The sequence below is a fragment of the Paracoccus sediminis genome (assembly GCF_900188295.1).
GTDB lineage: Bacteria > Pseudomonadota > Alphaproteobacteria > Rhodobacterales > Rhodobacteraceae > Paracoccus > Paracoccus sediminis.
The window spans coordinates 55,508-108,106 of record NZ_FZNM01000010.1 but is presented as its reverse complement, the minus strand read 5'-3'; the positions used below and the strand labels follow the sequence as shown (position 1 = coordinate 108,106).

The 52,599-nt window shown below is 65.4% G+C and carries 64 protein-coding genes and 1 tRNA gene (1 of these 65 running past the window's edge); 19 read left to right on the top strand and 46 right to left on the bottom strand.

All coding sequences use genetic code 11. The features are described from left to right. Positions 1-38: 38 nt before the first annotated feature. From CHB77_RS13655 to CHB77_RS13610, 11 genes are all read right to left on the bottom strand, one after another. Positions 39-926 (bottom strand): hypothetical protein, encoded by an 888-nt coding sequence (locus CHB77_RS13655; protein ID WP_165456281.1) that lies wholly within the window; start codon positions 924-926, stop codon positions 39-41. Between the two features lie 10 nt (positions 927-936). Next, the gene (locus CHB77_RS13650; RefSeq protein WP_089388768.1) at positions 937-1,458 is read right to left on the bottom strand and encodes a hypothetical protein; all 522 of its coding nucleotides are present in this window, start codon (positions 1,456-1,458) and stop codon (positions 937-939) included. Next, positions 1,458-2,018 (bottom strand): HK97 family phage prohead protease, encoded by a 561-nt coding sequence (locus tag CHB77_RS13645; protein WP_242626658.1) that lies wholly within the window; start codon positions 2,016-2,018, stop codon positions 1,458-1,460. Before CHB77_RS13645 ends, CHB77_RS13650 begins: the two co-directional genes overlap by 1 nt. Before the next feature lie 60 nt (positions 2,019-2,078). Next, the gene (locus CHB77_RS13640) at positions 2,079-3,314 is read right to left on the bottom strand and encodes a phage major capsid protein (protein ID WP_089388767.1); all 1,236 of its coding nucleotides are present in this window, start codon (positions 3,312-3,314) and stop codon (positions 2,079-2,081) included. Positions 3,315-3,323: 9 nt separating this feature from the next. After that, positions 3,324-3,638, bottom strand: a complete 315-nt coding sequence (locus CHB77_RS13635; RefSeq protein WP_089388766.1) for an HNH endonuclease — start codon at positions 3,636-3,638, stop codon at positions 3,324-3,326. Continuing rightward, entirely contained in the window at positions 3,629-5,143 is a 1,515-nt protein-coding gene (locus tag CHB77_RS13630; RefSeq protein WP_242626657.1) for a terminase large subunit domain-containing protein, read from the bottom strand. Before CHB77_RS13630 ends, CHB77_RS13635 begins: the two co-directional genes overlap by 10 nt. Continuing rightward, entirely contained in the window at positions 5,140-5,529 is a 390-nt protein-coding gene (locus CHB77_RS18115; RefSeq protein WP_131023370.1) for a hypothetical protein, read from the bottom strand. Before CHB77_RS18115 ends, CHB77_RS13630 begins: the two co-directional genes overlap by 4 nt. A gap of 103 nt (positions 5,530-5,632) precedes the next feature. Continuing rightward, a complete protein-coding gene (locus CHB77_RS13625) occupies positions 5,633-5,980 on the bottom strand; it encodes a hypothetical protein (protein WP_131023369.1) in 348 nt (115 codons plus the stop codon). Positions 5,981-6,506: 526 nt separating this feature from the next. Further along, positions 6,507-6,746 carry a mycothiol transferase gene (locus CHB77_RS13620; RefSeq protein ID WP_089388764.1) on the bottom strand — a complete coding sequence of 80 codons (240 nt, stop codon included), beginning with the start codon at positions 6,744-6,746 and terminating at the stop codon, positions 6,507-6,509. Then, a complete protein-coding gene (locus CHB77_RS18110; protein ID WP_131023368.1) occupies positions 6,743-7,168 on the bottom strand; it encodes a hypothetical protein in 426 nt (141 codons plus the stop codon). The genes CHB77_RS13620 and CHB77_RS18110 overlap by 4 nt, the downstream gene beginning before the upstream one ends. Before the next feature lie 119 nt (positions 7,169-7,287). Beyond that, a complete protein-coding gene (locus tag CHB77_RS13610; protein WP_089388778.1) occupies positions 7,288-7,740 on the bottom strand; it encodes an Hsp20 family protein in 453 nt (150 codons plus the stop codon). Between the two features lie 169 nt (positions 7,741-7,909). On the opposite strand from CHB77_RS13610, the gene CHB77_RS13605 reads away from it, so the two are divergent. Beyond that, a complete protein-coding gene (locus tag CHB77_RS13605) occupies positions 7,910-8,671 on the top strand; it encodes a DUF599 domain-containing protein (protein ID WP_089388762.1) in 762 nt (253 codons plus the stop codon). Here the strand turns inward: CHB77_RS13605 and CHB77_RS13600 are convergent. Then, positions 8,592-9,776: an MFS transporter gene (locus CHB77_RS13600; RefSeq protein ID WP_089388761.1), complete on the bottom strand. Its 1,185-nt coding sequence runs from the start codon at positions 9,774-9,776 to the stop codon at positions 8,592-8,594. The genes CHB77_RS13605 and CHB77_RS13600 overlap by 80 nt on opposite strands. A 202-nt stretch (positions 9,777-9,978) precedes the next feature. Here CHB77_RS13600 and CHB77_RS13595 point away from each other — a divergent pair, with 202 nt between their 5' ends. Further along, complete coding sequence (locus tag CHB77_RS13595; RefSeq protein ID WP_131023367.1) at positions 9,979-10,323, top strand: hypothetical protein; 345 nt, start codon at positions 9,979-9,981, stop codon at positions 10,321-10,323. Positions 10,324-10,365: 42 nt separating this feature from the next. On the opposite strand, the gene CHB77_RS13590 is transcribed toward CHB77_RS13595, so the two are convergent. Then, on the bottom strand, positions 10,366-10,764 hold the full coding sequence (locus CHB77_RS13590; RefSeq protein ID WP_089388759.1) for a hypothetical protein: 399 nt from the start codon (positions 10,762-10,764) through the stop codon (positions 10,366-10,368). A 55-nt stretch (positions 10,765-10,819) separates the two neighbouring features. Between CHB77_RS13590 and CHB77_RS13585 the strand changes: the two genes are divergently transcribed. Further along, positions 10,820-11,593 (top strand): alpha/beta fold hydrolase, encoded by a 774-nt coding sequence (locus tag CHB77_RS13585; RefSeq protein ID WP_089388758.1) that lies wholly within the window; start codon positions 10,820-10,822, stop codon positions 11,591-11,593. Here the strand turns inward: CHB77_RS13585 and CHB77_RS13580 are convergent. The 3 genes from CHB77_RS13580 to CHB77_RS13570 are packed head-to-tail and all read right to left on the bottom strand — an operon-like array spanning position 11,571 to position 12,793. Further along, on the bottom strand, positions 11,571-11,897 hold the full coding sequence (locus CHB77_RS13580) for a hypothetical protein (protein WP_089388757.1): 327 nt from the start codon (positions 11,895-11,897) through the stop codon (positions 11,571-11,573). The two genes, CHB77_RS13585 and CHB77_RS13580, sit on opposite strands and share 23 nt — an antisense overlap. Before the next feature lie 35 nt (positions 11,898-11,932). Next, positions 11,933-12,295, bottom strand: a complete 363-nt coding sequence (gene zapA, locus CHB77_RS13575; RefSeq protein ID WP_089388756.1) for a cell division protein ZapA — start codon at positions 12,293-12,295, stop codon at positions 11,933-11,935. After that, positions 12,296-12,793 (bottom strand): hypothetical protein, encoded by a 498-nt coding sequence (locus tag CHB77_RS13570; protein ID WP_176430345.1) that lies wholly within the window; start codon positions 12,791-12,793, stop codon positions 12,296-12,298. It abuts the gene before it with no gap. Between the two features lie 118 nt (positions 12,794-12,911). Here CHB77_RS13570 and hisB point away from each other — a divergent pair, with 118 nt between their 5' ends. The 3 genes from hisB to CHB77_RS13555 all read left to right on the top strand — a co-directional run bounded on the left by hisB (position 12,912) and on the right by CHB77_RS13555 (position 15,418). Beyond that, positions 12,912-13,499 (top strand): imidazoleglycerol-phosphate dehydratase HisB, encoded by a 588-nt coding sequence (gene hisB / locus CHB77_RS13565; protein WP_089388755.1) that lies wholly within the window; start codon positions 12,912-12,914, stop codon positions 13,497-13,499. Beyond that, positions 13,499-14,128, top strand: a complete 630-nt coding sequence (gene hisH, locus CHB77_RS13560; protein WP_089388754.1) for an imidazole glycerol phosphate synthase subunit HisH — start codon at positions 13,499-13,501, stop codon at positions 14,126-14,128. The genes hisB and hisH overlap by 1 nt, the downstream gene beginning before the upstream one ends. A 141-nt stretch (positions 14,129-14,269) precedes the next feature. Further along, on the top strand, positions 14,270-15,418 hold the full coding sequence (locus CHB77_RS13555) for a Hint domain-containing protein (RefSeq protein WP_242626656.1): 1,149 nt from the start codon (positions 14,270-14,272) through the stop codon (positions 15,416-15,418). A 37-nt stretch (positions 15,419-15,455) separates the two neighbouring features. On the opposite strand, the gene CHB77_RS13550 is transcribed toward CHB77_RS13555, so the two are convergent. Further along, entirely contained in the window at positions 15,456-17,057 is a 1,602-nt protein-coding gene (locus CHB77_RS13550; RefSeq protein ID WP_089388753.1) for a bifunctional metallophosphatase/5'-nucleotidase, read from the bottom strand. A 129-nt stretch (positions 17,058-17,186) separates the two neighbouring features. Here CHB77_RS13550 and CHB77_RS13545 point away from each other — a divergent pair, with 129 nt between their 5' ends. Continuing rightward, on the top strand, positions 17,187-17,522 hold the full coding sequence (locus CHB77_RS13545) for a DUF952 domain-containing protein (RefSeq protein ID WP_089388752.1): 336 nt from the start codon (positions 17,187-17,189) through the stop codon (positions 17,520-17,522). Next, entirely contained in the window at positions 17,519-18,583 is a 1,065-nt protein-coding gene (locus tag CHB77_RS13540; RefSeq protein WP_089388751.1) for a quinone-dependent dihydroorotate dehydrogenase, read from the top strand. Before CHB77_RS13545 ends, CHB77_RS13540 begins: the two co-directional genes overlap by 4 nt. Here the strand turns inward: CHB77_RS13540 and cysE are convergent. From cysE to nth, 24 genes are all read right to left on the bottom strand, one after another. After that, positions 18,574-19,401: a serine O-acetyltransferase gene (cysE, locus tag CHB77_RS13535; protein ID WP_089388750.1), complete on the bottom strand. Its 828-nt coding sequence runs from the start codon at positions 19,399-19,401 to the stop codon at positions 18,574-18,576. The two genes, CHB77_RS13540 and cysE, sit on opposite strands and share 10 nt — an antisense overlap. Before the next feature lie 66 nt (positions 19,402-19,467). Then, on the bottom strand, positions 19,468-20,178 hold the full coding sequence (locus CHB77_RS13530; RefSeq protein ID WP_089388749.1) for a DUF2793 domain-containing protein: 711 nt from the start codon (positions 20,176-20,178) through the stop codon (positions 19,468-19,470). After that, positions 20,168-24,052, bottom strand: coding sequence for a baseplate multidomain protein megatron (locus tag CHB77_RS13525; protein WP_089388748.1), 3,885 nt, complete (start codon positions 24,050-24,052; stop codon positions 20,168-20,170). Before CHB77_RS13525 ends, CHB77_RS13530 begins: the two co-directional genes overlap by 11 nt. Positions 24,053-24,075: 23 nt before the next feature. Then, positions 24,076-24,504, bottom strand: a complete 429-nt coding sequence (locus CHB77_RS13520; RefSeq protein ID WP_089388747.1) for a C40 family peptidase — start codon at positions 24,502-24,504, stop codon at positions 24,076-24,078. Continuing rightward, positions 24,497-25,330: a DUF2163 domain-containing protein gene (locus tag CHB77_RS13515; RefSeq protein WP_089388746.1), complete on the bottom strand. Its 834-nt coding sequence runs from the start codon at positions 25,328-25,330 to the stop codon at positions 24,497-24,499. The genes CHB77_RS13520 and CHB77_RS13515 overlap by 8 nt, the downstream gene beginning before the upstream one ends. Further along, a complete protein-coding gene (locus CHB77_RS13510) occupies positions 25,327-25,959 on the bottom strand; it encodes a DUF2460 domain-containing protein (protein ID WP_089388745.1) in 633 nt (210 codons plus the stop codon). The genes CHB77_RS13515 and CHB77_RS13510 overlap by 4 nt, the downstream gene beginning before the upstream one ends. 11 nt (positions 25,960-25,970) lie before the next feature. After that, the gene (locus CHB77_RS13505) at positions 25,971-26,627 is read right to left on the bottom strand and encodes a phage tail tape measure protein (RefSeq protein WP_089388744.1); all 657 of its coding nucleotides are present in this window, start codon (positions 26,625-26,627) and stop codon (positions 25,971-25,973) included. Between the two features lie 13 nt (positions 26,628-26,640). Further along, the gene (locus tag CHB77_RS13500; RefSeq protein WP_089388743.1) at positions 26,641-26,844 is read right to left on the bottom strand and encodes a rcc01693 family protein; all 204 of its coding nucleotides are present in this window, start codon (positions 26,842-26,844) and stop codon (positions 26,641-26,643) included. Beyond that, on the bottom strand, positions 26,841-27,155 hold the full coding sequence (locus tag CHB77_RS13495) for a gene transfer agent family protein (RefSeq protein ID WP_089388742.1): 315 nt from the start codon (positions 27,153-27,155) through the stop codon (positions 26,841-26,843). The genes CHB77_RS13500 and CHB77_RS13495 overlap by 4 nt, the downstream gene beginning before the upstream one ends. Then, a complete protein-coding gene (locus CHB77_RS13490; protein ID WP_089388741.1) occupies positions 27,155-27,568 on the bottom strand; it encodes a phage major tail protein, TP901-1 family in 414 nt (137 codons plus the stop codon). Before CHB77_RS13490 ends, CHB77_RS13495 begins: the two co-directional genes overlap by 1 nt. Positions 27,569-27,579: 11 nt before the next feature. After that, the gene (locus CHB77_RS13485; RefSeq protein ID WP_089388740.1) at positions 27,580-27,999 is read right to left on the bottom strand and encodes a DUF3168 domain-containing protein; all 420 of its coding nucleotides are present in this window, start codon (positions 27,997-27,999) and stop codon (positions 27,580-27,582) included. Then, on the bottom strand, positions 27,996-28,334 hold the full coding sequence (locus CHB77_RS13480) for a head-tail adaptor protein (RefSeq protein WP_089388739.1): 339 nt from the start codon (positions 28,332-28,334) through the stop codon (positions 27,996-27,998). Before CHB77_RS13480 ends, CHB77_RS13485 begins: the two co-directional genes overlap by 4 nt. Beyond that, positions 28,331-28,948: a head-tail connector protein gene (locus CHB77_RS13475; protein ID WP_089388738.1), complete on the bottom strand. Its 618-nt coding sequence runs from the start codon at positions 28,946-28,948 to the stop codon at positions 28,331-28,333. Before CHB77_RS13475 ends, CHB77_RS13480 begins: the two co-directional genes overlap by 4 nt. 194 nt (positions 28,949-29,142) lie before the next feature. After that, positions 29,143-30,306 (bottom strand): phage major capsid protein, encoded by a 1,164-nt coding sequence (locus CHB77_RS13470; protein WP_089388737.1) that lies wholly within the window; start codon positions 30,304-30,306, stop codon positions 29,143-29,145. Between the two features lie 98 nt (positions 30,307-30,404). Beyond that, positions 30,405-30,932: an HK97 family phage prohead protease gene (locus CHB77_RS13465; protein WP_089388736.1), complete on the bottom strand. Its 528-nt coding sequence runs from the start codon at positions 30,930-30,932 to the stop codon at positions 30,405-30,407. A gap of 3 nt (positions 30,933-30,935) precedes the next feature. Further along, positions 30,936-31,169: a GTA head formation protein, RCAP_rcc01685 family gene (locus CHB77_RS13460; protein ID WP_089388735.1), complete on the bottom strand. Its 234-nt coding sequence runs from the start codon at positions 31,167-31,169 to the stop codon at positions 30,936-30,938. Between the two features lie 4 nt (positions 31,170-31,173). Beyond that, positions 31,174-32,358 (bottom strand): phage portal protein, encoded by a 1,185-nt coding sequence (locus CHB77_RS13455; protein ID WP_089388734.1) that lies wholly within the window; start codon positions 32,356-32,358, stop codon positions 31,174-31,176. Positions 32,359-32,452: 94 nt separating this feature from the next. After that, positions 32,453-33,793: a DNA-packaging protein gene (locus CHB77_RS13450; RefSeq protein WP_089388733.1), complete on the bottom strand. Its 1,341-nt coding sequence runs from the start codon at positions 33,791-33,793 to the stop codon at positions 32,453-32,455. Further along, the gene (locus tag CHB77_RS13445; RefSeq protein WP_242626654.1) at positions 33,750-34,163 is read right to left on the bottom strand and encodes a permease; all 414 of its coding nucleotides are present in this window, start codon (positions 34,161-34,163) and stop codon (positions 33,750-33,752) included. Before CHB77_RS13445 ends, CHB77_RS13450 begins: the two co-directional genes overlap by 44 nt. 267 nt (positions 34,164-34,430) lie before the next feature. Continuing rightward, positions 34,431-34,868 (bottom strand): hypothetical protein, encoded by a 438-nt coding sequence (locus tag CHB77_RS13440; protein ID WP_089388732.1) that lies wholly within the window; start codon positions 34,866-34,868, stop codon positions 34,431-34,433. 123 nt (positions 34,869-34,991) lie between these two features. Then, positions 34,992-36,173: an endolytic transglycosylase MltG gene (mltG, locus tag CHB77_RS13435; RefSeq protein ID WP_176430346.1), complete on the bottom strand. Its 1,182-nt coding sequence runs from the start codon at positions 36,171-36,173 to the stop codon at positions 34,992-34,994. Continuing rightward, positions 36,173-37,435 carry a beta-ketoacyl-ACP synthase II gene (gene fabF, locus CHB77_RS13430; RefSeq protein ID WP_089388730.1) on the bottom strand — a complete coding sequence of 421 codons (1,263 nt, stop codon included), beginning with the start codon at positions 37,433-37,435 and terminating at the stop codon, positions 36,173-36,175. The genes mltG and fabF overlap by 1 nt, the downstream gene beginning before the upstream one ends. 163 nt (positions 37,436-37,598) lie before the next feature. Further along, positions 37,599-38,612 (bottom strand): adenosine kinase, encoded by a 1,014-nt coding sequence (locus tag CHB77_RS13425; protein WP_089388729.1) that lies wholly within the window; start codon positions 38,610-38,612, stop codon positions 37,599-37,601. Beyond that, positions 38,609-39,271, bottom strand: a complete 663-nt coding sequence (gene nth / locus CHB77_RS13420; RefSeq protein WP_089388728.1) for an endonuclease III — start codon at positions 39,269-39,271, stop codon at positions 38,609-38,611. Before nth ends, CHB77_RS13425 begins: the two co-directional genes overlap by 4 nt. 212 nt (positions 39,272-39,483) lie before the next feature. Here nth and CHB77_RS13415 point away from each other — a divergent pair, with 212 nt between their 5' ends. After that, complete coding sequence (locus CHB77_RS13415; RefSeq protein ID WP_089388727.1) at positions 39,484-40,146, top strand: YiaD family glycine zipper/OmpA-like lipoprotein; 663 nt, start codon at positions 39,484-39,486, stop codon at positions 40,144-40,146. Between the two features lie 92 nt (positions 40,147-40,238). Here CHB77_RS13415 and CHB77_RS13410 read toward each other — a convergent pair whose 3' ends face one another. The 5 genes from CHB77_RS13410 to CHB77_RS13390 form a co-directional block, all read right to left on the bottom strand. Beyond that, on the bottom strand, positions 40,239-40,799 hold the full coding sequence (locus CHB77_RS13410; RefSeq protein ID WP_089388726.1) for a F0F1 ATP synthase subunit B: 561 nt from the start codon (positions 40,797-40,799) through the stop codon (positions 40,239-40,241). Beyond that, entirely contained in the window at positions 40,796-41,386 is a 591-nt protein-coding gene (locus CHB77_RS13405; protein WP_089388725.1) for a F0F1 ATP synthase subunit B', read from the bottom strand. The genes CHB77_RS13410 and CHB77_RS13405 overlap by 4 nt, the downstream gene beginning before the upstream one ends. A 74-nt stretch (positions 41,387-41,460) precedes the next feature. Beyond that, positions 41,461-41,697: a F0F1 ATP synthase subunit C gene (locus tag CHB77_RS13400; RefSeq protein ID WP_089388724.1), complete on the bottom strand. Its 237-nt coding sequence runs from the start codon at positions 41,695-41,697 to the stop codon at positions 41,461-41,463. A gap of 78 nt (positions 41,698-41,775) precedes the next feature. Further along, positions 41,776-42,531 carry a F0F1 ATP synthase subunit A gene (locus tag CHB77_RS13395; RefSeq protein WP_242626653.1) on the bottom strand — a complete coding sequence of 252 codons (756 nt, stop codon included), beginning with the start codon at positions 42,529-42,531 and terminating at the stop codon, positions 41,776-41,778. 2 nt (positions 42,532-42,533) lie between these two features. Continuing rightward, positions 42,534-42,878 carry an AtpZ/AtpI family protein gene (locus CHB77_RS13390; RefSeq protein ID WP_089388723.1) on the bottom strand — a complete coding sequence of 115 codons (345 nt, stop codon included), beginning with the start codon at positions 42,876-42,878 and terminating at the stop codon, positions 42,534-42,536. Positions 42,879-43,085: 207 nt separating this feature from the next. Here CHB77_RS13390 and CHB77_RS13385 point away from each other — a divergent pair, with 207 nt between their 5' ends. The 10 genes from CHB77_RS13385 to selA form a co-directional block, all read left to right on the top strand. Further along, entirely contained in the window at positions 43,086-43,433 is a 348-nt protein-coding gene (locus CHB77_RS13385; RefSeq protein ID WP_089388722.1) for an ArsR/SmtB family transcription factor, read from the top strand. Then, the gene (locus tag CHB77_RS13380) at positions 43,430-44,326 is read left to right on the top strand and encodes a PfkB family carbohydrate kinase (protein WP_089388721.1); all 897 of its coding nucleotides are present in this window, start codon (positions 43,430-43,432) and stop codon (positions 44,324-44,326) included. Before CHB77_RS13385 ends, CHB77_RS13380 begins: the two co-directional genes overlap by 4 nt. Further along, positions 44,323-45,237, top strand: a complete 915-nt coding sequence (locus tag CHB77_RS13375) for a pseudouridine-5'-phosphate glycosidase (RefSeq protein ID WP_089388720.1) — start codon at positions 44,323-44,325, stop codon at positions 45,235-45,237. Before CHB77_RS13380 ends, CHB77_RS13375 begins: the two co-directional genes overlap by 4 nt. 35 nt (positions 45,238-45,272) lie before the next feature. Continuing rightward, positions 45,273-45,355, top strand: a tRNA-Leu gene (locus tag CHB77_RS13370). A 174-nt stretch (positions 45,356-45,529) separates the two neighbouring features. Continuing rightward, positions 45,530-46,129 (top strand): twin-arginine translocation signal domain-containing protein, encoded by a 600-nt coding sequence (locus tag CHB77_RS18935; RefSeq protein ID WP_207303049.1) that lies wholly within the window; start codon positions 45,530-45,532, stop codon positions 46,127-46,129. Positions 46,130-46,141: 12 nt separating this feature from the next. Then, entirely contained in the window at positions 46,142-48,619 is a 2,478-nt protein-coding gene (gene fdnG, locus CHB77_RS13365; RefSeq protein WP_207303048.1) for a formate dehydrogenase-N subunit alpha, read from the top strand. Then, the gene (gene fdxH, locus CHB77_RS13360; RefSeq protein ID WP_089388718.1) at positions 48,616-49,599 is read left to right on the top strand and encodes a formate dehydrogenase subunit beta; all 984 of its coding nucleotides are present in this window, start codon (positions 48,616-48,618) and stop codon (positions 49,597-49,599) included. Before fdnG ends, fdxH begins: the two co-directional genes overlap by 4 nt. Further along, entirely contained in the window at positions 49,599-50,285 is a 687-nt protein-coding gene (locus tag CHB77_RS13355) for a formate dehydrogenase subunit gamma (RefSeq protein WP_089388717.1), read from the top strand. The genes fdxH and CHB77_RS13355 overlap by 1 nt, the downstream gene beginning before the upstream one ends. Before the next feature lie 37 nt (positions 50,286-50,322). Beyond that, on the top strand, positions 50,323-51,240 hold the full coding sequence (fdhE, locus tag CHB77_RS13350; RefSeq protein WP_089388716.1) for a formate dehydrogenase accessory protein FdhE: 918 nt from the start codon (positions 50,323-50,325) through the stop codon (positions 51,238-51,240). Next, positions 51,240-52,599, top strand: the 5' portion of a protein-coding gene (gene selA, locus CHB77_RS13345) for an L-seryl-tRNA(Sec) selenium transferase (RefSeq protein WP_089388715.1). Its footprint extends 8 nt past the window's final position; the window shows 1,360 of its 1,368 coding nt (coding positions 1-1,360); its start codon is at positions 51,240-51,242; its stop codon lies beyond the right edge, outside the window. Before fdhE ends, selA begins: the two co-directional genes overlap by 1 nt.

Here is a 52,599-nt window from a genome sequence, read left to right as displayed (position 1 = left end):
ACAATCCCAATGTCAGGCTGCCCGCCGTGGCGTCCTGATCAGGCCCTGACCTTTCCGAGGGTCGGCGCTCCTACACCACGCCACGGGGCACTATCGGCTTCCCTGACCATCGGGCCTTGGGTCTGCGCCGCGAACAGGCCGGGCAGGACGCCGAACGCAGTCAGGATTGCCCCGCGCGTTGATTTCAGCGATTGCAGGGCTTGCGACCGGGCAATGTCGGGGGTCGTGTCGTGGCCCTTCCAGTCCTGTGCCGGGGCAGGCCCGCCCGCCGCCGCCACGTTCACCGACTCTCGCAATAGGACGCGCCCCCGCTTGCCCCGAAAGCCACGGCCCAAGGCTTCCAGGTCGGTTTCGGTCGTTTCCGGGAAGGGCAGAACCTGACTGCCAAGCGGGGCATTCTCATAGATCTCTGTCAGCGCCGTTTCCAGCGTGTGAAGTAGGCCCGCCGTCATGCGCGCCCGGTGCAAGGGCGGGGTGCCGGTCCAGGGGGCCACAGGGTCGGACGCCAGCCGCAGATGCAGCACCTCGGCAGACAGGACGGTTTCACGTCGCCCGCCGCCCGCCTCTGACACGCCAACGCGATAGGCGCGCGGGATGCCGTCGCGGGTCGATACTTCCCAGTCTGCACAAGGCACCAGCCGGTCATCGCGGACCAGCATCACCGCCTCGCCACGCAGGGCCGCAGAGCGGGCGATGATCGCCATGCTGCGCCGGTCCAACAAATCGGTGCCCTGCACATCGGCCAGGGCGAAAGAGCCTTCCCACATGCTGACACAGGCTTGCACGGTCGCGGTCAAATCGCCCAGGCCCGCGCGGCCTGCGATGTAGCTTTCCCGCGCAGCCATGATTTCGGCGGTATAGCCGGTGCCGCTGGAACGGGTTTCACTGACTGGCAAGTTGCCATTCAGCCGCCTGAATAGATCCATCAGCCCCATGTCAGGCCCTCCGATACGGGCGCAACAGGTCTGCCGCGCCGCTGTTCTGCATGGCCCGCCCGATATGCGACGTGCTGACCTCGATGCTTTCCTGAACCTGCCCGATGTTCAGCGAGTAGGACGTGGCGCCGGGGGCAATGTCGGGCATTCCGTCCAGATAGTCCGCGAGCCGCCGCGCGGCCTCGATGACCGCAGCCGGGGGCATCGGAACGCCATCCCCCACGATTGCCGTGATCCGGTAAGGGCCGCAGCCGGGCAGATCATAGCCGCCCCAGGCCGATGCGTCCGGGATGCAAGCCTTCCACAAGCCGCCGTCCCATGCCTCGACCGATTGCAGCACTGCCGGGGCCAGGGGGGCCTGCCAGTCGCCTGCGCCCTCGACCAGCCAGACAACCTGCCTGGGGGTCCAGCGCCAGGCCGTGTAAGCCTCGATCCGCTGCCAGACGGCCGGCAGTTCCAGATGACCCAGAATGGCCGGATATTCTGCCGGGATCGCCTCGGTCTGCCTGATCGTCACCGCCATCAGAGCCTCCACCTGTTCAGGGACCGGCCAAGGTTGGACGCGGGGGGCATCAGAACGCCGCCCTCGGTCGGGGTCCAGTTCCGCGCCTCTACCTGCGTGTCAGGATAGGCCGGGCGAGTCACAAGGCTGATTTCGTAGAGCAGCGCCTGATAGATCCAGCGGATCAGCGCCATGCCCAATTTCGGATCTTCCTCGACCACCTTTTCCGCGTCCGGTGCGACACGTTCGGGCGGGATGCGAAAGCCGGGGGAGATGCCGACGATCAGGCCCGCGCGATAGGCTGCCATCAGGTCGCGCACCCATGAGATTTCCAGCATCTCGGTTGTCAGTTCGGCCTCGAACAGCAGGGCATCATCCGTGTCCTGCAATTCGAGATTGCCCGCCCCGCGTGATGCAAGGGGATGGTCATAGCTGTGACCGACAAGCCGGTGAATGTCTTCTTCGGGCCGGTCCACGCGATAGGCGAAAGCCTTTGGCGCGATGACCTCCTTGCGGGGCCTGCCCTTGCGGCCGCCATCCGTCAGAACAGCGGCCTTGCCATAGGGAAAGCGGCCACCCAACGATGGTGCCGGAACGCCGCTGGCGGATTTCCAGCCCGCCGCTGTGACCGCCCCAAAGCATCAGGGTTCACCGATGCCGGTCAGGATGCGGGTTTGCAGGCCGCGCGGGACGGTAAAGTCAGCCGTGACAAGCGCCGTCAGCACCAGATGGCCCGATGCCGCCTTGGTGTAGGGGTCGCGGATCAGATCGACCCCACCCCAGAGGCCCAGATAGCCCGGCGCCACGCCCTGCACGTTCGCGGTCATGATCGCGGTTTCGTCGGGGATGACATTCGAGATTGCCGGGGTGCCGACATGCTTGGTCAGCCGGTCCCATTCCGAAACCGCCGTGCCGGTGATCAGCGCGTCGTCCAGTTCGGCCCAGATCGCCGGGTCAAAGCCCAGGTTCACCTGATTGGCCGAAGTAATCGCATTGGCTTCCATGAACGCCACGATCTGCGCCTGGAACGCTGCCCAGGTCGCGGTTGCCCCAACAGGCGTGACCGGGATGCCATAGGTTGCTGCGCCGGGGATGATGCCCAGAGGCTGACCATTCGCGCCGCTGCCATTGATGACAACCCGATCCAGTTCGGTGCCGATCACCGCGTTCATGTCGCGGCGGATCGCAGCTTCCAGGCCCTCGCCTGCCTGTTTCAGCGCCTTGCGGCTGATGACCATTTGAGCGCCGCCCGTGTGATCGGGGTTCAGGCTGCGTTCGGCAGTCTCATAGGGCTGCGCTGCGCCGACATTCGCCAGTTCATTGGTCTGCCAGCCGAAGATCGCGCCAGCCGTTGCGACCGGGAAGGCCAGTTCGCCCGCGCCGATGTTGATCCGCTGAATGCCCAGGCGTTCGGCCACGCTGTTGGGGAAGATCCGGTCGATGACCGGGCGGATGGTCTTGGGGTTCACCTGATCCGCCGCGATGGTTTCGCCTGCACGAGTTTCCAGCGCCGCATAGGGGATCGGGATGCCCCGATAGCCGCCCGCCGACCGCAGTTCCTCGACAATCTCTGCCGTGGCACCCGACAGGGCCTTGCCCTCGTCCAGCGATAGGGCAACCTGCCGCAATTCGAAGCGGCCAAGCATATCGGCCCATTCACGATCCGAGCGCGTTTCCAGTTCCGCCCCGGCTTCGCGCCGTTCGGTATCCTCGGCAATCAACGCCGCGCGATAGCGGGTTTCGTTGGACCGATATTCCGCATCCAGGGTTTCCATGGAGCGGGTTTCGTCGTCGTTCGGGCTGTCCTTGCCGACAAGGCCCGAAAGCTGTTGGCGGATTTCGCTTTGCCGCCGTGCGATCTTGATACTATTCAGCATGTGATTTCCTCATATTGCCGGGTTGCGCCGCATGTCTTGCAGCAAGGATTTCCAAGCATCGCGCTTGGGGTCGGGTCGGCCCAAGCCGATCTCGATACGGGTTTTGCGGGAATGGCAGGCCGGGCAGAGGCATTGCAGATTGGTCAGGTCAAAGGCCCGTTCCGGCGCATGGCGCACTGCCTTGATGTGATCGACCTCAAGCCGTCCTGCCGCGCCGCACTGGACGCAGCGCCAGCCGTCACGCCGCAGGGCTTCCAGGCGCAGGCCCTTCCAACGCCGGGTCTTGATGACTGCCGCAGACTTGCGGTCCCACCTCATGCCCATACTGGCGTCCTAGTCTTGCGCACGGGGGCCGCGACACGCCGCGCACCTTCCGCGACTGCCAGGACGGTTGCCGCCGCCGCGTCGATGCGACCAAGCGCCCGGCCTTTCGCCAACTTGTGATTGCCTGCCGGGTCGATCAGGGTGATCGCATCGGCAAAGGCCGAACGCAGCAGCAGGGACGGGGCCACCTGAACGCAGCCATCGAACAATGCGCGCCGGAACCGTTCAATGTCTTCGCTGCCATCCTTCCAGCCAAAGCCGCGCCAGATGAACGGGACACGCAGCCCCGCCGCCAGCATGGCCTCGGAAAATTCGGCATGGCGGAACCTGTCACCGACGATGCAGGCCGGGGTCAAGCCATCCAGCCGCTTGACCAGTTCCGCAAGCCAGGGACCGGGCGGCACGGTGTTGTCGCCCATTACGATCAGTTCGCCGCGTTCGTGCATCTCGGTATAGCGCCCCGACACACCATCAGCCGCGCCTCGATCCGCAAGACCGGGCTTTGCCGGGAACGTGCCGACCGCCTCAAGCCGTCCGGTCTGGGGCCAGTAGAAGGATGCGGCTGACATGGACCGGGAACCGCCCAGGTCAACACCAAGGATGCACGGGCCATCGCGCGGGGGCAGGGCATCGGGGGCGACCTCTGCCGACAGCCATTCGTCAACCGTCACCAGAACGGAGCGGTCTTCGGTCGAGACACGTTCGTTCCGGTTCAGGTTGCGAAAGCTGGACAAAGCCGATCCGCCCCGCGCGATGGCCCGCCTCGCCTGCGCCACCAGCCATTCGGGGGACGCCCCGATGCCCTCGGCAGAGCCTGGGTTGGCGATGAGCAGGCTTTCCAGATCGTCCGCAGGCAGGCCGAAGGGCGGGCGATGTTCTTGCACATAGGTTCCGGGCGGGGGTTCATCCATCCACCGGCTGAACGTGTTGGTATCGTCGGGCGCGGACGTGCTGATGATCAGCGCCCGGCCATCGCGCTTGCCCAGGCCGGACAGAATGGCGTTTTCCAGGGCATCGCCCTTTTCGCGTTCCCACGCCGCCCGTTCGTCCAGGATCGCCAGCGTCGGCGCGCCGCCCAGGATCGACTTTCCATCGGCTGCGATACATCGGACCAACCCGCCGCCGTTGGCCGAATACTCGACCTCCAGCTTGGACCCGCGCCGGACGATGAACAGTTCCTGTTCGTCTTCGCTCAAGCCTTCGATGAAGCCGACCACGAATTGAAAGGCGGTTTTAGCCTGATCGCGGTTCCGGGCCGCAAGGATGATCTCGCGCTTGGGCTGATCGTCCCACACGCCCATCAGACTTCCCAGGCCGATGCCAGCCGACAACGCCGTCTTGGCGTTGCCGCGACCGATCGACAGAACGCCGATCATCACGCCATCAGCCGTGGCACCGCGCACGAACTGCTTCTGATAACCGGCCAGGACCAGAGGCTCACCGGCCTTCGGCCCTTCCGGGATGCGCAGCGTTTCCAGAAAGCTGATGACGGTTTCAGCGGTCACTTTTTCAACGCCCCGCCATTGCGTTCGACAGTCTGTTCCCAGTCGAATGCCGCGCCCGTAACCATGAAGTTGCCGGGCCGTTCGGTGCCATCGGGGTTCTTGCCGCCAAATTCGGCAACCATCGCATAGGGAATGTCCCAATGCCCTTCCACCACGTCGCCAAGCTGCATGGTGCGAACCACGTCCTTGTAGGACTCCGCGCCCTTGCCGCCGCCTTTCATCGTCAGGCTGTTGCGCAGATCGCCGCTTTCGACCGGCATCCGCCCGCCCTCGTCACGGGGCGTCTGCACTTGCTCGAAAACGTCTTCCACCGATGCCCGCGCAATGGTCAGCATGTTGGCTTTCGCCTCTTGTGCAAGGCGTTTCAGATCACGTCCGAAGCTCATTTTTTCCTCCAATTTTTCGGGAGAGAGACAGGAAGACCCCGCTCCGCGACACCTCCCCACCCCCGCCGAAGGGGGCATTGGCACCGGATTGGGGCCGGGCCGGTCATCGCCGCGCCTGAAAGCTGAAACAGATGACCGCGCCGTCGCTGGCAGGCTGCATGGGCTTCACGTCCTGCATCCGATACTCGACAGCCCCGATGCGCAGCACGTCCAGTGGCGCAGGCGTGATGGCGGCAGGCGCGGTCATGATGCCCAGCACGTCGCCTGCTTGGATCAGGGTGTCGCCATGATAGCCCGCGTCGTAGCCTGTTTCGATGTAGCGCACCGGATAGGCCACCTCGGCAGGTTCGCCCGGAGGATCCCAGGGATACTGCGGTTCGCTGCCCTCCATGCGGATGATCGCAGCAGGCCCGCCGTGCGTGGCGATCAGCCTGTCTGCATGTCGTCTCATTCGATCCGCCAACACGCCCATGTCAGCCTCCTTTACGTTACAGTATCACATCACATAAATAGGTCAATAATACTGCCGCATATTGCCTGCGTATAGTCCGGCCACCCGCTCCTTCCCCCCGCCTAAGCGAACAAGCCTGTGCGGCCTGCGTCCGGGAAAGGCCCTGCGCTTCCTCGATCCGTATCCACGCGATGCCCGGTAACGGGGGCCAGCCGCCTTCCCTCTGGCTTTCCACCAGACCCGCCCTTTGCAGCCATGCGCCGGTGCGGTCCCCGGTCTGTCACCCTGCGCCGCAGCATCAGGTTCACCAGCCGGTGGGTTTAGTTGTCGCGTTTCTGCGCTGGCCTAGCAGGAGCCGGTTCAGCGCGGGGTGGGTTAGAAGTCCCCAGATCGTCCTATCCCCGCTGATTTCGCTCGGCGGTCAGAAGCTAGGGCGGATGGTGGAATATGCCCGGCTCATGGTCCGGTCTGCTTCGATGCATTGAAGCCCCCGCACCGCGCCCATGACGCGGGGGCAGGGGTTCTGTCAGTCCTCGATCAGCGGGAAGTCGTCCCGGCCATCGAAGTCGCCACGGTGGCGATAGACCTCGTTGACCATGCGCATCATCAGCGCGTGTTGTTTGGTGCTCGGCGTCCAGTTCTTGTGTCTGGACTGCTTGGCGATGGACAGGGCAAAGTCCTTGGCCCATTCGTCTTTTGCCGCCTTGCAGACGGCCGGCCAGGACCACAGCAGTTCCTCAACCGTGGGCAGGGGCTGCATGTTCATGCCGCTGCCCTCCGGTCCAGATGGCCGAGGAAAGCCGCCTGATCGCGCGGGTTCATTGCCTCGTAGCAGGCCAAGGTATAGGCTTTCAGTTCAGCCCGGCACGCCCATGCGGCCCAATCGTGCGCCGATGCCATGATGCCCAAGAACGGGGGCAGCGGATCGCCGGGCCGCAGCGCGTCGATGAACCTTTCCATCAGCGGAATGCGGTCGCGCGGATCACAAGCCAGGACGGCTTGCATCAATGCTCTTGCCGCTGACTCACGCTCAATGTTAAGATCAACCCATTCCAGCCAGGAATGCAGATCAGCCCCGGTTGCGCCCCTCAGCGCGCCGGGGTTTTCATTTTCGGGATCCTCTGGCAGGTTCGCCAAAGCCCGATTTCCGGCAAAGTTTTCAAAGGCGGGATTTTCGGGGTTCGCCAACGTAGCGCCCTGAAAAAGCAGGATTGCGCCCTGCCCTCCGGGCCTACCAGCAGCAAAATGCCCGCCGGGGTGAACCGACGGGCATCAAGGGCCTCACGGAGCGGAAGCCCGCCGGACGATCAGGCGTCCAGCTTTTCCACCTTGGGCGCAGCCTTCGCGATCTCGATCCGGCGGGGCTTCAGGGCCTCGGGGATTTCGCGGACCAGGTCGATGTGCAACATGCCATCGACGTTGCTGGCCCCATCCACACGCACATGATCGGCCAGCGTGAACTTACGTTCGAACGCGCGCGTCGCGATGCCGCGATGCAGATAGGTGCGGGTGTCGTCTTCCTCGGCCTTGCGGGCGGACACGATCACGGCGCCGTCCCGAACCTCGACGTTCAGATCATCGGCGGCGAACCCGGCCACGGCGATCGAGATGCGATAGGCGTTCTCGCCCGTCTTCTCGATGTTGTAGGGGGGATAGGTCGGGGCGGCCACGTCGGCCGACAGGGTACGGTCCATCACATCTGCCAGCCGGTCGAAACCGACCGAGGCACGATAGAGCGGGGTGAGGTCGAAATTACGCATGGTCAACATCCTTTGGAAGCGATGCAGGGTCGGCCCCCCGGCATCCGGGCGGGCGGTCATCCCGGCGCCGTTGCGGCCGCCGGTAGCGATGATTTAGGATCGTGAAAGGACGGTTCAAGACCCCCGCGCCGCCCTTTTCAACGACCTGTGAACACGGCTAGAACAAGGCATGGATGTGTTTCTTCCCTTGTCTGTGGCGTGGTCGATCCCCGATCTGTCGGCCATCGCGCTGCTGTTTGTCACCTGGTTCGCAATCGGCTGGCTGACCGAACGGCCGCCTGCGGGCAAGCCGTCGGTATCCGTGCTGATGAAACGATTCCGCCGCGAATGGATGGTGCATTTCCTCACCCGCGATCCACGGATCTTCGACGGCAACATTCTGACCAGCCTGCGCGAGGGGACGGCCTTTTTCGCATCCGCCTGCATGATCGCCACCGGCGGGATCCTGGCGCTGATCGGCAATACGGATCAGTTGCGCGGGCTGGCGTCCGAACTGGCCCTGGAACGTCCCGGAGACATCCTGTGGGAACTGAAGCTGCTGGTGACGATGTTTTTCGTCGTCAACGCGTTCCTGAAATTCGTCTGGGCGCACCGGCTGTTCGGCTATTGCGCAATCATGATGGCGGCCGTTCCGAACGATCCCGACGATCCCATGGCGCGCGACCGGGCGATGCAGGCGGCCGATCTGAACATCACCGCCGCGCGCAGCTTCAACGCGGGGCTGCGCAGCGTCTATTTCGCGCTTGGATCGCTGGGCTGGCTGGCGGGGCCTTGGGCGCTGATGCTGGGCACGGCGGTCGTGCTGTTCGTGACGTGGCGGCGGGAATTCGCGTCAACGTCCCGCCAGGTCATCATGCGCAGTCTGCCACCGCCTCGGTTGCCCGATCATGCCAGACTGCCAGCGTCAGGACAAACGCCCCCGCAGCCGTAAGCGCGATGCCCACATAGCCGCTGGAGGCCCAGCCCCAGCCCGCCGTCAGCGCCATTCCGGCCAGGAACGGCCCCAGCGCGTTGGCCGCGTTGAAGGCGGCGTGATTCATCGCGGCGGCCATGTTCTGCGCAGGGCCGGCGACATCCATCAGCCGCGTTTGCAGCGGAATAACAAGCCCCGCCCCCGCCGCCAGCAGGAATGACGACAGCACCATCATCGGCCAGTTGCCCACCGCCAGGGACGCAAAGCCCTGCGTCGCGGCCATCGCAGCCAGACTGACATAGGCCGCGCGGATCTGGCCCAGGCGTTCGGTCAGCCGCCCCGCGACCAGCGTGCCCAGCGTGCCGCCCACGCCGAACACCGCAAGGGCCAGCGGGATCGCATAGGGCGGCGCGTCGGTGGTGGCGATCATCGCGGCGGTCAGAAAGGCATAGACCGCGAAGAACCCGCCAAAGCCGATGGCGCCCACGGCCAGCAGCCACAGCACGCGCGGATTGCGCAGGGCCTGCAATTCGTCCCAGGGCCGGGCGTTCGGATTGCCGCCGACGCGCGGGGCAAGTTTCAGGATCAGCCAGGCCGACAGCAGCGCGATGAACCCCGGCAGCGCAAAGCCCCAGCGCCAGCCGATGCTCTGGCCCAGCCAACCCGCCAGCGGGACGCCGACAATGTTGGCGACGGTCAGGCCGATGATGACTTGTGCCGCGCCCCGCGCCCGATGCTCGCGCGGCAGGGCGTCGGCCGCGTACAGCATCGCCACCCCCAGAAACCCGCCATGGGGCAGACCGGCTAGGAACCGCATTCCGGTCAGCGCGGCCAGACCCGGCAGAACCGCCGCCGCCAGGTTCATCACGCCGTAAAAGGCCATCAGCGCGGCCAGATAACGCCGCCGCGGCAACCGCGCGCCCAGCATCGAGGTCAGCGGCGCGCCGATCACCACCCCCAGGGCATAGGCGCTGATGACATGGCCCGCCTGCGGTTCCGTGATGCCCAGATCGCCCGCGAAATAGGGCAGCAGGCCCATGGCCGCGAATTCGGACGTGCCAATGGCAAAGGCGCCAAGGGCCAAGGCCAGAATGGCATGGCGAAGGTGGGCCTGTTCCGTCATGGTGCGCGCTTTCCGTGGGAGGATTTGGGCCAAGCATCATGCTGCGGCGCAGCAATTGCAAGTCGAGAGCGCGTCAAACCGGCTTTGCAAAGGATGCAACCATCATGATTCCTGTTGATCGGCCGGCGCGGTGGCTTTTATAATTTACCGTGCCAAACAATAATGTTAATTATTTATTACTATTTTTGCATAGGAGGTCAGCATGTTTTGGAAGTCTCTAATGCCGGCAATCTGTTTTTTGCCCATGATTGCATCTGTTGGAATGACGCAGCCGATGAATGTCACGACGGCCGAGGAATTCAACAGTCAGGTTGTCGGGAAGTCCCTTGTCCATGCCGAGGGTGGGCAGGTCGTCATCAACGCGTCTGGTCAGATAACGGGTGTCATCAGAGGTGAACCGATCACGGCGTCCAAATGGATTTGGGATCAGTCCAAGTTTTGCCGGGCTTTCCAAACGGCAAATAACGACTTCCCATCGGAATGTCAGAATGTGGTCATAAATGGAAACACGGTTCGCTTTGGACGAACAGAGTGGACCATTCAATAATCCGCAGTGCGCCCTGAACGAAGTTCATGATGGCGGCAAGATTCACAGATACCCGCGCATCATCAGGATCCACACCACGGCTGCCGCAAGAACCATCAGACCCAGGGCCACCGACGCCGCAAACCCGACCACCCGGCCCTGCCATCGCGACAGTTCGCCCAAAGGCTGAAGATGTGCGGCCAAAGCCTGATGGCTGCGCGACAGGCCGGTCAGGTCCAGTTGCCGGGCAATCTTGGGTTGCGCGGACCTCTGGTCGGCCAAGGCCAAAGCGGCGGCTTCCTTGCGCAATCGGCGGGGCAAGGCGCCGCCACGACGGCGCAGCATCACCGACAGCGGCGGGCGTTCGCCGCGCCGGGCGCCGCCGAACCGGGCGGCGATCAGGCGCGCCACCTCGTCGGCCATGTCGCGGATGTCGTCCGGGCTGTTTGCGCTGCGCGTCATGGGCACAGTCTAGCCGGTCTGGCCGGGGGCCGGAAGACACCGTAGGATCGTGGGCATGAAACTGAATCACACATCGGTCGGCACCGGCGGCGGCCTGCCGATCCTGCTGGTCCACGGGCTGTTCGGCCAAGGCCGCAATCTGGGCGCGCTGGCACGGCGGCTGGCGGAACGGCGGCGCGTCGTCACCGTGGACATGCGCAACCACGGCGACAGCTTTCACGATCCCGACCATTGCTATCCGGCGCTTGCCGACGATCTGGCCGATGCGGTTGCCGACTTGGGCGGCAAGGTCGATCTGGCCGGGCATTCGATGGGCGGCAAGGCCGCGATGACGCTGGCGCTGACCCGGCCCGCCATGGTGCGCAAGCTGGCGGTGCTGGACATCGCGCCAATCGCGTACGCCCATTCGCAGACCGCGCTGATCGATGCGATGGAATCGCTGGACCTGACGGCCATCGACCGCCGCAGCGCCGCCGACGCGGCCCTGGCACGGCGTGTGGATGATCCGGGCATCCGCGCCTTTCTGCTGCAATCGCTGGATCTGAAGGCCGATCCCAAGGTCTGGCGTCTGAACCTGGCCGCCCTGCGTGACCAGATGGACCGCCTGGTCGGTTGGCCCGAGGGCCTGCCGCGGGCGACCTTTGACGGTCCGGTGCTGGAGATCGCGGGCGAACGGTCGGATTATGTGTCCCAGGCCGGCCTGGCGGCGCTGCGGGCGCATTTTCCGCAGGCGCGCGCGGTTCGGGTGAAGGGCGCGGGGCATTGGCTGCACGCCGACGCACCCCAGGCGGTGGCACAGATCCTGGTCAGCTTTCTGGGCGAGGGGTAAGGGCGCCCCAGCAATCCAGATCGAACTCGGCGACGCCGGTGTCGCCGGGTACCAAGGTCTTTCGACTGAAGGCGATGATTTCGCATCCCGTGGCCTGGGCCGCGGCCTCGGCCATCAGGCGGGGAACGCCGGACCGCGACGGACGCGCAAGAAAGGTCATCCGCACGACCTCGGCCCGGTCGTCCTTTTGGAACACCACGAAGTCGATGCCGTCCAGCCGAACCTCGTGGCGGATCGCGCCGGACATCCGGGGCGACGGACTGGCGCAGGCGCACAGCAGGAACAAAAGGACAAGGCATCGCATGATGCCTGTCTGCCACAGGCCTGGTTAAGACGCGGTTAACGGACGCCCTGCTCCTCCAGCCGGTCAGCCAGCGATTCCGCGCGCGCGGCCAGTTCGGCCATCGCCTCCTTGAGGTCCGACGGGATCACCGGAACTTCGATGCGCGTGGGATTGGCCTGCAAGCGGTTCAGATGGCGTTCGGCCTTTTCGGCCCGTTCCTCGAGCGTGGCCACGCGGTCGGCCAGCATCAATCCCGCCAGCAGCAGCAGGCGCGGTTCGGGCGTGCGGCCCGCCTGGGCCAGGATTTGCTGCGCCTCGGCGTCCAGCAGGTTGGCGGCGCGTTGCAGCAGCTTTTCCTCGCCGTCCTGGGCCGCGACGCGGTATTCCTTGTGCCCGATGATGAAATCGACCTCGGCCATTCAGCGGTTCCCCCCTTGCGCATCGCTGTCTTCGGGAACGCCCCCGGCATCGCCCGCGATTTCCGGCGTGGCGGCGCTTGTCTCGTTTTCGGCCAGCAGGCGTTCGACCTCGGCCAGAAGCGCGCCAAGCTGGGCGGATTCGGCGGCGCGGGCCGCGCGCAACGCCTCGATCTCGGCCTCGAGCGCGACGCTGACGGCTTCGACCCGGTCGCCGTCGCCGGCGGCGGCCTGGATCAGGGTCCGGTTCGCGGCGGCCAGTTCGTCGTTGGCGGCGGCCAGTCGCGCGGCATGATCCGCAAGATCCTGACCGTCCTGACCTGCGCCTTGGCCCTGCGACATCTGTTCCGTCAACGCGGCGATCCGCGCATGGGCCGCATCCAGTTCGTCCCGCAGATCCGGGGATGCCGATGCGTGAACGACGCCCCCGCGATCCAGATACTGATCGATCCGGTCCAGGGCCGCGCTGAGACGGCGTTCGCTGACAGAAATATCGCTCATCGGCGGTCCTTTCGTGGCGTTCCCATGGTTTTGGCATTGCGTCCGGCCCGTGACAAGTCCGGCGGTCTTGGCGCGCGCTTTCGCGGGGCCTATAAGGCGGGCGACGAAAGGAACCTTCATGCGCGAAGCCACCATCACCCGCACCACCGCCGAAACCCAGATCGAGGTCGCGCTGAACCTGGACGGCACCGGCGTTTACGACAACCAGACGGGGGTCGGCTTTTTCGATCACATGCTGGACCAACTGTCGCGCCATTCGCTGATCGACCTGACCATCCGCGCCAAGGGCGACCGGCATGTGGACGACCACCACACCGTCGAGGACACGGGAATCGCCATCGGCCAGGCCCTGACCCGCGCGCTTGGCGACAAGAAGGGGATCCGCCGGTATGGCAGCTTTCTGCTGGCGATGGACGATTCGCTGGTGCGCGCGGCCCTGGATCTGTCGGCGCGGCCGTTCCTGGTGTGGAACGTCGATTTCCCGACCGAGACGATCGGCGCCTTCGACACCCAGCTGGTCCGCGAATTCTTCCAGGCCCTGTCCACCCATGGCGGCATCACGCTGCATGTGGACCGCATGCACGGCATCAACAGCCACCACATCGCCGAGGCCGCCTTCAAGGCCGTGGCCCGCGCCTTGCGCGAAGCCATCGAACCCGATCCGCGCATGGCGGGCGTGTTGCCATCGACCAAGGGCGCGCTGTGATGCGGGTCGCGCTGATCGATTACGACAGCGGCAACCTGCATTCGGCGGAAAAGGCGTTCCAGCTGATGGGCCGGGACGCAGGGGCGACGGTCGTCGTGACATCGGATCCGCAGGTCGCGGCAAAGGCCGACCGTATCGTTCTGCCGGGCGACGGCGCCTTTCCGGCCTGCCGCGCCGCCCTGGGCGAGGTTGACGGCATGGCCGACGCGCTGCGCGAGGCGGTGCTGGGCCGCAGCGTGCCCTTCATGGGCATCTGCGTCGGCATGCAGATGCTGGCCACCACCGGGCACGAATACCGCGAGACGCCGGGCCTGGGCTGGATCGGCGGAGAGATCGAGGCGATCGCCGCGCCGGGCCTGAAGGTGCCGCACATGGGCTGGAACGATCTGGTGATCGACCGGCCGCATCCGGTGCTGGAGGGGATCGAAACCAGCGATCATGCCTATTTTGTCCACAGCTGGCAGTTCCGTGTCGCCGATCCGGCGCACCGTCTGGCCCATGTCGATTACGGCGGACCCGTGACCGCGGTCGTGGGCCGGGACAATATGGTCGGCACGCAGTTCCATCCCGAAAAATCCCAGGGGATCGGGCTGCGCCTGATCGCGAATTTCCTGCGGTGGAACCCCTAGGCAGCCAGCCCGGCTTGCATGGCGTGAAGGCCGTTAACGCCTTGTTAACCATTTGCCGGTTATCCGTTCCGTCAACGGCTGCATTTCGGCTGTCGGAATCGAGGCGATGCTGGCCCGCCTCTGGACGGGACGACAGGTAGCATGGACTATCAATTCACGGTGCTGACCTTGGGTCAGAAGATCACCACGAAAACCACTGGCGCCGAGGCGGATGCCCCGTGGTCGAATGTCTCGGGCATCATCGCGATGCCGCAGGCCCGCGTTTCGACCCTGACGATCAGCGACGACGACGACCGGTTCCAAAGCGGACGCTATGCCCCGGATCTGACGGGCCAGACCCTGACCGCCCCCGCCACGTTCGGCAACAGTGCCACCCCTACCCCGGCGGGAACGCAGATGTCGTTCCACATCGCATCGGTCATCCACAGCGCGGTTCCCAATCCCGACGGCAGTCGCGATACCTTTCTGGCGCTGTTTCCCAGACAGCAGGTTCCGAACGCGATCGGTCTGGAATTGGGCGGGCGCTTTTCGGTCATCCTGATCCCCCAGCCCAAGGCCGACGGCAGCTATCCGGTCTTCGATCCGGCACGCACCTATTCCTACAAGCAGATCCAGAACCTTCAGCGCATCAACGATTCGACCGCCTATCCCCCGCCGCCCGCCGTGCCCTGCTTTGCCGCCGGAACGACGATCGTCACGGCGGCGGGACCGCGCCCGGTCGAATCCCTCAGCCCTGGCGACCTGATCGTGACGCGCGACAACGGCCCGCAGACGCTGCGCTGGCAGGGCCGCACGCATGTGACACGGGACGGGCTGGACATGCGGCCGAACCTGCGGCCAATCCTGATCCGCGCGGGGGCGCTTGGCTCTGGCCGACCGGTCAGCGATCTGGTGGTGTCGCCCCAGCACCGGGTTCTGGTCCGGTCCCGCATCGCGCACCGGCTGTTCCAGAACGCAGAGATCCTGGTCGCGGCCAAGCATCTGGTCGGGCTTCCGGGGATCGAGATCACGGTTCCCGACGATGGGGTGGCCTATGTGCACCTGCTGTTCGACCGGCATGAAATCGTTCTGTCAAACGGCGCCTGGTCGGAAAGCCTGTACACCGGCCCCCAGGCCCTGGCGTCGGTCGGCGACGCCGCCCGACGCGAAATCCTGGCGCTGTTCCCGGAACTGGACTGCGGCGCCCTGACCGAGCCGCGCCGCCGCCTGCTGACCGGACGCGAGGCGCGGCAACTGGCAGAACGCCAGTTGCGCAACCAGGGCAGGCGTTGCCTGTTCGAACGGATTTAGGGCGCACGCCCCCAACAGGACCGGGGGCGGACATCGATCATTTCACGGTGATGCGGCCGTCCAGGAAGGGCTGGTACGGTTCGTCCTGCGCCCCCAGATAGGTGGCAACGACATCGGCCAGATCCGGTCCGAAATCATAGGCGTTCTGCGCCTTGGTTTCAAACACGTCGTAGCCGTCGCCACCGGTCCGCATATAGTTGTTGGATACCACGCCATAGGTCGCCCCGGTGTCCAGCGGCGTCCATTCGCCGTTCGTCATGACCATCACGTCGCTGATCCGGCTGTCCACCGGGGCCGCCGGATCGACGGTATATTTCAGCCCCGCGACCTGGGCGAAACGGCCAGCCACTTCCTCGTACTGACTGGCGCCGTTTTCCAGGGCGGCGATGACATCGGCGCCTGACAACTGAAAGGTGGCAAGCGTGTTCTGGAACGGCAGGACGGAGTAAACCTCGCCCATGGATACCGGACCCTGGTCGATGGACGCGCGCAGCCCGCCGCTGTTGGCAATGGCGATGGTCATGCCCTGATCCCTGACCCGGTCCAGCATCGCATCGGCCACCAGATTGCCCATCTCGCATTCCTTGACGCGGCAGTTGTTGCGGTCGCCGTCGATGGGGGCGGCGGTTTCGGCCACGATCTTCTGGCGAAGCTCGTCGATGGGGGCGGCCATTTCCGTGACGCGCGCGACGACAGCCTCGTCCTCGGGAACGGAATCGTCCAGAAGGATCGGCTGGCCATTGACCATGGTCAGCACACCGCTGTCATCAAAGGTCAGGGTCAGATGGCCCAGATATTTCGAATAGGAATAGGCGGATGCAATCGGAACCTCGGTGCCGTCCGCGGCTGCGACCATGGTCGGATACGGTCCCTGCGCACCGTCCATGTCGCCCAGCAAGGTATGGGAATGGCCGCCGATGATCGCGTCCAGGCCCGGCACCTGCCTGGCATATTCCTGATCGCGCAGGTAGCCGGCATGGGTCAGCGCGATGATCTTGTTCACGCCCTGGTCGGTCAGTTCCTGCACGTCGGCCCTAAGGCTTTCGATGTCGTCCTGAAAGATCACCGACGAACCGGGCGATGCGGTTTCCGGCGTATCCATCGCCAAGGCCGACACGATGCCGATTTTTTCGCCGCCGACATCCAGAATGATAACATCCTCGATCTTGCCGTTCAGCACGTTCGACTGCGACAGATCCAGATTGCCGGACACGATCGGAAATTCGACGCCGTCCGCCAGTATCGCCAGTCCTTCGGGGCCATCGTCGAATTCGTGGTTGCCGACCGCCATCGCGTCATACCCGATGGCGGACATGAACTCGGCCACGTCCTTGCCCTTGTAGGTCGTGTAGAACAGCGATCCCTGGTACTGATCGCCCGCATCCAGCACGATGACATTGCCGCCCTCGGACCGGATACGGTCTCGCAGCTCGTTGACCTTGGACACCACCCGCGCCACGCCGCCAAAGCATTCGCCAGCGTCCTTTGCCTCTTGGTCGCAGGTGCTGTCGTATTCGTTGATCGATTCGATCCGGTTGTGCAGATCGTTGGTGTGCAGGATATTCAGCACCATTTCGGCCTGGACCGGGCCTGCGAAAAGCGCCGTTGCGGAAACGGCCGTCAAGAGTCGGAGTGCCATCGGTGATTCCCTTTTTCCCGTTGGAGCGGATCGCCGAAAGATTGGCGCACCCTGCCCCAAGGGTCAAATGACGGAATCTCGGCTTGGGATCGCTTGACCTGCCACGATGCCAGGGGGCAAATGCGGCTTATGATGATCTTCAAGATGTTTCGCCCCGGCGAATGGGCCGAATTGCTGACCAAAGGCTGGACAGGGGGGGCGCCGGTTGATCTGCACGATGGTTTCGTGCATTTCTCGACCGCTGCGCAGGTGCCGGAAACCTTGACCAGACATTTCGTGAATGACGACGCTCTGGTGCTGCTGGCGTGCGATGCCGCGCGCTTCGGCGATGATCTTCGGTGGGAGCCTTCGCGCGGCGGGGATCTGTTTCCCCACCTGTATCGCGCGCTGACGCTGGACGACGTTGCATGGACCCGCGACATCGGGTTCGGTCCCCAAAGGCACAATACGGGGCCACTGGAATGAACCTGATCGAGAAACTGGGACTGACAGCCCTGCACAAGCTGGATCCGGAACGCGCGCACAACCTGTCGATCCAGGCCCTGAGGTTGGGCTTGGTGCCTCTGCCAGGGTCGCCAATCACGTCCGACAGGTTGCGCACCCGCCTTGCGGGTCTGGATCTTCCAAACCCGGTGGGGCTGGCCGCAGGATACGACAAGAACGGCAAGGCTGTGGCGCCATTGATGCGGGCGGGATTCGGATTCCTTGAACTGGGCGCGGCGACGCCCCGCCCCCAGCCGGGCAATCCCAAACCGCGCCTGTTCCGGCTGGAGGATGACGCCGCGATCATCAACCGGTTCGGTTTCAACAACGACGGCGCGCAGATCATCGCCTCGCGGATGGCGACACGGCCAGCCGGGATCCCCGTAGGATTGAACATCGGCGCCAACAAGGACAGCAGCGACCGCGCGGCCGATTTCGCCGAAGTCGTCAGAATCGCAGGGGGATCCGCCGATTTCCTGACCGTGAACGTGTCGTCACCGAACACCGAACGTCTGCGCGACCTGCAAGGACCCCAAGCCCTGGCGGCCCTTTTGCGCGATGTCATCAAGGCGCGCGACACACTATCGATCCGGCGTCCGGTCTTTCTGAAGATCGCGCCGGATTTGACTGACGGGGAAATTGCCGACATCGCGGCCGTGGCCTTGGAAGGTGGCGTTGACGGCATCATCGCGACCAACACCACCCTGTCGCGCGATGGCCTGTCCAGCCATCAGGGTTCCGAGGCAGGGGGAATGTCGGGAAGGCCGCTGTTTGACCGCGCAACGGTCGTTCTGGCGGCACTATATCAGGCAACGGGGGGGACGGTGCCGCTGATCGGCGTCGGCGGCATATCGTCAGCCGAAGATGCCTGGCAGAAAATTCGGGCAGGCGCCAGTGCGGTCCAGATCTATTCAGCTTTAATTTATAAAGGTTTTCCGTTGGTTAGCCAAATTGTCGAAGAAATCGACCAGCGACTTTCTGGACGGGGAATGACACTGACCGACCTGCGTGGCAGCGGCGTATCGGACTGGCTTCACAGGTAATCTTCGCCCAAGCCCAGAAGCTGGTTCATGCTGTGCGACGGCTCGGAACATCCTGCATCGCCGATGACGCGGGCAGGCACACCCGCAACCGTCTTGCAGGACGGCACGTCGTGCAGAACCACCGACCCTGCTGCAATCCGCGAATGGTGGCCTACAAGGATGTTGCCCAGAACCTTGGCCCCCGCCCCGATCATGACGCCATCGCCGATCTTGGGATGGCGGTCACCATCTTCCTTTCCGGTCCCGCCAAGCGTCACGGAATGCAGCATTGAGACGTCGTTGCCGACTTTTGCCGTTTCACCGATGACGATGGAATGCGCATGGTCGATCATCACGCCGGTCCCGATCACCGCTGCGGGATGAATGTCCACGCCAAAGCATTCCGAACAGCGCATCTGCACGAAATAGGCCATGTCGCGCCGTTCCTGCTGCCATAGCCAATGCGCCATGCGATACGCCTGCAACGCTTGGAAACCCTTGAAGAACAAAACCGGCTGCAAAAGACGATGCGTGGCCGGATCGCGGTCATAGACCGCCATCAGATCGGCACGCGCACCGTCGCCCAAGGTCGGAGAAGTGCGATAAGCCTGATCCGCGATCTCGCGAAGGATCTGCTCGCTCATCTCGCCACTGGCCAGCTTGAGAGAGAAGCGGTAGGCCAAGGCCGCTTCCAGGCTGGAATGATGAAGCAGCCCGGCATGGATCAGCGCGCCCAGCAAAGGCTCGTCCCGAACGGCTGCCCAAGCCTCGTCCCGCAGTTGTGACCAGATCGCATCGCGATCAAGGTCCAGGATTTTCTTGGTGCCATGCATGTTCATGTCTTCGATCCACGCCCGTGTCCGCTTCTTCATACAGTGAAGCGCCGGCAGGGGAAAGGATGGGTCTCAATCCGGCAGGCGCAGTTCCATCCAGTGAACGGCCAACTTGATCCGGCCGCCGGTGAATCCGCCCCCTTCGCCGGTCATCAACAGGTTCGTGCCGGCATAGTAGGTCATCGGTGTCCCAAGCATGCCCCGCGCCCAGGACCCGATATCTTTTCCCAACCCCTGTCCGAACCTGTTGTCTGAATCAGCCGTGCCGAACCGCCAGGTCTGGAGGCTTCCCGTCAGCACCTGTGTGACCCGCGCAACCGCTCCGATGACCATGACGTTCGCGGGAATGGCGATGGCGGTGTCGAACACGGTGCCTGCCTCGACTGTCACCTCGGCCTCGCTCATTCCGAAAGCCAGGCCCGCCCCAAGAATGCCCAAGGTGGCCGCTCCGACAAACCACGCCTGGCCGTCAAAGATGGCCTCGGCACCGCGGTCCGCGACGAAGGCGCGCATGCCGCGTGACGGATTGACAAAAATCCATCCACCGTTCGCCCCCACTGCAATCCGACCCGCCTGTCCGGCCCACGAGTCGCTGGCGCCTTGCGGCACCGCCCAGGATTGTCCATCGATCACGGCTGCGGGTGGGATCGGGGTCGAAACGCTTTCCAGGACCGCATTTGCCAGACCGTCCAGACGCATCAGCGCCTCGTTGACGGTAACATGCTTCTGCGCCTGCGCGGGTTGCAGCAGCGGCAGTTGAAGGCGCATGGTTTCATTGGACATTCAAGATCCTCCTTGCATAAGGCCCGGCGCCGAACTGATCGGACAGCTGTGCAACGGCGATGGTGAATGCACCGTTCTGCCAAGCATCGTTCCAGATCTGTTCAGGAATGATATAATCAGGGTTTTCAACATCGGCTTCGTGCAGGATCAGACCGGATCGCAGAATCCGCAGGCGATAACATTCGCGGGCTTCGCCTAATGGAATATCGGCACCTTCCCAAAGATCGCCATCGACGCGGCTTCGGCGTATCCAAGATACCCGTCGGCCCTCGACATGCAGATGGCAGGGGGCGTAGGGCCGCAGTCCGATACCCATCGCCTCTGTGACATGCGCGCGATAGCTGGGATCGTCGAAAGCCCGCCGTGCGGGACCGATGCGCCAGAATCGTTCCTGTCCGCGGGCTGAAGGCGGCAGTTTTACCTGCTGCGCGGCGCCGTCCAACAGGACAATCACGCTGCCTGACGGCCAGACATCGGGCATAATGCCATCGGTTCCTGCTTGGCCTCGCAGCCTGCCGCTGATGTCCCACAAGTCCTTCTCGACAGGAACCGCTGTCGAGAATTGCAGGATTTCCCATCGCTCCGGGGTGCCGTCCCCGATGGCCAAGGCGTTCGTCCCCGCCAGCAAGACCTTTTGGCTGATCGACCGCAAAGACGCGTCCTTCAATCGGATGCGCAACGGCGCGCCCCTGTCGATCACGCCGGGTCGGGCGCGATAAAGCGGCGTTTCGGTTTTGCCCACAAAGGCTCGCCGTGTCAGCGTGGTGTTTACCTCGAACCCGCCATCGCTTTCGATGGATGAATAGGCAACGACCGATCCCGGCCATGGCTTCGCTGTTGCCGCGAGATAGGGCGCATGCGGCTGTTCATCGCCTTTCAGCAATGGCAGATCCATAAACAGCGCCCAGACCGGCAAGGCCGGCGTGTAGCGGCGGACGACGCTGTCATCCTGGTTCGTCACAGCCGGTCGATAGACACCGGGTTCGACTCGGACTGCATCGACGGTGATCGCCCCCGCACGTTCGACCCGGTCGATGCGCCAACGCTTCGGCTCGGAACGGCCGTCTTCCATTCTGATCACGTCGCCCGGTCCCAGGCCGGCAGCCGATGGCGGCAGGGCAAAGCGCGCCGTATCGCGCGAAACGACCGATTCCGCCAACCAGCGTTCGGTGATTGCCCGCCCTTCGGCCCGCGTCAGCGACAGCGCAAATTCGCTGTCGCTGACGGTATTGCCATCGGCATCCGCAAGACTGGTTTCAGCGGTCGCCGTTGCATAATCGCCCCCCGTTTCGATATGCGTCAACCGCAAACGCCCGGACAATTCCGCCTGAGCGTTTCGAACGGTCTGAAAATCACGGACCTCCTCGGTCATGGCCAGATGTTCGGGCCTCAAGACACGCCGGACCATGCCATCCCGTGGCAGAAACCGCAGGCAGCCGTCCCGCTCCACGGCGTCGATGCCGTGCGCAAGCAAGAGCGGCTGCAATGCCGCGCGAGAGGTTTCTCCGCCGCTGACCTGGAAACCACGCACGACGCCTATCACGGCACTGGTATCGAAATTCGCGACCCCGGCATCCCGGCAGATGTCTCCGATGACCGAAGCCAGCATTACCGATCCTGCCCGGCCGTTGAGCCAATGGCCGCGTTGCCAGGCGGGACCATCCGACCACAGATCGGACCGACCGGGAAAGGCGGGATACGGGCGCGCGTCCCAGCACCAGACATGCGCCCGGTCCAGGTCGACCATGCGCATTCCATCGTCCAAGACAGGATTGTTCGCGGCCTTCGACCAATAGGATGTGACAGCCTGAATATACGCCGCCTGGATCGAGTCGTCCCGCTGGCCGTTGGAATAGAAGGGCAGCGTGCTTTCCGAACTCATGGCATCCAGAAACTTGTTCGGCTGATTGGTCGCCTTGTCCAACGCTGCACAGCCGTATTCCGTGAACCAGATCGGCTTCGATCCCGGCACCCATGCCGTCGCCTGCCGCGATCTTATACCGTTCGGACGATCATAATGCAGGTTCTGCCACCAGCTTTTCAGATCCTTGTATTTCCAGACCCAAGCTTCGTCATAGCCGTCGTCTGTGATCGGAGTGCGTATCTGCGCGTCGCGGTCGGCATCGCTGGCATAATACCAGTCATAGCCTTCGCCCCCGCAGACATTGGCTTCCAGATAGGCGGGGTTGCCGATACGGCCCCAATGGGCGTCCAGATGATCCTCGCCGTTCCGCCAATCGGACAGCGGCATATAGTTGTCGATGCCGATAAAGTCGATGTCGGGATGCGCCCACAGGGGATCCAGGTGAAAGAACAGCTCTCCTCCGCCCAGGTGATGGCCGAAATACTCCGACCAGTCGGATGCGTAGCCGATCTTGACCGACGGCCCGAGGATCTGGCGAACGTCTCGGGCAAGGCGGCAAAGTTGCTGCACGGCAGGATAGCTGTTATCCTTTCCCCGGACCTGAGTCATTCCGACCATCTCTGAACCGATCAGGAAGGCGTCGATCCCGCCTGTCGCTGCGCAAAGATGGGCATAATGCAGAATAAAGCGGCGATAGGACCATTCGTAGGATCCGTTGTAGCGCACCGTTTCGCCATCTTGCGCAAAATCCTCGATGCCTGCCTTGCCGAAAAAGGCCTCGACCTCGGCGGCGGCGGCGGCGGTGCCATCAACCGTCCCTGGACGGCCGGGCGCGACAGACGTGGTGATTCGCCCCCGCCATGGCATGACAGCCTGTTCGTCGGCGCCATATGGATCCGCCAGTCCGTTGCTTGCGATCTGCTCCATCAGGATGAACGGATAAAAAACCGCCTTCCGTCCTGATGCCGCGATTGCCCGCAAGCCCTCGATGACGGATCGGTCGGCAGGCGTGCCGCCATAGATGGAACGGTTGTTCACCCGCGTCACCTGCGGCGCACTATTGCGATCAATGCCTGAAACCTCCCACGGCATCTCTGCGCCATCGATCTCGCGCTGCTCGACTTTTGGCTGTAGGGTGCAGCGATCAATTCGAAGGTCGCTGCCGAACCAGGATACGACCAGAGACACGGATTCGACATTGGGCAACTCTCGCCCTAAGGTGTTCATCGAGGATGTGAAATCCGTTCCGCCCATCGGCGTGTTCAGGTTGACCGAACGCAATTCACCCAAACCCAGATCCTGATTCACCGGTGTGGTTGCCAGCGAATATTCACCCGTTCCAGGGATCAGGGCGACAGCCCGCACGTCGCGACACAAACCGCTGCCGTCCTGCGCAGGCGATGTGACCTCAAAGCTTAACTGGGGCATCCTGTTACCCCACGGCTCCAGGTTCAGATCCTCCAGCACCACATAGGCCAAGCCGCGATAGGCGGGCGCTAAATCCCCTTCATGTGCGGCAATGGCGGAATCTGGCTGTTGGTCCTCATTTCCGTGATAAACCCTCATGTTCAAATCGTCTGCCGAGATTTCCTCGCCGTCGGCCCAAATGCGGCCTACGCCGAGTATTCGGCCCTCGCACAGAGCCAGTGCCACCGAAAGGCGATAGCTTATCTGAGTGACTTTTGATTTGGGTGCGCCCTTGCCGCCACTCGCATCTTCGGAATGCGACACTTCTTCAAGAGGCGACGCCCAGATGACATGGCCTGGCAAGCGCATCTGGCCCCAGATCCGCGCAATTGCCGCGCCCTCTCCTGCGGTTTGCAGGCGCAGGCGGTCAATGCGGCCGGTCTCGACCGCTTTCGATCCGCTCCCCAGCAGCTTTTGGTCGATGACCCGGCCAACCGTTGCGCCGACTGCGCGGCCGATGACGGCTCCGGAAAGACCCAGAACGGCGCCGCCAAAGCTTCCGCCAATCGACGCACCCACGGCGGACAGCATGATGGTCGCCATTATGGCCTCCTAAAGACTTGGATTCAGGGAAAGCGGAACCGGGCGGCGATCCGGGTCTGCCAAGGCGTCGTCAGCGGACTGTCGATGACGCCATGTGCGTTGTAGGCATGGATAAATCGCGGTGCCTCGCCTGCCTGGGAAAGAATGCCCAAGTGCTTGGCAACGGCCCTGGCTCGCATACGGAACAGCAAAACCTCGCCCGGCTTCATTCCTGCGTTCCGGTCAATTGGGGTCAGATGGCGCAGCGCCGCGGTCAACAGCATCTCCTCCCCTCCACCCTCACCCCAATCAGGAGTATAGGGGGGCGCGGCTTCGGGCTCGCTGCCATGGCGTTCGCGCCAGATCCCCCGGATCAGGCCAAGGCAATCGCAGGCTACGCCCCTGACGCTGGCCTGATGATGATAGGGCGTGCCGATCCACCCTTGCGCAATCGCAACGATATCGTCAGCCACGACGGTCCCCTGCCTGCGGCGCCATGATCCAATCCTCGGAAGGGAGATGAGGGAAGCCCCGAAAGTTCAGAAAATTCCTGAATTTGTCTCGGCAGGTCACTGCCCTTTTGTCACAGCCCGCCGTCAACCTGATGCGATCACCGACAGCGGGCGCCACACCCAAACCCTGCCATAATTCGATCACCCGCCGACCGCCTTGCATGGCAGTATCATCCTTGACCGTCCCGCAGAGTCCTTCGGCCTCGCCGCTCAGAACCATCAGGTTTCCGCGTTCGAACCAGCCAGCCTCATAGGCAGGAAAGCCCGCGAAATGCAGGACACGCCCATCCTCGATGTCCGCCATGACAGCTTCGGTAGTGAATGTTTCATTTGCCAAGGCCAGCTTGCAATGGCCGTCACCAAGCCGGGCAGAGCAACGAGGATGGAAGACGCGACCCCGCGCGGCGTTCAAAGGCTCTGACAGGCCGCGCAACTCCGCCCGAAAGGCGCCCTGCGACCGCGCGATCTCGCCTAGGCTGCCGGCAAAGATCAGGCGGCGGGCCGATACGTCGGTCCAGTCAACCTCCCACATTTTCACCTGGGCACCATCCCAACGGCCTGCCAGCACATCCCGTTCGGTGATCGCATCATCCGACAGCGCGCCCTCAGCCTCCGAGTTATCGACCGAAAGCCCCGTGGCCTGCACAAGCGCCCGCGCCGACATGCCATGATCCGGGCGAAACCGAACGCCATCAAAGGTCAGGACTGCATCGTGGTCGGTAAAGCCTAGTTCAAAACCGTCTGCACGGCGCACCCTCCAGGCCCGCGCAATTGTCGTCGTCGTCATACCCGCACCTCGATCACAGGGATTGAAGGCATTTCGCCAGCCTGAAACGACGAAACCGAAACAGCGATTCGATCGGTATCGAACCGCACGGCAACATCGAATTCGTAACCGGCTGTCACGACCGCTCCCGGTTCGGGGGCTTCGGCAAAGGTTATCATGCCGCTCGTATGGTCAGCGGCAAAATGGATGCCGGGAAAGACCTCGTTTCCGCCGACCCCTGCCCGAACCGTATCTCGGACAACCTTGTTGATCGGGCGACCATAGCTGCCAGGACCAGAGGAATAAGTCTTTACCAATTGGAAAGCCGTGGCAACACCATCGCCAATCGCGATCACCTGATCGTCGAATGCCGTCGCACGGGACGGCAGGCAGCTCTTGTAATCCGACCAGTCTTTCCAGCGGAACCCATGCAATTGACCTGCACGGGCTTCGAAGAATGCAACCAAGGCCGACAAATCGTCCAGCGACCTCAGCCCCATGCCAGCATCATAGCGGCGGCGGGCGTGCGCCCAAGGAGTGTTGCGCTCTTCGAAACCGCTCGCCAGAGCAACGATCTCGGTGCGGCGCTCGGGGCCTCCGACGGACCCGAATGAAAGATTCGCCGGAAATCTTACCTCGTGAAATGCCATGTCTGCCCCTGTCAGCTGTTTCGTTCGCCGCGGGCCAGAACGCGGCCAAGCTGAGCGGCAATCTGCGACTGGCTGCGTTGGAAGCCTGCGACATCCGGGGTGGTGACATTCACCGTCACGTTCATCGGACGAGAACCTCCGCCGGCTGCCGCGACGCCCAGCCGCCCATCGGCCCCCCTGCGTAGCGGCATGATCGCCTCTGGCCCGGCCTCACCCATCAGGCCAGTCGCACCGCGCATCGGAAAGTGGGTGGGTTGGCTGACCACGCCTCCTTTTGCAAAAGGCATGACGCGTCCTTGGGTGAAAGCCCCACCGTTTGCAAACGGCATGGCACCCGACAGCATCCCGCCGATCCCCTGGGCAAGCGAACCGGCCAAGGCATTCTCGACCGGCTTCATCGCCATGGAAAACACCGTATCGGCAATCGACCGCCCGATTCCCTTTAAGGCCTCGGATAGCTTTTCGCCGTCAAAGACCAGACCGTCGAAAGCGCGTCGCAGGCCGCCTTCAATCCCCGAACTCAGCGATCCCACCTCGCGCGCGGTGACGGTCACCGACTGCCGCAACCGTTCAAGCTCGGCCTCGAACGCGGCGGTCATACGGCTGGTCTGGCTGAATCCTTCGTCCAGTTCATCCAAGGTGGAACTGAATCCGTCCTTACTGGCCATTACCATTTGCCCCCTATTCAGATGTTTCCCTCGGTCGATCGGGATAGCGCGCTGCCAATTCCGCCAACCGGTCGCGGGTCATGGCAGGTGCCCCCGCCTCGACCCCCAGCATCAATGCCAGTTCGGCGGGGGTCAGCGCCCAGAACTGATCGGGCCGCAGACCCAGACCGCGCATTCCGGCTCTCATAAGGCCGGGCCAGTCCAGCCCGCCGGTCATGCGGCGATCCGAAACGCCCGCGCCAAAAGCTCGGCTGCGGCGCGACCTGCTGCCACCGGACCCCCGTCGATATCCACCGTCAGCAAGTCCGTCGTTGTGCCTTGCCAGCCCCCCCCGCGCAGGCCCGCGACCAGAACCGCAAGCACGTCGCGGCTGCTGAACCGGCCCTGTTCGAAGCGCCCGGCGATCGCCATAAGGCTGTCGGCGCCCAGATCATGCTCCAGTTCAGCTAAGGCGCCAAGGGTCAGACGGGCAACGTGGATCGTGCCGTCCAGCACGACCTCGACCTCTCCGCGCATCGGGTTCGCCATCACAGGGCCACGAAATTCAGCGCGCCGGCCGAGGCCATCGTCACCTCGTAAGTGGCCTCGCCGTTGTAGCTGCCCGCATATTCAAGCGCAGTGATCTGAAATGGCCCCTCGACAGTGCCGAAATCCGGGATCACGACCTGGAACCGCGGGACTTCGCCGTCAAAGAAGATCTGCCGCGCACGGCCGTCGGTATTAGCATCCCGAAACACCCCCGATCCTGAAATCGAGGCGTTGCGCACCCCTGCCCCACCCAGCAATTCGCGCCAACCGCCCTGGCTTTCCAAGCTGGTCACGTCAATCGTTTCGGCGTTGAACGACAGGCGCGAAGCGCGAAGACCAGCAATCGTTTCGAATGCTCCGTCCCCCGTCATGTCCATCTTGATCAGCAGATCGCGTCCATTCTGTGCCGCCATGGCTATTCTCCTCAGCCCAGATCAATCCGCGCGCGAAAGGTCAGATCGACCCGGCGCGCAGCACCCTTTTCAACCCGCCGCGCCCGCGCGCGCAGAAACCACAATGCCGTCAGCCGCCCCTTGTTCAGAACCAACTGGGCCTGATCCAGCGTGTCGGCCACGGCAGCAGCGGCAGCCTTGACGGCTGCAAACCCCGCCCCTTGATCCGAACCCGACAGAACCGAGACGATGAAATCATGACGTGATCCCGCCGCGGTCATGTCACCCGCATCCGCCACATCTTCGGGGCCAAGCGAGACGAAGACGCCATTGGGTGCCTCGACCGGCATCGCGTCGAAGATCGCGTCGCCAACCAGGTCATGCAGCACAACGTCGGCACGAAGCTGTTGATAGACTGCCCCTTGCAGGGCAACGCTTGCAGCAAAGCTCATGTCTGTTCCTCTTCCCGCGCAAAGCAGGTCAGCCACCGTCCTGTCACGTCACGTTCGGCCACGGCCTCGATGGCAAACAAGCGCCGGCCCATCCGCAGCCGTTGGCCGGCAACCGGACGCCGCAGGTCGCCCACCTTGGCCCCCCGCACGGTGATCCGCCAGGAAACGACGCTTTCGGGACCGACCTCGGCCCCGCGTTCCTGCCCCGACCCCGCCCTCATCTCGGCCCACAATGCGCCGATCGGCTGCCAGACGATGCGATAGCCGCCCATTCCGTCCTGTTGGCGAACCGAGCGTTCCAGGTCCAGCCGGACGCCCAACTTTGGCCCGCTCATCGCCGCATCTCTCGACTGCCGCGGCCCGCTAGGGTACGGACCTGCCGCCAGCGATCGATCAGCGCGCTAACGCCAAAGGGCATGGCACCCCTTGCTCCGTCATAGCTGCGATCTTCATAGTACCGCGCGGCCAGCATGATGACCGCCTGCGCCAGATCGGCCGGAACTTGGGACCAGACATCGGCAAATCCCGCCGTGAACGTCACGCTGACCATACCCCTGCGGGGGACATGCGGCAGGATCACTCCGGTCGGAAGGATCATCGGCCGCTGTCCATGCGGTAAAAGCCGCCAGTTGTCCTGCGGCACCTCGATCACGGTGCCCATACCGTCATCGATCTCGATCTTCTCGACCAGGATCACCGGCGCCAGCGGCAGGGTCTGGCCCAGCCGGTCGCGCCAGTCGTCCAGTTGCATTCGAAACCGCCGCGTCAGCAGCACCTTGCCCGTGCGTGCCTCGATCGTGGCAATCGCAGCGCGCAAAAAGCCCGCCAGCGCCATGTCCTCGGCGTTGTCCTCGGCAATCTCGAAACCTGTGCCAAGCCGCAAATGCTCGCGCAGCGCCGCGACAGGCAGCGCCTCAACTGCGGGCGCCGTTTCCTCGATCAGCATCATTTCGCGAACCTCCCGTCCTGCTGTCCGCTTGTCATCAACCGGAACAAGGCCCCCCGAACGGGGCCTTGTCGTCGCATCAAGGCGGGAAAGACCGCGCCGCCACGCCGACCATCAGCGCGCGCGGACAGTTGCAAAGCCGGAATGGCCAGCGACCGGTGCGCGGTCTTTCCCTCGCCCGATCCCGCGTGTCGGGATCAGGCGAATTGCAACAGCTTGACCGCGCGGAAATCGGTCACGCCGCCGCCAACACGCTTGGTCGCATAGAACAGCACATGCGGCTTGGCACTGAAGGGATCGCGCAGAACACGAAGATCGGGACGCTCCACAATGGTATAGGCGGCGCGAAAATCGCCAAAGGCTACCGCCAAGGCGTCGGTGCCGATATCAGGCATGTCCTCGCTGACCATGACCGGATAGCCCAGAAGCTGAGGCGTCTGACCGGCCGCAAGGGCGTCGGTCCACAGGAACCGACCGTCGGCATCCTTCATCTTGCGAATCGCCGCCGCAGTCTTCGAGTTCATGACGAAGCAGGCGTTGACACGATATTCTGCGCCAAGGGCATAGATCAGGTCGATCAGCGCATCCGCCGGGGCATTGGCATCGAAACCGCCCATGGTGCCGGTTTCGATCACGCCGATCTTGCCTTCGCCCGCCGTGTCATTGGGCGCGGTCGGATAGGACAGGATGCCCTTGGGTTTCGAGACGCCGTCACCGATGACGAACGCCGCAGCCTCGGACCGGGCGAACTTGTCGGCGATGCGCTCGGCTAGCCAGGCTTCGACATCGAATGCCGCGTCGTCCAGCAGACGCTGGCTCGCCTTGGGCATGGCAGACAGCTCATGCAGGGGGATCGAAATTCGTTCGATCCCGCCCGGTGCGGTATCGGCCGACGCAGCCTCGTCGGCCCAACCGGCGCCGGTCTCACCCTTTTCGACCAGCACTTCATAGGTCGCGGACTCGATGGTTACGACATTGGCCAGCCTGCGCAGCGAGGCACCCGAACGCAGCACGTTCTGCACCGTCTCGGCCACCTGCGGCGCAGCCAGAAAGCCGCCGTCGCTGGCGACCGTCAGGCCCTTTTCCTCGATCACCAGACCGCGCAGGCCATCGTCGTCGCCACTACGCAGATAGGCGTTGAATGCTTTCTGGTGCGGCACTTCGACCTCGGCGGTGGTGGACAGCGGCGTGCGGCCACGGATGGCGGATTTACGATCAAGCATGGTCATGCGCTCTTCCTGTGCAGTGAATTTCTTCTGAATGTCGTCCCGAAAGCCCTTGAGTTCGCTGACGAACCCCATCATGGCTCCCTTCAGGTCGGCGGCCGTGCCGCCACCGTCCGCGGCTTTCACCTCGGTCATGGTTTTCTCCTCATCGCGATGATCGGGGCCGACCTGCCCCTGTTTTTCGGATCGTTGACACGACCCAAACCAAAGGTGGGTTCATCCCACCGCAAACCTCAGACCCTCAGCGCCTCGGCCGCCGCCGCAAACAATGCGGTAACCTCGCGCAGATCGTCCGCATCCTTCCGTCCCACCTTGGCCTCGGGCAGCATGGGAAACGTCACCAGCGATACTTCCCACAACTCGACCTCGGTCAGGACGCGGCGCCCCTTGCCGTCACGTTCCGCGCGGATCGTGCGATAGCCGATCGACAATCCGTCGATGGCGCCGGCCTGGATCAGCGCGGCAGCCTCGCGGGCCAGGGCTACCTCGGGCAGCAGGCGTCCCTTGACCCGCAGGCCTTTCTCATCCTCGCTGATCTCGTCCCAGACGCCGATGGGCTTTTGCGGATCGTGCTGCCACAGCATCCGCACCTTGTCGCCCTTGGCGGCCAGCCGCGCCAGCGATGCGCCGAACGCCCCCGGCGCCACCGCGTCGCCCCCCTGGTCGGTCACGCCGAACAGGCTGGCATAACCCTCGATCACCTGCCCGTCGGACAAGACCGGCGCTCCGCCCGCGAATTTCACCTCAAGTCCCGGAACCATCCGTCAGCCTCCTTTCGGCGCGAATTCCAAAATACCCTGCACCGCCTGGGTCAGGATGACCGCGACAACGCCGTAAACCGTCATCCACAGCCGCCGTTCCAGCCCTTCGATCAGCGCCTCGATCCGCTCCAGCCGCTTTTCGACGGCGCCGAATTGCAGCGCCATGATCCGCTCCTGGGCCTCGAACCGCTGATCGTGCCAGCCGAAACCATCCTTGACGAAACGAGACCCCTCCATGGGATCACGCTCCGGCCAAGGGCGGCAAACCCAGCAGCGCCCGCTTTTCCGCATCCGTCAGGAACGTCGCCGTCCCGATCCGCGCCCATTGCTGGTCGCGCTCCTCGGCCAGGGCCGGGATGCGGTCGGGATCGGGCCGCAGTTCGAACTCGGTGCCCAGATGCTCGGACAGCCACCAGGCGACGGATGCCGAAACCCGCGTCGCCAGCGGCAGAACCGTCAGGCGATAGAACGCCCGATGCGCTTCCGCATAATTGGCATAGGTCGCGTCGCCGGGGATCCCCAGCAGCATCGGCGGCACGCCGAAAGCCAGCGCGATTTCCCGCGCCGCCGAGAGCTTCGTCTCGTGGAACTCCATGTCGCTGGGCGAAAAACCCATTGGCTTCCAGTCCAGCCCACCTTCCAGCAGCATCGGACGGCCTGCGTTGCGCGCGCCCTGATGGTTCATCTCGATCTCGCCCACCAGCCGGTCGTACTGCTCGGGGGACAGAACCCCCTGCCCGTCCATGCCCTTGTACACGATGGCGCCGGACGGTCGCGCGGCGTTGTCCAGCAGAGCCTTGGACCACGCCGATGCGCTGTTGTGGACATCCAGCGCCACCGCCGCCGCCTGCATGGGGGACAGACCGTAATGGTCGTCCTGGGGATGGAACGACTTGACGTGGCAGATCGGATCGGGGCTGCCGGTCATGTCGAATCGGTGCTTGCGCCCGCCGACCGAATAGTCATAGGCCACGGGCCAGCCATCGGCTCCGGGGACGATGCTGATCCGGTCTGACCGCAGCACATGCAATTCTTCGGGCAGTCCCTGGGCGCCAAGGCCCGCCGCCTCGACATAGCCGTTGCCCGACAACAGCATCTGTCCGAACAGCGCCTCGAACAACTCGGCTCGGCCCTGCCCCGGATTGGGTCGGCGCAGCAGGTCCAGGACCGGATGGATGTCATAGCGCCGTTCGCGATCCTCGCAGACCAGGGGCACCGCCGCCGCCGCTTCGGCGATCAGCTTGACACAGCGAAAGCCGACAGGATTGCCCACGAACCCGCCCCGCGTCAGGCTGGCGGTGTCCCGTGATGACCAGACCGCACGCCCTGCCCCAGTGGCGAAGGCCACGACCCGGCCCGTCGCACTGGCCTTTCTTTCTGGCGCGGGAGCCTGCTTTTCCTCCCGCGAAAACAACCGAAACGCCATCTCTCGCCTCCATGCCAACGAAAAAAAGGCCGTCCATGGGGACAGCCTCTTTGCCTTGGTCCAAATATTCCGGGGTCCGGGGCAGCGCCCCGGCTTACAACCGCCGCATCTGCGGCCGCCGCCAGCTTGCCCCCGGCTCGATCACCAGTTCATGAACCGCCCAGACCAGCGCATCCAGCCGGTCAGGCGACCCGCGGCCTTCAAAGCCGCGCACTGTCATCTGGCACATCTGGTCCTCCAGCGCGCCCAGGCCGCGCACGTGCCTGACCCGCCCCTGCTCATAAAGCGCCGCCACTGGCTCGGCCCGGAGACCCTTGCCGCGACCGGCCCGCAATGCGCGGAACGGAACCAGCGGATCCACCTGCCGGACCACCGTTTCCACCAGGTCGCCGCCTTGGTTCACCTCGGCCACCAGCCGTTCGGCGCCGTGGCGATCCATCGCGGCAATGGCCGCCCGCGCCCAGTCCAGCGGGCCGCCCCTGATCGTGGCGTCCTCCAGCACATAGGTCCGCCAGTCGCCCGGCTCGCCCTCGGCCACGACACCCGCCACGATGATGCCGCATTCGTCGCTGGCCTTGCCCGCCGTCACCGCCGGATCGACCGCGACGACGACCCGCGACAGCTTGGGCGCCCGGTCCACGCGGCAGCCTTCCAGCATCGCGGTCGTCCACAGCGCGCCTTCCACATCGTCCAGCAGCACGCCGTCCAGTTCCTGACGCCCCAACCGTGTCCCGCCGTAACGCGACGCCACCTCGGCCAGGAAACTCTCGGCCAGATAGGCGCGGTTGGCATCCGTGGGCGCGTGGGTCGTGACCGTGGACGCATTGCCCAGAATCCGCTTCAGCACGCCCACGTTGCGCGGCGTGGTCGTGACCACCTGCTGCGGATTGTCGCCCAGCCGCAGGGCGAATTGCAGCATGTCCCAGACATCCTCGGACTTCTTCCACTTGGCCAGCTCGTCCGCCCAGGCCGCGTCGAATTGCGGGCCGCGCAACGCCTCGGGTTCGTGGGCGGAATAGACCGTGGCGGTCGCGCCGTTGGCCCAGACCAGCCGCTTGCGCCCGGCTTCCCAGACGGGGCGACGGTCGGGGGGCGAACAGGCCAGGATGCCGCTTTCGCCGAACACCATCACCTCGCGCACCTGGTCGAAGGTTTCGCCGACCAGGGCCAGCCGATGGCAGCGCCCCGGTGCGGCGGCGGTCGTTCCTTCGACCATCCGCCGCACCCATTCGGACCCGGCGCGGGTCTTGCCCGCGCCGCGCCCGCCCATGATGACCCAGGTCTTCCAATCGCCCTCGGGGGGCAGCTGGTGGCTCAAGGCCCAGAACTCGAACAGCCAGGGCAGCGCCATCAGCGCGTTTTCGGACAAACTGCCCAGAAACGCGTCAACCTCATCCGGCCCGGCGGAGGCAAGCCAGGCGGCGCCCGATTTCATCTCGTGCCGCGTCAAGGTCGAGGCTTCCTCCTCCGACCCCTCCGGCGATATCCTTGCGTAACTTGTCAACCCTGTTCCTTTCCGCCATCAGAAGACCCACCGCCTCGCGGACGATCTTCGCGGTCTGCATGGCTTCCTTAAGCTCGGCCGGGTCCACGGACCCGCTTTCGCGAGCTTCCAGCGCGGCTTCGTGACGCTTCAAATCCTTGACATAGGACCAGAACAACCCTTCGGCGACGGCAATGGCCTCGTTCGGGTCCACCTCCGCCGCCGCACTCGCAACCGGCTTCACGCCCGCCCGCACCGGGTTTTGACCCGCCACGAACGGTCCTTCGGGATCAACGACCCCGCGCCATTCCATATCGTTCATGCAACTGTCCCGCCTCGTGTCCTGTCCGCACGAGCCGAAAAACGAAAAAGCGGCCCTTGGGGTCGCCCCCCGGCCGCTTGCCCATTTCTCCCAGCATGGATATGTTCTACCCTGGGGCGTTCTGCAAGTCAATCGCTAAACCAAAGCGCGCGCAGTCAAGACAGGATTAACCTATCCGAACAACGGTTTAAGATGCGCAACACCTGTGCAACACCGGCTGCGCGCATCTGCGGAAAACACCATGACGGGCGCAACGGGATTCGCTTCTCAGACGTTTTTCCTGCCTTTGTCCTTGCCCTTGGCTTCGGTCGCGGCAGCGATGGCGTTGGCGGCCTCGTCCTGCATCTTCTGGGCAAATCCAACCATCTGCGCGGCATAGGCTTCGGCCCATTCGGGAAAGTTTCCCGACTTCATCGCGGCGGCGCGCATTTCCTCGCCCTTTTCGCGCATCTTCTGGAACTGATCCTCCCAGGCGGTCTGCATCGTTTGCCACTGGCTGCGGACGTTTTCGCCGGCTTCGTCGAAATAGCCGCGAATCTGCCGGTTCATCTCGTCCTGCCGCTGCATCGCGGTGTCCTGCCACTTGCGGGCGCTGTTCATCATCTCGTCGTTGCGGCTGGTCATCTCGTCCTGCCATTCGGCCACGCGTTTTTCATAGGTGCGGGCGTTCTCGGCCAGGGTGGAAAACATATCGGACAGTTTCATGGCACATCCTCCTGAAAGGCGGCGGCCCGGCGCGGTTCACGCCATGACGAAAGCCCGCCCCTTGCACGCCAAGCCTGCGCAAGGGAACGGGCTTTGTCAAATGCCGTGAACGGCTTGGGCCGTCTAGCCGTCGCCCTGCACCGGACTGGTCGGATCCTCTCCGCGCTGCCGCTCGATCTCGCGCCAGCGGGCGACGGCGGCGTTGTGCTCCTCCAGCGTGCGCGAAAAGGCATGCCCGCCCGTTCCGTCCGCCACGAAGAAGATGTAATCGGTGCTGTCGGGATTCAGCGCCGCCCGGATCGCCGCCCGGCCGGGATTGGCAATGGGCGTGGGCGGCAGCCCGTCGACACGATAGGTGTTATAGGGCGTGGTCGCCGCCAGTTCCGACCGCCGCAGCCCGCGTTCCAGAACACCCTGCCCGTTCGTGATGCCATAGATCACCGTCGGGTCGGTTTCCAGCCGCATCCCCCGTTCCAGCCGGTTGACAAAGACGCTGGCGACCTGCGGGCGCTCCTCCGCGACCCCGGTTTCCTTTTCCACGATGGACGCCATGATGAGCGCCTCCTCGGGCGTATCATAGGGCAGGCCGAACGGCCGCGCCTCCCATTCGGCGGCCAGGATCGCCGCCTGCCGCTGCGCCATCAGGGCCAGCAGCGCGCTGCGACTTCCGCCCTTTTCGACCTCATAGGTGTCGGGCGCCAGGCTGCCTTCCGCCGGAATGTCCTCGACCTCGCCGGTCAGGAACGGCGCGGCCTTCAGCGCCTCGACCACCTGCCAGCTTGTCACCCCCTCGGCCATGGCGACGCGCAGCCGCGCGCCCGGCTTGTCCACCGCCGCGGTGATCGCCTCGGGCGCGGTTTCGGTCGCCGGGTCAAAGCGCGCCATTTCCTCGAAGGCGCCTGTGTCCGGGTTCATGTCGCGCAGCAGGACCGCATTCTCGCGCACGCCGACGCGCACCAGCACCTCGGTCCCGCAGGTCGAAGGCCCACCCTCGGTGATGATCCCGACAATCTCCTCCATGCTGGCCTGGGGCGGCACCAGATAGCTGCCGAATTTCAGATCCCGCGCCTTGTCAAGGTAATCCGTACCGGCCCGGAAAACATAGGAATTGCTGACCGCCCCCTGTTCCACCAGCTGCTGGCTGACCGCATTCAGGCTGGCGCCCGGCGCCACCTGTACGCATTGCGCCACCGCGCTTGGCCCCGGCCCGCTGAACTGGTGCCTGCCCCAGGCCACCGCCGCGGCGGCGGCAATCAGCAGCACGATCAGCAGCGTCAGGAAATTCGAGGCGATGTTGCGCCACATCATCCGCGAACCGCCCCCAGGATCAGGCTGGCATTGGTGCCGCCGAACCCGAAGCTGTTGGACAGCGCCACCTCGACCTTGCGCCGCACGGCGGCGTTGGCGGCCAGATCCAACGTCGGCTGAACCGCCGGATGGTCCAGGTTGATCGTCGGCGGGCAGATCTGATCGCGGATCGCCAGAACGCAGAAGATCGCCTCGACCGCGCCGGCCGCGCCCAGCAGGTGCCCGATGCTGGACTTGGTGGACGACATCACCACGTTACCCGCATGATCGCCCAGCAGCCGTTCCACCGCGCCCAGTTCGATGGTGTCGGCCATCGTGCTGGTGCCGTGCGCGTTGATATAGTCGACCGCCGACGGCTCCAGCCCCGCCGACCGCAGCGCGTTCTGCATGGCGCGATACCCGCCATCGCCATCCTCGCTGGGCGCGGTGATGTGATAGGCGTCGCCCGACAGCCCGTATCCCAGAACCTCGGCGTAAATCCGCGCCCCCCGCGCCACGGCGTGTTCGTATTCCTCCAGCACGACGCAGCCCGCGCCCTCGCCCATGACGAAGCCGTCGCGGTCCACGTCATAGGGGCGGCTGGCCGCCTGCGGATCGTCGGCCCGCTTGGTGGACAGGGCCTTGCAGGCGTTGAAACCGGCAATGCCGATCTCGCTGATGGGGCTTTCGGCCCCGCCCGCGACCATCACGTCGGCATCGCCCAGGGCGATCAGCCGCGCCGCGTCGCCGATGGCGTGGGCGCCCGTGGAACAGGCCGTCACCACCGCATGGTTCGGCCCCTTGAAGCCAAAGCGGATCGACACCTGCCCCGACACCAGATTGATTAGCGCGCCGGGGATAAAGAACGGCGACACGCGCTTGGGCCCGCGTTCCTTGATAAGCACCGCCGTTTCCGCGATGGAGGTCAGCCCGCCGATCCCAGACCCGATCATCACCCCGGTCCGCTCGCGGTCCTCGTCGGTCGCAGGCTCCCATCCCGAATCCTGCACCGCCTGCACCGCCGCCGCCATCCCGTACAGGATGAAGTCATCGACCTTGCGCCGGTCCTTCGGCTCCATCCAGTCGTCGGGGTTGAAGGTTCCGTCGCTGCCATCGCCCATGGGGATCTCGCAGGCGTATTTCGTCACCACGTCCTTGGGGTCAAAGCGGGTGATCGGCCCGGCGCCGGACTGCCCGGCCAGCAGCCGTTCCCACGTCGCCTCGACACCGCAGGCCAGCGGCGTGACCATGCCCAACCCGGTGACAACAACCCTGCGCATCCACGACGTCCTTCACGCTGTTCATTCGTTCCGGCCCTGATACACGCGGCGGCAGAACGGCGCAACGCCGGGGCGCCCTTCACCCCGGCGGGGTTTTGCCTTAGCCAAATATCCCACAGGGGGTCTGGGGGACGTGAAGTCCCCCAGCCTTCGCGGGACGCAATCAGATCAGCCCCTCGGCCCGGAAATCCGCCCGCAGGTCCCGTTCGGGACGCGGACCGACATGCCCGATCACCTCGGCCGCAGCAACGCATCCCATCCGGCCCGCCACAGCCAGCGGCGCCCCCAGGGCCAGACCATAGATCAGCCCGGCGGCGAACTGGTCGCCCGCCCCGGTCGCGTCCACCGGCACGATCCGCCGAACGGGCGCCGTCACGCGTTCGCCATCCCGGATCAGGATCGCGTCATTGCCCGACCGCGTGCAGATCACCGTGCCGCAATCGGCGGCGGCCAGGCGCAGCGCCTCCTCCAGCTCCGTGACCTGATACAGCGATTCCCATTCGTGGACATTGCCGATCACGTAATCCATCGGCCCCGCCACCAGCCGCCGGAAATCCGCGCGGTGCCGATCCACGCAGAACGGATCGGACAGGGCGATCCCCGCCTGCCCGCCCGCCTCGTGGCACGACCGCGCGGCCTTCAGGAACGCGTCCTTTCCCTTGGGCTTGTCGAACAGGTATCCTTCCAGGAACAGCCAGCCAGCCCCCTGAAAGACCGCAGGGTTCACATCATCCGGCCCCAGTTCGGCGGAAATCCCCAGATAGGTGTTCATCGACCGCTCGCCGTCCGGCGTCACCATGATGATGGAGCGCGAGGTCGGCAACTGGTCCCCCGCGACCGGAGGGTTCACGAACACCGTCCCCGCCGCCTCGGTCTGTTCGGCATAGGACAGGCCCAGCGCGTCGTTGGCCACCCGCCCGATAAAGGCCGTGCGCAGCCCCAGCATCCCGATCCCGGCCAGCGTGTTCGCCACCGACCCGCCCGGCACCAGCCGCGACTGCGCGCGGCCCGGCCCGTGGTCGTCGGCCTGCGCGGCCATCAGGTATTCCGACCGCTCGCGTTCGATCAGCTGCATGATGCCCTTTTGAACCCCAAGCGCCGCCAGGCGGTCGTCGCCCACGGGCGAGATCACGTCCATCACCGCATTGCCGATGCCGATCACATAAGGGGTGGTCATGCGGTCTTCTCCTCATAGGGGCACAGATCATGGATGGGGCAGACCGCGCAGCGCGGGCGGCGGGCCTGGCACATGTATCGGCCGTGCAGGATCAGCCAGTGATGGGCGTTCCCCTGGAACCTTGCGGGCACGTTGTCCTCGATGGCGCGTTCCACCTCGTCCACGTCGCGGCCCGGCGCGATGCGGGTGCGGTTGCCCACGCGGAAGATATGCGTATCCACCGCCTGCGCCGGATGGCCAAAGGCCGTGTTCAGGACCACGTTGGCGGTCTTGCGGCCGACGCCCGGCAGGGTCATCAGCGCGGCGCGGCTGTCGGGAACCTCGCCGCCGTAATCCTCGGCAAGAATGCGGGACAGGGCCATGACATTCCTGGCCTTTTGCCGGAACAGCCCGATGGTCCTGATATGTTCGGTCACGCCCTCCAGCCCCAGGTCCAGCATCTTGCGGGGCGTGTCGGCCACCGCGAACAGGCCGCGCGTGGCCTTGTTGACGCCCACATCGGTCGCCTGCGCCGACAGGGCGACGGCCACCACCAGGGTAAAGGGGTTGGTGAAGACCAGTTCCGTCGCGGGGGCGGGGTTCGCCGCGGCCAGGCGCGAAAAGACCGCGACCTGCTGGACAAAGGGCAAGGGCTGGGGCGGGCGGCGGATCTGGACCATGGCGCATCGCTTGTGACCGCCCTGGCGCCCTATTGCAAGCCCGGCCCGGCCGCCGGGGTTTTGTCCGCCAATGCAAGGGCTTCCACGCAGGCGTGACTTTCCTTTCGGCCGGAACCGCGCCAGCCTCGGGGCGTTGACCGGCCGCCACAGAATCACAGGCCTCTTGCGGCCCCTAGGCCGAAAGGCCGCCGCAGAATCGAAAAGGACATTCCATGACCCTTCGCGTCACCTCCCTTCTTGCCGTCGGCGGCCTTGTCGCGCTGGGCGCCTGCGCCCCTGCCGACGGCACCGGCATGAGCGGGATGAGCCGGACCCAGCAGGGCGCGCTTGCCGGTGCGGCGGTCGGCGCCGTCCTGGGCGCGACCCGCGACGACGACAGCAACAACGAAGGCCGCGATGCGGCGCGCGGGGCGATCCTGGGCGCGGCGGCGGGCGCGGTCGCGGGCAACATCCTGGACCGCCAGGCGCAGGCGTTGCAGCAGTCGCTGTCCAACCCGAACATCCAGGTCATCAACCGCGGATCCTATCTGCAAGTCATCATGCCCGAAGGCATCCTGTTCGCGACCGATTCCGCCGCCGTGTCGGGGGCCGCGCAGAACGACCTGTATGCCGTCGCGCGCAACCTGAACCAGTATCCCAACAGCCGGGTCGAGGTCGTGGGCCATACCGACAGCACCGGCAGCGCCGCCTATAACGCCGATCTGTCGCAACGCCGCGCCCAGTCGGTCGCGGGCATCCTGGCCGCAGCAGGGGTGTCGTCGGGCCGCCTGATTGCCAGCGGTGCGGGCTACAGCCAGCCTGTCGCGTCAAACGACACGGCGGCGGGCCGCGCGCAGAACCGCCGGGTCGAAATCCTGATCCGCCCGAACAGCTGATCCCGCCGGACACGACGACAAACCCCCGCCGCTTTCGCGACGGGGGTTTTTCTACTGTCCGGTGTTCCGGCTTGCGCCCCTGGTTCGGTCCCTCAGTTCAACCGGCGCGCCACGTCGTCGATGGCATCGTCGATCCCGGCGGACCGCTGGCCGGCCGCGACCTGCTGCGCCAGCAGGGCGGATGCCGCGGCCACGGCCGCCTGGACCGCACGGTCGCGCACGGCGCGCACGGCGTCGCTTTCGGCGCTGGCGATCTGATCCTCGGCGCCTTTCAGGCGGCGTTCGATCGAGCTCTTGAGGTCGGCCTTGGCCTTGGCGGCCTGCGCCTCGGCCTCGCGCTTGGCGTTGGCGACGATCTGGTCGGCTTGGCCCGAAACCTCGCGCTGGCGGCGTTCATAGCTGGCATAGATCTCCTGCGCTTCCTCGCGCAGGCGCTTGGCCTCGTCCAGATCGCGGCGGATGCCCTCGGCCCGGCTGTCCAGCAGGGCGCCGATCCTGGCGGGCACCTTGAAATACAGCAGCACGCCCACGAACACCAGAAACGAGATCAGGACGATGAAGTCCGTGTTCCCCAGCGAAAAGAACGAACCGGGGGCCGCAAAGGCCGGGCTGGCGAACAGCGCGGCAACGGCGATGACGGCAGGCGACCTCATTGCAATGCCCCTTTCATGCGGTTGTCCACCGCCTGATCGACGGCGGCCTGATCGACCGTGCCGCCAAAGCTGCGGACCAGTTCGGCCGTCACGTCGCGGGCGACCTCTCGGGCGTCGGTATCGGCGGAACCGCGGATCTCGCGGATCCGCTTTTCCGATTCGGCGGTGCGGGCCGAAATCTCGGCATCGGCATGGGCAATGGCGGCGTCCAGTTCCTTCTGGATCTCGGCGCGGTTGGCGGCGACGATCTTGCCCGCCTCGGCCCGCGCGTCGGCCAGCGCCTTGTCATAGGCGGCCTCGGCCTCCTTGGCCTTCAGCTTGAATTCCTCGGCGGCCATCAGATCGCCGGTCATGGCGCCCTGGCGGTCCGACAGCACGGCCCCGATCCGGGGCAGCGCGATCTTGGCCACGACCCAGTAAAGAACGACCATGGCGACGACCAGCCAGAAGATCTGATTGCCAAAGGTCGAAAGATCCAGCTGGGGCAGGCCCGTGGCTGTTTCGGTCTCGCCATACGCCACCGAACTGGCGAGGCTTTCGGTATGGTCGGCCGTGACGGTGACGGCCTCTTGCAACAGGCTTATCATGTCCTACCCCTGGGCCTTGACGGTCGCGAAGGGGCGGGGGCGAACCCCCACCCCGCCGCAAGGATGGCCTGGGATCAGACCGCGAACATCAGCAGAAGCGCGACGAGGAACGAGAAGATCCCCAGGGCTTCGGCGAATGCCATGCCGATGAACAGCGTGGCGGTCTGGCTGGCGGCGGCCGACGGGTTGCGCAGGGCGCCCGACAGGAAGTTCCCGGCGACGTTGCCCACACCGATGGCGGCCCCGCCCATGCCGATGGCGGTCAGGCCGACGCCGATGTACTGGCCCAGTTCTCCGATATTGCCTTCCATGATGATGCTCCTTGCGGTTGGAAGTGGTGGATTGGGGTAGCGGCGGCGCAGCTCGGGCGCCGCCGGGGCTGCGGGCCGTCAATGCGACGGATGCAGCGCGTCCTTCAGGTAAACGCAGGTCAGGATGGTGAACACATAGGCCTGGATGAACGCCACGAGGATTTCAAAGGCGTACATGCCAACCACCGCAACGATCGCGACCGGGGCCACCGCGGCGATGGCCGCGAAGCCCGCGAACACCTTGATGACCGCGTGACCGGCGATCATGTTGCCGGCAAGTCGGATGGAGTGGCTGACGGGGCGCACGAAATAGCTGATGACCTCGATCACGGCCAGCACCGGGCGGATCGCCAGCGGCGCGGACCGCACCCAGAACAGGTCCAGGAAATGCGCGCCGTTCTTGATGAAGCCGATGGCCGTCACCGTCAGGAACACCGACAGCGCCAGAACGCCCGTCACCGCGATATGAGACGTGACCGTGAACGCCATGGGCAGCAGGCCCAGGAAGTTCGCGAAGACGATGAACATGAACAGCGTCATGACATACGGAAAATACTTCAGCCCGTCCTTGCCCGCGATGTCGGCCACCATCTTGTGGACCATGCCATAGGCCATTTCGGCGATGGACTGGCTGCGGCTGGGAACGATGGCGCGGCCGCGCGTGCCCAGCACCAGCAGCGCCAGCGTCGCCAGCACGATGGCGAACAGCCACAGCGTGACGTTGCTGGGCGTGTACCAGTGGACCGGACCGTCGCCGAACAGCGGGCGGACGATGAACTGTTCCATGGGGTGGAAAGACAGGCCGGTTGCCTCGCCTTGCGCTTCGATCGCCACGATCAGTCCCTTTCGTCGGTGCCCGGCGCGGGGCCGGAGGTGCTGCCAAGTTCGGCCGCCGTGCGCATCATCACCTTGATGCCGGCCACGAAGCCGATCAGTATGAACAGGATCAGCATGACCGGCAGGGTGCCGAACAGCCAGTCCAAGCCGTATCCGATCCCGGCGCCCATCAGGATGCCCGCCACGATCTCCGTCACCATGCGCCAGGCGACATGCGCCTTGTCATAGCCCGCCATCGGCATGTCCGCCTCCGGCTTGCGGGTCAGGCCGGACAGCCGATCCTCCAGGGCGCGCAGCCGGGCTGCATCCGCGTCCCTGCCGTCGTCCCCAGGCCGTTCGGCCATCCGTCACGCCCCCGTCATTCGGTTGGCGCGGTGTCTAGGGTGGATCGCACCCCAAGTCAAGCCGCCGGACGTCCCGCGCAAGGCATTGAAAGGCGTCTATATTCCCGGCCACGCGCGTTCCGCCTGCGGCTTGCAATCGGCGCCTTGCGCCCGCATTATTCAACCGTCTGGTTGACCATTCCGGTCATCCGACCGCATGGATCCTGGATGCACACCCCTGTTCCCGACCGGCTCGACCTGATCTTCGCGGCCCTGTCCGACCCGACGCGGCGGCGCGTCCTGACCATGCTGCTGGAAGACGACATGGCCGTCAGCGACGTGGCCGAACCCTTTCAGATGAGCCTGGCCGCGATTTCCAAGCACCTGTCGGTCCTTGCGGCGGCGGGGCTGATCCGGCAGGAACGGCGGGGCCGGATCACTTGGTGCAAGCTGGACCCGGACGGGATGCGCGCGGCCTCGGTTTGGATGGGGGGGTTCGGGCAGTTCGATCCGGTGGATCTGGACGATTTCGAACGTTTCCTCGTGGCCGAGATGCAGGACTGGACCCGCGAATGACCGACCTGACCGACACGGGCCGCCCCGACATCCTGTGCATCGGCGCGATGCTGTGGGACGTGATCGGCCGCGCGCCCCGCCGCATGGCGCCGGGCGCCGACGTGCCGGGCCGCATCCGCCACATCCCCGGCGGCGTGGCGTTGAACGTGGCCGTCGCGCTGGCCCGGTGGAGGTTGCGTCCCGCCGTCCTGTCCGCCGTGGGCCGCGATCCCGAAGGCGCCGCCCTGGTGGCCGCGGCGGAACGGCTGGGCGTGCTGACCGCCCATCTGGCCCGCGACACCGGCCGGCCGACCGACACCTATATGGGGATCGAGGACAGCGAGGGGCTGATCGCCGCCGTCGCCGATGTCCACGGGCTCGAGGACGCGGGCGACGCGATCCTGACCCCTCTGGACGGCGCGCTGTCGGGCTGGGCCGCCCCGGTCGTGCTGGACGGCAACCTGACCGCCGATCTGCTGGCCGGCGTCGCCCGCGACCCGCGCCTGGCCCGCGCCGACCTGCGCGTGGTGCCCGCCAGCCCCGGCAAGGCCGAACGGCTGGAACCCCTGATCGCCGCCCGGCGCGGCTGCTTCTATCTCAACCGGCTGGAGGCCGAGATCCTGGCGGGCCGCGCCTGCCCCGACGCCGCGGCGGCCGCGCAGGCCGTCGTCGCGCGCGGCGCCGCCCGCGTGCTGGTGACGGACGGTCCCCGCCCCGTGGCCTGCGCGATGGCGGGGGCGCCCACCCTGACCTGTGTCCCGCCGCCCGTCACCGTGGCCCGCGTGACCGGCGCGGGCGACTGTTTCCTGGCCGCGCATCTGGCCGCCGAACTGGCGGGCCAGCCGCGCGATGCGGCCCTGCGCCGGGCCGCCGATGCCGCCGCCGCCCATGTTTCCGGAAAGGATGTCCCATGAACGCCCCCCTGACCTTCCCGCCCGAAGTCCACGACGCCCTGTCCGCCGGGCGCCCCGTGGTGGCGCTTGAATCCACCATCATCACCCACGGGATGCCCTGGCCGCAGAACCTGGAGATGGCGCGGCAGGTCGAAGCGGTGATCCGCGACAACGGCGCGGTGCCCGCCACCATCGCCGTGATGGGCGGCCGGATCCATGTGGGCATGGACGACGACGCCTTGGAAACCCTGGCCCGGACGCCCTCGGACCAGGCGATGAAGCTGTCGCGCGCCGACCTGGCCGTTTGCCTGGCGAATGGCCGCACGGGGGCCACGACCGTCGCCGCGACGATGATCTGCGCGCATCTGGCGGGGATCCGCGTCTTTGCGACCGGCGGCATCGGCGGCGTGCATCGCGGCGCCGAATCCAGCTTCGACATCTCGGCCGATCTGCACGAACTGGCGCAGACCCCGGTGACGGTGGTGGCGGCGGGGGCCAAGGCGATCCTGGATCTGCCCAAGACCTGGGAGGTGCTGGAAACGCTGGGCGTTCCCGTGATCGCCTATGGCCAGGACGACCTGCCCGCCTTCTGGTCGCGCGGCAGCGGCATCCGGGCGCCGCTGCGCATGGACAACGCCGCCGACATCGCCGCCAGCGCCGCCATGCGCGCCCGTCTGGGGCTGAAGGGCGGCCAGTTGGTCGCCAACCCCATTCCGCACGACGCCGAGATCCCCCGCGATACGATCATGCCGGTGATCGAACAGGCCCTGTCCGAGGCCGAGGCCCAGGGAATCGCCGCCAAACAGGTGACGCCTTTCCTGCTGGGACGCATCTTCGACCTGACCGAAGGCCGGTCGCTGCGATCCAACATCGCCCTGGTGCTGGACAACGCCCGCCTTGCGGCGGAAATCGCCGCTGCGATGACCCGTTGACCGCCCCGCCCGTCCCGGCGTAAGGCTGGCGGCGTGCGCGGCTGGCGGAATTGGTAGACGCAGTTGGTTTAGGTCCAACCGCTTCGGCGTGGGGGTTCGAGTCCCTCGCCGCGCACCACAGGCCGCCCTGCCGCGTCATTCGGCCCCCTGTCGAAAATTTTCCTATTGCGGTCAAGGCCTAGCGTCAGGCTTGACTTTTGATCGGCGCGCACGGCCCGCCTTGACTTTCGGCCGCCGGGTCAGCAGACTTTGCCTTGTACCTATCTATCGACAGGCAGCATTGGGGGGTCACATGAATATCGACCTTTCGCGCCGCGGCTTCTTACGGCTGGCGGGTGCGGGGGTTGCGGCGACATCGCTGGGGGCCATGGGCTTCGGCGGGGCCGAGGCGGCGGAACAGGCGCATGTGCGCGCCTTCAAGCTGGCCACGACCACGGAAACGCGCAACACCTGTCCCTACTGCTCGGTCGCCTGCGGGATCATCATGTATTCCAAGGGCGACGTGAAGGCAGGGGAAACCGCGGAACTGATCCACATCGAAGGCGATGCGGACCATCCGACGAACCGCGGCACGCTGTGCCCCAAGGGCGCCGCGCTCAAGGATTTCGTCCACGCGCCGACGCGCCTGACCACGCCGCGCCATCGCGCCGCAGGCGCCGCCGAATTCCAGGAGATCACCTGGGAGGAGGCGCTGGACAAGATCGCCCGCGCGCTCAAGGACGACCGCGACGCCAACTTCATCCAGGCGAACGAGGCGGGTGTGCCCGTCAACCGCTGGACGACGACCGGCTTTCTGGCGGCATCGGCAACCACAAACGAGACCGCATGGCTGACCTACAAGACGGTCCGGTCCATGGGGATCGTCGGATTCGACAACCAGGCGCGCGTCTGACACGGCCCCACGGTGTCCAGTTTGGGCCCGACATTTGGCCGTGGAGCGATGACCAACTCCTGGACCGACATCAAGAACACCGACCTTGTGGTCGTGATGGGCGGCAACGCCGCCGAAGCGCATCCCTGCGGCTTCAAATGGGTGACCGAGGCCAAGGCGCGCCGCGGCGCCAAGCTGATCGTGGTCGATCCGCGCTATACGCGCACGGCCTCGGTATCGGATTACTATGCCCCGATCCGTCCGGGCAGCGACATCGTGTTCCTGATGGGCCTGATCCGCTGGATGATCGAGAACGACAAGGTTCAGTGGGAATACGTCCGCAACTATACCAACGCCAGCTATCTGGTGAAGGACGAGTTCGGGTGGTCCGACGGGCTGTTCACCGGCTATGACGAGGAAAAGCGCGACTATGACAAGTCGTCGTGGGACTACAAGATGGGCGAGGACGGCTTTGTCCAGACCGATCCCACCTTGCAGGATCCGCGCTGCGTCTGGAACCTGCTGCGCGCGCATGTCGACGTCTACACGCCGGAATTCGTCGAACGCATCTGCGGGACGCCGGCCGACAAGTTCCTGACCATCGCGGCCATGATTGGCGAATGCTCGTCGCCGACGAAGACCATGACCTCGATGTACGCCCTGGGCTGGACCCAGCATTCCAAGGGCGCGCAGAACATCCGCGGCATGGCGATGCTGCAACTGATCCTGGGCAACATCGGCGTCCGGGGCGGGGGCATGAACGCGCTGCGCGGCCATTCCAACATCCAGGGCCTGACCGACATCGGGCTGATGTCGAACCTGATCCCCGGATACCTGAACATCCCGACCGAGAAGGAAGCGGACTGGACGACCTATATGTCCACCCGCGAATTCAGGCCGATCGTGCCGGGGCAGATCAGCTATTGGCAGAATTATTCCAAGTTCATGGTCAGCTTCCTGAAGGCCATGTGGGGGGATGCCGCCACGGCGGAAAACGACTGGGCCTATCACTATCTGCCGAAACTGGACGTGCCCGCCTATGACGCGATGCGCATGTTCGAACTGATGAACCACGGCAAGGTGAACATCTACTTCTGCCAAGGCTTCAACCCGATCCTGTCCTTTCCCGACCGGGGCAAGATGACCGAGGCGCTGTCCAAGCTGAAGATGCTGGTCGTCATGGACCCGCTGGCCACGGAAACGTCGCATTTCTGGCAGAACCACGGCATCCACAACGACGTGGACACGGCCAGCATCCAGACCGAGGTTCTGGAACTGCCCACCACCTGCTTTGCCGAGGACGAGGGCGCCCTGGTCAATTCGGGCCGCTGGCTGCAATGGCACTGGGCGGGGGCGACGCCGCCGGGCCAGGCCAAGCACGACACCTGGATCATGGCGCAGATCTGGACGCGGGTGCGCCAGTTGTATCAGGACGAAGGGGGCGTGTTCCCCGATCCGATCCTGAACCTGACCTGGGATTATGCCGATCCCGGCGAACCCATGCCCGACGAACTGGCGCGCGAGATGAACGGCCGCGCGCTGGCGACCGTCTATGATCCCGCCGACCCCACCAAGGTTCTGGCCGAGGCGGGGCAGCAGCTGGGCGGGTTCGCCCAGTACCGCGACGACGGTTCGACCATGGGCGGCTGCTGGATCTATTCGGGCAGCTGGACCGAGGCCGGCAACATGATGGCGCGGCGGGACAACACCGACCCCGACGACACCGGCGCCTATCTGAACTGGGCCTTTTCGTGGCCGGCGAACCGGCGGATCCTGTATAATGCCGCGTCCTGCGACCCTCAGGGCAAACCCTGGGATCCGTCGCGCAAGATCGTCGAATGGACCGGCGAGAAATGGGAAGGCTATGACGTGCCCGATATGCCCGTCACCGCCAGGCCGGGCGAGGTCCGCCCCTTCATCATGAACCCCGAAGGCGTGTCGCGCCTGTTCAGCCGGGGCATGATGCGCGACGGTCCCTTCCCCACCCACATGGAGCCGTTCGAGGCCCCCATCGCCAACGTGTTCAACGCCCGGATGCGGGGCAATCCGGTGGCGCGGGTGTTCGAAACGGACGCCAACCAGCTGGCCGACATCGGGGATCCCGAATTCCCCTGCGTCGCCACGTCCTATCGCCTGACCGAGCATTTCCATTACTGGACCAAGCACAACCCGGTGAACGCCGCGTTGCAGCCCGAGTTCTTTGTGGAAATCAGCGAGGAACTGGCGGCGGAACGCGGCATCGCCAGGGGCGGCAGCGTCCGCGTCTGGTCCAAGCGGGGCCAGGTCTGGGCCAAGGCGGTCGTGACCAAGCGGCTGCGGCCGATGCAGATCGACGGCAAGACGGTTCATGTCATCGGCATCCCGCTGCACTGGGGCTTCATGGGGTCGGCGCGCAAGGGCTTTGGGCCGAACAGCCTGACGTACCAGATCGGCGACGCCAATGTGGAAACGCCTGAATTCAAGGCCTTCATGGTCAATATTGAACCTGCAACCGAGGAGCCGGTGGCATGAGCGAAACCGCGCCCCAACCCGTCACCGCGGCGTCGAACCCGCCGGTCCAGCCCATCGGGTCCAACCTGCTGCCGTCCGACGTGGTCCGAATCTCGGCCACCAAGGACGTGCCGCAGCCGGACCGGCAGCTGACCAAGGTCGCCAAGCTGATCGATGTGTCCAAATGCATCGGCTGCAAGGCCTGCCAGTCGGCCTGCATCGAATGGAACGACACCAGGCCCGAGGTGGAAACCAACGTGGGGGTCTATGAAAACCCCCACGACCTGACGCCCAACATGTTCACCCTGATGCGGTTTGCCGAATGGGTGAACCCCGAAACGGACAATCTGGAATGGCTGATCCGCAAGGACGGCTGCATGCATTGCGAGGATCCGGGCTGTCTCAAGGCCTGCCCGGCGCCCGGCGCGATCGTGCAGTATTCCAACGGGATCGTCGATTTCGTCAAGGAAAACTGCATCGGCTGCGGATATTGCGTGACCGGCTGTCCCTTCGACATCCCGCGCATCAGCAAGGTCGATCACAAAAGCTACAAATGCACCCTGTGTTCGGATCGTGTCGCTGTGGGCCAGGGGCCGGCCTGCGCCAAGGCCTGCCCCACGCAGGCCATCGTCTTCGGCACCAAGGACGACATGATCGCCCATGCCAACGAACGCATCGAGGATCTGAAATCGCGCGGTTATGACAACGCCGGGATCTATGACCCGGCGGGCGTGGGCGGCACGCATGTCATCTATGTCCTGCATCACGCCGATAAACCCTCCATCTACAACGACTTGCCAGATGATCCCCGAATCTCTCCGGTGGTCGAGGGCTGGAAGGGCGTCACCAAGACCGCCGGTCTTGCGGTGATGGGCGTCGCCGCGGTGGGCGCCGCGCTGCACGGGATCTTCTCGCGCGGCAACCGCGTCGATGAGCAAGAGGAGGAAGCCGCCGAGCGTCTGGTCAAGGCCGACAGCCGCGACCAGGGGGGGACCGTCTGATGGCGCGTCTCTATTATTCGGAAAAGGGCGATCGGATCGAGGATACCCACCCGGTGACGGTCAGCCGTTACCGGGGCATCACCCGCGCGAACCATTGGGTGACGGCGATCTCTCTGATCCTGCTGCTGCTGTCGGGCTTGGCGTTCTTCGACCCGTCGCTGTATTTCCTGTCGGGGCTGTTCGGCGGCGGGCAGACGGCGCGGTGGCTGCATCCCATCATCGGCGTGGTGCTGTTCGTCAGCTTTCTGGGCATGTTCATCCAGCTGTGGCGGCTGAACCTGCCCCGCCCCGAGGATACCACCTGGGTCAGCCAGATCGGCGATGTGGTCAAGGGCAACGAGGAGAAGCTGCCCGAGCTTGGCAAGTACAATGCCGGGCAGAAGTTCATCTTCTGGGCCATGACGGTGCTGATCGTCGTGCTGATCGTGTCGGGCATCATGATTTGGGAACAGTTCTTTGGCGAACTGGTGTCCATCCCGACGCGCCGCTGGGCCGTGCTGACCCATGCGCTGGCGGCCATCGCGATCATCCTGGTCTTCATCCTGCATGTCTATGCGGCCATCTGGACGCGCGGCACGCTGCGCGCGATGACGCGGGGCACCGTCACCGGCGGCTGGGCCTGGCGCCATCACCGCAAATGGCTGCGCGAAGTTGCTGGACGCCGCCAGAACGGTCCCGCAGAATAGCCCGGAACGACAGTGGCCGGTCCGGCCCGGAGAAGCCATGACAACCACCATCCAACCCGACCCTTCGGTCATCGGCGGCGTCCCAACGGCGCCGCTGGCTTTTTTGCCCGACCCGGTGGCGGTGTTCGACACGCGCGCCGGGCGGTTCGCCTATCTCGCGGACCACGGCGGCAACCTTGCGCCCTATCTGCGGTTCCTGGCCGACCTGACCGCGTTGCAGGCGCGGCTGGCCCGCGACCTGCCCGCCGTGGCGCCGGTCCCGGCGGACCGGGTGCGCATCGCCCGCGAAAGCCGCCTGCCCCCCATCGACCGCGCGGCCTTGGCCGCGGACGAGGGAATGCACGCCACGCTGGATCGTTTTCTGGCCGAGGCTGCGGCGCTGACCATGCCCGAACCCGCCCGGCTGGCCCTGTCGGCGGTGACGGCGGCGGGCCTTGCCGACCGGCACTGGCTGCTGGACAACATCCTGTCCGATCGCATCCCCGACGACAGCGCCGCGCCGCATCTGTTCGTGGGCGCGGCGGTGCAGGTGCGGCTGGCGCGGCTGGCGGCCACGCTGGACGGGACGCAGCTGGTCAAGATCCGCACCGGCACCTGCCCGGCCTGCGGCGGGCGGCCCGCGACGTCGTCGGTGATGGGCGGCGCGGCGGGGATAGAGAGCACCCGATACGCCGCCTGCGGCTGCTGCGCGACCCGCTGGAACGAAGTGCGCGTGGTCTGCCTGTGCTGCGGATCGAACGCGGCCATCAGCTATCGCAGCGCGGAAACCGACAAGGCCACCGTCAAGGCCGAGGTCTGCGGCGACTGCAATTCCTGGGTCAAGATCCTGTATCAGGTCCAGAACGCCAGCCTCGATCCCGTCGCCGACGACGTGTCCAGCCTGGGCCTGGACATGCTGATGAAGGACACCCCGTTCCGGCGCGGCGGCTTCAACCCCTTCATCGCGGGATACTGATGGCGGGGTTCCGCGCCCTGCCCTCGGTCGATCAGGTGCTGCTGTCGGACATGGGGCGCACGCTGATCGACCGCCACGGCCGAACGGCGGTCACGGGGGCCTTGCGCCTCCGGCTGGACGCCGCCCGCGCGGCGATCCGGGACGGCGCCGACGGCGGGGTCGAGGCCGCGCGCCTGCCGCATCTGCTGGCCGCCGATCTGGCCGTCGCCGCGCAAACCCGGCTGCGCCCGATGCTGAACCTGACGGGCACGGTGCTGCACACGAACCTGGGCCGGGCGATCCTGGCGGATGCCGCCATCGCCGCCGCGTCCGCCGCGATGGCCGCGCCGCTGGCGTTGGAATTCGACCTGGACACCGGCGGGCGCGGACAGCGCGACGACCACCTGCGCGGCCTGCTGCGCGAACTGACCGGGGCCGAGGATGCGACAATCGTCAACAACAACGCCGCCGCCGTTCTGATCGCGCTGAACACCTTTGGCCAAGGGCGGCAGGCCATCGTGTCGCGCGGCGAGTTGATCGAGATCGGAGGCGCCTTTCGGATGCCCGACATCATGGCCCGCGCCGGCGCCCGGCTGGTCGAGGTGGGCACCACCAACCGCACCCATCCGCGCGACTATCAGGACGCGATCACGCCCGACACGGGCCTGATCCTCAAGGTCCATACCTCGAACTACCGGATCGAGGGATTCACCGCCGAAGTCCCTGCCCCGCAGCTTGCGCGGATCGCGCAGGATGCGGGGGTGGTGCTGCTGAACGACCTTGGGGCCGGGTCGCTGGTCGATCTTGCGGCCTATGGCCTGAAGCGCGAACCGACCGTGGCCGAGGCGGTGGCCGAGGGCGCCGACCTTGTCACCTTTTCCGGCGACAAGCTGCTGGGCGGGCCGCAGGCGGGGTTCGTCGTCGGGCGCCGCGACCTGATCGCCCGGATCAACGGGAACCCGATGAAGCGCGCCCTGCGCCTGGACAAGATCCGCATCAGTGCGCTGGAGGCGACGCTGCGCCTGTATCGCGACCCCGACCGGCTGGCCGAACGCCTGCCCGTGCTGCGATACCTGTCGCGCCCGCAGGCCGACATCGCCGTGCAGGCCACGCGCCTGGCCCCGCAGGTGGCGGCCTTGCTGCCGGATTTTGCCGTGACCGCGACCGATTGCGCCAGCCAGATCGGTTCCGGGTCGCTGCCCACGGACACCATCCCCTCGGCCGGGCTGCGGTTGACCGGCGCGGGGGGCGACGCGCCCGACCGGCTGGCGGCCCGCCTGCGCGGCCTGCCTTGCCCGGTCGTGGGCCATATCCGCGACGGGGCGCTGATCCTGGATCTGCGGACCCTGGACCGCGACGACGACCTGCTGGACGCGTTGC

Bases quoted from the DNA above. Each gene is read 5' to 3' on its own strand.
- CHB77_RS13655 (WP_165456281.1), bottom strand. From the start codon at position 926: ATGGATCTATTCAGGCGGCTGAATGGCAACTTGCCAGTCAGTGAAACC.
- CHB77_RS13650 (WP_089388768.1), bottom strand. From the start codon at position 1,458: ATGGCGGTGACGATCAGGCAGACCGAGGCGATCCCGGCAGAATATCCG.
- CHB77_RS13640 (WP_089388767.1), bottom strand. From the start codon at position 3,314: ATGCTGAATAGTATCAAGATCGCACGGCGGCAAAGCGAAATCCGCCAA.
- CHB77_RS13635 (WP_089388766.1), bottom strand. From the start codon at position 3,638: ATGGGCATGAGGTGGGACCGCAAGTCTGCGGCAGTCATCAAGACCCGG.
- CHB77_RS18115 (WP_131023370.1), bottom strand. From the start codon at position 5,529: ATGAGCTTCGGACGTGATCTGAAACGCCTTGCACAAGAGGCGAAAGCC.
- CHB77_RS13625 (WP_131023369.1), bottom strand. From the start codon at position 5,980: ATGAGACGACATGCAGACAGGCTGATCGCCACGCACGGCGGGCCTGCT.
- CHB77_RS13620 (WP_089388764.1), bottom strand. From the start codon at position 6,746: ATGAACATGCAGCCCCTGCCCACGGTTGAGGAACTGCTGTGGTCCTGG.
- CHB77_RS13610 (WP_089388778.1), bottom strand. From the start codon at position 7,740: ATGCGTAATTTCGACCTCACCCCGCTCTATCGTGCCTCGGTCGGTTTC.
- CHB77_RS13605 (WP_089388762.1), top strand. From the start codon at position 7,910: ATGGATGTGTTTCTTCCCTTGTCTGTGGCGTGGTCGATCCCCGATCTG.
- CHB77_RS13600 (WP_089388761.1), bottom strand. From the start codon at position 9,776: ATGACGGAACAGGCCCACCTTCGCCATGCCATTCTGGCCTTGGCCCTT.
- CHB77_RS13595 (WP_131023367.1), top strand. From the start codon at position 9,979: ATGTTTTGGAAGTCTCTAATGCCGGCAATCTGTTTTTTGCCCATGATT.
- CHB77_RS13590 (WP_089388759.1), bottom strand. From the start codon at position 10,764: ATGACGCGCAGCGCAAACAGCCCGGACGACATCCGCGACATGGCCGAC.
- CHB77_RS13585 (WP_089388758.1), top strand. From the start codon at position 10,820: ATGAAACTGAATCACACATCGGTCGGCACCGGCGGCGGCCTGCCGATC.
- CHB77_RS13580 (WP_089388757.1), bottom strand. From the start codon at position 11,897: ATGCGATGCCTTGTCCTTTTGTTCCTGCTGTGCGCCTGCGCCAGTCCG.
- zapA (WP_089388756.1), bottom strand. From the start codon at position 12,295: ATGGCCGAGGTCGATTTCATCATCGGGCACAAGGAATACCGCGTCGCG.
- CHB77_RS13570 (WP_176430345.1), bottom strand. From the start codon at position 12,793: ATGAGCGATATTTCTGTCAGCGAACGCCGTCTCAGCGCGGCCCTGGAC.
- hisB (WP_089388755.1), top strand. From the start codon at position 12,912: ATGCGCGAAGCCACCATCACCCGCACCACCGCCGAAACCCAGATCGAG.
- hisH (WP_089388754.1), top strand. From the start codon at position 13,499: ATGCGGGTCGCGCTGATCGATTACGACAGCGGCAACCTGCATTCGGCG.
- CHB77_RS13555 (WP_242626656.1), top strand. From the start codon at position 14,270: ATGGACTATCAATTCACGGTGCTGACCTTGGGTCAGAAGATCACCACG.
- CHB77_RS13550 (WP_089388753.1), bottom strand. From the start codon at position 17,057: ATGGCACTCCGACTCTTGACGGCCGTTTCCGCAACGGCGCTTTTCGCA.
- CHB77_RS13545 (WP_089388752.1), top strand. From the start codon at position 17,187: ATGATGATCTTCAAGATGTTTCGCCCCGGCGAATGGGCCGAATTGCTG.
- CHB77_RS13540 (WP_089388751.1), top strand. From the start codon at position 17,519: ATGAACCTGATCGAGAAACTGGGACTGACAGCCCTGCACAAGCTGGAT.
- cysE (WP_089388750.1), bottom strand. From the start codon at position 19,401: ATGAACATGCATGGCACCAAGAAAATCCTGGACCTTGATCGCGATGCG.
- CHB77_RS13530 (WP_089388749.1), bottom strand. From the start codon at position 20,178: ATGTCCAATGAAACCATGCGCCTTCAACTGCCGCTGCTGCAACCCGCG.
- CHB77_RS13525 (WP_089388748.1), bottom strand. From the start codon at position 24,052: ATGGCGACCATCATGCTGTCCGCCGTGGGTGCGTCGATTGGCGGAAGC.
- CHB77_RS13515 (WP_089388746.1), bottom strand. From the start codon at position 25,330: ATGACGACGACGACAATTGCGCGGGCCTGGAGGGTGCGCCGTGCAGAC.
- CHB77_RS13510 (WP_089388745.1), bottom strand. From the start codon at position 25,959: ATGGCATTTCACGAGGTAAGATTTCCGGCGAATCTTTCATTCGGGTCC.
- CHB77_RS13505 (WP_089388744.1), bottom strand. From the start codon at position 26,627: ATGGCCAGTAAGGACGGATTCAGTTCCACCTTGGATGAACTGGACGAA.
- CHB77_RS13500 (WP_089388743.1), bottom strand. From the start codon at position 26,844: ATGACCGGCGGGCTGGACTGGCCCGGCCTTATGAGAGCCGGAATGCGC.
- CHB77_RS13495 (WP_089388742.1), bottom strand. From the start codon at position 27,155: ATGGCGAACCCGATGCGCGGAGAGGTCGAGGTCGTGCTGGACGGCACG.
- CHB77_RS13490 (WP_089388741.1), bottom strand. From the start codon at position 27,568: ATGGCGGCACAGAATGGACGCGATCTGCTGATCAAGATGGACATGACG.
- CHB77_RS13485 (WP_089388740.1), bottom strand. From the start codon at position 27,999: ATGAGCTTTGCTGCAAGCGTTGCCCTGCAAGGGGCAGTCTATCAACAG.
- CHB77_RS13480 (WP_089388739.1), bottom strand. From the start codon at position 28,334: ATGAGCGGGCCAAAGTTGGGCGTCCGGCTGGACCTGGAACGCTCGGTT.
- CHB77_RS13475 (WP_089388738.1), bottom strand. From the start codon at position 28,948: ATGATGCTGATCGAGGAAACGGCGCCCGCAGTTGAGGCGCTGCCTGTC.
- CHB77_RS13470 (WP_089388737.1), bottom strand. From the start codon at position 30,306: ATGACCGAGGTGAAAGCCGCGGACGGTGGCGGCACGGCCGCCGACCTG.
- CHB77_RS13465 (WP_089388736.1), bottom strand. From the start codon at position 30,932: ATGGTTCCGGGACTTGAGGTGAAATTCGCGGGCGGAGCGCCGGTCTTG.
- CHB77_RS13460 (WP_089388735.1), bottom strand. From the start codon at position 31,169: ATGGAGGGGTCTCGTTTCGTCAAGGATGGTTTCGGCTGGCACGATCAG.
- CHB77_RS13455 (WP_089388734.1), bottom strand. From the start codon at position 32,358: ATGGCGTTTCGGTTGTTTTCGCGGGAGGAAAAGCAGGCTCCCGCGCCA.
- CHB77_RS13450 (WP_089388733.1), bottom strand. From the start codon at position 33,793: ATGAAATCGGGCGCCGCCTGGCTTGCCTCCGCCGGGCCGGATGAGGTT.
- CHB77_RS13445 (WP_242626654.1), bottom strand. From the start codon at position 34,163: ATGAACGATATGGAATGGCGCGGGGTCGTTGATCCCGAAGGACCGTTC.
- CHB77_RS13440 (WP_089388732.1), bottom strand. From the start codon at position 34,868: ATGAAACTGTCCGATATGTTTTCCACCCTGGCCGAGAACGCCCGCACC.
- mltG (WP_176430346.1), bottom strand. From the start codon at position 36,173: ATGTGGCGCAACATCGCCTCGAATTTCCTGACGCTGCTGATCGTGCTG.
- fabF (WP_089388730.1), bottom strand. From the start codon at position 37,435: ATGCGCAGGGTTGTTGTCACCGGGTTGGGCATGGTCACGCCGCTGGCC.
- CHB77_RS13425 (WP_089388729.1), bottom strand. From the start codon at position 38,612: ATGACCACCCCTTATGTGATCGGCATCGGCAATGCGGTGATGGACGTG.
- nth (WP_089388728.1), bottom strand. From the start codon at position 39,271: ATGGTCCAGATCCGCCGCCCGCCCCAGCCCTTGCCCTTTGTCCAGCAG.
- CHB77_RS13415 (WP_089388727.1), top strand. From the start codon at position 39,484: ATGACCCTTCGCGTCACCTCCCTTCTTGCCGTCGGCGGCCTTGTCGCG.
- CHB77_RS13410 (WP_089388726.1), bottom strand. From the start codon at position 40,799: ATGAGGTCGCCTGCCGTCATCGCCGTTGCCGCGCTGTTCGCCAGCCCG.
- CHB77_RS13405 (WP_089388725.1), bottom strand. From the start codon at position 41,386: ATGATAAGCCTGTTGCAAGAGGCCGTCACCGTCACGGCCGACCATACC.
- CHB77_RS13400 (WP_089388724.1), bottom strand. From the start codon at position 41,697: ATGGAAGGCAATATCGGAGAACTGGGCCAGTACATCGGCGTCGGCCTG.
- CHB77_RS13390 (WP_089388723.1), bottom strand. From the start codon at position 42,878: ATGGCCGAACGGCCTGGGGACGACGGCAGGGACGCGGATGCAGCCCGG.
- CHB77_RS13385 (WP_089388722.1), top strand. From the start codon at position 43,086: ATGCACACCCCTGTTCCCGACCGGCTCGACCTGATCTTCGCGGCCCTG.
- CHB77_RS13380 (WP_089388721.1), top strand. From the start codon at position 43,430: ATGACCGACCTGACCGACACGGGCCGCCCCGACATCCTGTGCATCGGC.
- CHB77_RS13375 (WP_089388720.1), top strand. From the start codon at position 44,323: ATGAACGCCCCCCTGACCTTCCCGCCCGAAGTCCACGACGCCCTGTCC.
- CHB77_RS18935 (WP_207303049.1), top strand. From the start codon at position 45,530: ATGAATATCGACCTTTCGCGCCGCGGCTTCTTACGGCTGGCGGGTGCG.
- fdxH (WP_089388718.1), top strand. From the start codon at position 48,616: ATGAGCGAAACCGCGCCCCAACCCGTCACCGCGGCGTCGAACCCGCCG.
- CHB77_RS13355 (WP_089388717.1), top strand. From the start codon at position 49,599: ATGGCGCGTCTCTATTATTCGGAAAAGGGCGATCGGATCGAGGATACC.
- fdhE (WP_089388716.1), top strand. From the start codon at position 50,323: ATGACAACCACCATCCAACCCGACCCTTCGGTCATCGGCGGCGTCCCA.